This is a genomic window from Roseovarius sp. BRH_c41, from assembly GCF_000961715.1.
Taxonomy (GTDB): domain Bacteria; phylum Pseudomonadota; class Alphaproteobacteria; order Rhodobacterales; family Rhodobacteraceae; genus Roseovarius.
Window position 1 is genome coordinate 1 of sequence record NZ_LADY01000027.1, and the last position, 56,323, is coordinate 56,323.

54 protein-coding genes and 1 pseudogene (1 of these 55 cut by a window edge) are annotated in these 56,323 nt (G+C 63.0%); 26 read left to right on the forward strand and 29 right to left on the reverse strand.

What is annotated here, in order from left to right; genetic code table 11:
- The 11 genes from VR71_RS09410 to VR71_RS09460 all read right to left on the reverse strand — a co-directional run.
- Positions 1–184, reverse strand: a 184-nt coding sequence (locus tag VR71_RS09410) for a head-tail adaptor protein (RefSeq protein ID WP_045683274.1), incomplete at its 3' end; no start/stop codon positions are given.
- Positions 184–783 carry a head-tail connector protein gene (locus VR71_RS09415; protein ID WP_045683276.1) on the reverse strand — a complete coding sequence of 200 codons (600 nt, stop codon included), beginning with the start codon at positions 781–783 and terminating at the stop codon, positions 184–186. The genes VR71_RS09410 and VR71_RS09415, both read right to left, overlap by 1 nt.
- A 153-nt stretch (positions 784–936) precedes the next feature.
- Positions 937–2,118, reverse strand: a complete 1,182-nt coding sequence (locus VR71_RS09420) for a phage major capsid protein (protein ID WP_045683278.1) — start codon at positions 2,116–2,118, stop codon at positions 937–939.
- A gap of 32 nt (positions 2,119–2,150) precedes the next feature.
- Positions 2,151–2,708 carry an HK97 family phage prohead protease gene (locus tag VR71_RS09425; protein ID WP_045683280.1) on the reverse strand — a complete coding sequence of 186 codons (558 nt, stop codon included), beginning with the start codon at positions 2,706–2,708 and terminating at the stop codon, positions 2,151–2,153.
- A gap of 23 nt (positions 2,709–2,731) precedes the next feature.
- Entirely contained in the window at positions 2,732–2,977 is a 246-nt protein-coding gene (locus VR71_RS09430) for a hypothetical protein (protein WP_045683281.1), read from the reverse strand.
- Entirely contained in the window at positions 2,970–4,160 is a 1,191-nt protein-coding gene (locus tag VR71_RS09435) for a phage portal protein (protein ID WP_045683371.1), read from the reverse strand. Before VR71_RS09435 ends, VR71_RS09430 begins: the two co-directional genes overlap by 8 nt.
- Before the next feature lie 104 nt (positions 4,161–4,264).
- Positions 4,265–5,359 (reverse strand): MHYT domain-containing protein, encoded by a 1,095-nt coding sequence (locus VR71_RS09440; protein WP_045683282.1) that lies wholly within the window; start codon positions 5,357–5,359, stop codon positions 4,265–4,267.
- A 111-nt stretch (positions 5,360–5,470) separates the two neighbouring features.
- Entirely contained in the window at positions 5,471–7,450 is a 1,980-nt protein-coding gene (locus tag VR71_RS09445) for an FAD-dependent oxidoreductase (RefSeq protein WP_045683284.1), read from the reverse strand.
- Positions 7,447–8,157 carry an NAD(P)-binding domain-containing protein gene (locus VR71_RS09450; RefSeq protein ID WP_045683286.1) on the reverse strand — a complete coding sequence of 237 codons (711 nt, stop codon included), beginning with the start codon at positions 8,155–8,157 and terminating at the stop codon, positions 7,447–7,449. Before VR71_RS09450 ends, VR71_RS09445 begins: the two co-directional genes overlap by 4 nt.
- 1 nt (position 8,158) lies before the next feature.
- Positions 8,159–10,204 (reverse strand): NADH:flavin oxidoreductase, encoded by a 2,046-nt coding sequence (locus VR71_RS09455; protein WP_045683288.1) that lies wholly within the window; start codon positions 10,202–10,204, stop codon positions 8,159–8,161.
- 26 nt (positions 10,205–10,230) lie between these two features.
- Entirely contained in the window at positions 10,231–11,799 is a 1,569-nt protein-coding gene (locus VR71_RS09460) for a trimethylamine methyltransferase family protein (RefSeq protein WP_296430140.1), read from the reverse strand.
- A 165-nt stretch (positions 11,800–11,964) separates the two neighbouring features.
- On the opposite strand from VR71_RS09460, the gene VR71_RS09465 reads away from it, so the two are divergent.
- The 6 genes from VR71_RS09465 to VR71_RS09490 all read left to right on the forward strand — a co-directional run bounded on the left by VR71_RS09465 (position 11,965) and on the right by VR71_RS09490 (position 17,850).
- Complete coding sequence (locus VR71_RS09465) at positions 11,965–12,612, forward strand: TetR/AcrR family transcriptional regulator (protein WP_045683290.1); 648 nt, start codon at positions 11,965–11,967, stop codon at positions 12,610–12,612.
- A 121-nt stretch (positions 12,613–12,733) separates the two neighbouring features.
- Positions 12,734–13,867 (forward strand): ABC transporter substrate-binding protein, encoded by a 1,134-nt coding sequence (locus tag VR71_RS09470; protein WP_045683292.1) that lies wholly within the window; start codon positions 12,734–12,736, stop codon positions 13,865–13,867.
- A 112-nt stretch (positions 13,868–13,979) separates the two neighbouring features.
- Positions 13,980–14,855 (forward strand): uroporphyrinogen-III C-methyltransferase, encoded by an 876-nt coding sequence (gene cobA / locus VR71_RS09475; RefSeq protein WP_045683294.1) that lies wholly within the window; start codon positions 13,980–13,982, stop codon positions 14,853–14,855.
- Positions 14,843–16,108, forward strand: coding sequence for a cobyrinate a,c-diamide synthase (locus tag VR71_RS09480; RefSeq protein WP_045683297.1), 1,266 nt, complete (start codon positions 14,843–14,845; stop codon positions 16,106–16,108). The genes cobA and VR71_RS09480 overlap by 13 nt, the downstream gene beginning before the upstream one ends.
- A 69-nt stretch (positions 16,109–16,177) precedes the next feature.
- Complete coding sequence (locus VR71_RS09485; RefSeq protein ID WP_045683299.1) at positions 16,178–17,395, forward strand: MFS transporter; 1,218 nt, start codon at positions 16,178–16,180, stop codon at positions 17,393–17,395.
- Between the two features lie 68 nt (positions 17,396–17,463).
- A complete protein-coding gene (locus tag VR71_RS09490; protein ID WP_045683301.1) occupies positions 17,464–17,850 on the forward strand; it encodes a hypothetical protein in 387 nt (128 codons plus the stop codon).
- Positions 17,851–17,862: 12 nt separating this feature from the next.
- Here VR71_RS09490 and VR71_RS09495 read toward each other — a convergent pair.
- Positions 17,863–18,774 (reverse strand): annotated as a pseudogene (locus VR71_RS09495) (NAD(P)-dependent oxidoreductase); the annotation flags it as partial.
- Between the two features lie 60 nt (positions 18,775–18,834).
- Here VR71_RS09495 and VR71_RS09500 point away from each other — a divergent pair.
- The 7 genes from VR71_RS09500 to grxD all read left to right on the forward strand — a co-directional run bounded on the left by VR71_RS09500 (position 18,835) and on the right by grxD (position 26,225).
- On the forward strand, positions 18,835–21,312 hold the full coding sequence (locus VR71_RS09500; RefSeq protein ID WP_045683305.1) for a penicillin acylase family protein: 2,478 nt from the start codon (positions 18,835–18,837) through the stop codon (positions 21,310–21,312).
- Positions 21,313–21,480: 168 nt separating this feature from the next.
- The gene (locus VR71_RS09505; protein ID WP_254656425.1) at positions 21,481–22,017 is read left to right on the forward strand and encodes a phosphoribosylglycinamide synthetase; all 537 of its coding nucleotides are present in this window, start codon (positions 21,481–21,483) and stop codon (positions 22,015–22,017) included.
- 179 nt (positions 22,018–22,196) lie between these two features.
- The gene (gene purL / locus VR71_RS09510; protein WP_045683310.1) at positions 22,197–24,362 is read left to right on the forward strand and encodes a phosphoribosylformylglycinamidine synthase subunit PurL; all 2,166 of its coding nucleotides are present in this window, start codon (positions 22,197–22,199) and stop codon (positions 24,360–24,362) included.
- Positions 24,363–24,712: 350 nt separating this feature from the next.
- Positions 24,713–25,246, forward strand: coding sequence for a type III secretion system chaperone (locus VR71_RS09515; protein ID WP_045683312.1), 534 nt, complete (start codon positions 24,713–24,715; stop codon positions 25,244–25,246).
- 137 nt (positions 25,247–25,383) lie between these two features.
- Complete coding sequence (locus VR71_RS09520) at positions 25,384–25,620, forward strand: BolA/IbaG family iron-sulfur metabolism protein (RefSeq protein ID WP_009818395.1); 237 nt, start codon at positions 25,384–25,386, stop codon at positions 25,618–25,620.
- Positions 25,621–25,624: 4 nt separating this feature from the next.
- Positions 25,625–25,870, forward strand: a complete 246-nt coding sequence (locus tag VR71_RS09525) for a hypothetical protein (protein WP_045683315.1) — start codon at positions 25,625–25,627, stop codon at positions 25,868–25,870.
- The gene (grxD, locus tag VR71_RS09530; protein ID WP_045683317.1) at positions 25,863–26,225 is read left to right on the forward strand and encodes a Grx4 family monothiol glutaredoxin; all 363 of its coding nucleotides are present in this window, start codon (positions 25,863–25,865) and stop codon (positions 26,223–26,225) included. The genes VR71_RS09525 and grxD overlap by 8 nt, the downstream gene beginning before the upstream one ends.
- Positions 26,226–26,255: 30 nt before the next feature.
- Here grxD and VR71_RS09535 read toward each other — a convergent pair whose 3' ends face one another.
- Positions 26,256–27,176: an AraC family transcriptional regulator gene (locus VR71_RS09535; RefSeq protein WP_045683320.1), complete on the reverse strand. Its 921-nt coding sequence runs from the start codon at positions 27,174–27,176 to the stop codon at positions 26,256–26,258.
- Between the two features lie 182 nt (positions 27,177–27,358).
- Between VR71_RS09535 and VR71_RS09545 the strand changes: the two genes are divergently transcribed.
- Together VR71_RS09545 and VR71_RS09550 are read left to right on the forward strand one after the other, a co-directional pair.
- Positions 27,359–27,940 (forward strand): MBL fold metallo-hydrolase, encoded by a 582-nt coding sequence (locus VR71_RS09545; protein ID WP_045683328.1) that lies wholly within the window; start codon positions 27,359–27,361, stop codon positions 27,938–27,940.
- Entirely contained in the window at positions 27,937–28,326 is a 390-nt protein-coding gene (locus VR71_RS09550; protein WP_296430133.1) for a hypothetical protein, read from the forward strand. Before VR71_RS09545 ends, VR71_RS09550 begins: the two co-directional genes overlap by 4 nt.
- A 45-nt stretch (positions 28,327–28,371) precedes the next feature.
- On the opposite strand, the gene speB is transcribed toward VR71_RS09550, so the two are convergent.
- Both speB and VR71_RS09560 read right to left on the reverse strand, forming a co-directional pair.
- Positions 28,372–29,337 (reverse strand): agmatinase, encoded by a 966-nt coding sequence (gene speB, locus VR71_RS09555; RefSeq protein ID WP_045683331.1) that lies wholly within the window; start codon positions 29,335–29,337, stop codon positions 28,372–28,374.
- Positions 29,338–29,349: 12 nt separating this feature from the next.
- The gene (locus VR71_RS09560) at positions 29,350–30,513 is read right to left on the reverse strand and encodes a M20 aminoacylase family protein (protein ID WP_045683333.1); all 1,164 of its coding nucleotides are present in this window, start codon (positions 30,511–30,513) and stop codon (positions 29,350–29,352) included.
- 62 nt (positions 30,514–30,575) lie between these two features.
- Between VR71_RS09560 and mazG the strand changes: the two genes are divergently transcribed.
- From mazG to VR71_RS09575, 3 genes are all read left to right on the forward strand, one after another.
- Positions 30,576–31,391, forward strand: a complete 816-nt coding sequence (mazG, locus tag VR71_RS09565) for a nucleoside triphosphate pyrophosphohydrolase (protein WP_045683335.1) — start codon at positions 30,576–30,578, stop codon at positions 31,389–31,391.
- Between the two features lie 63 nt (positions 31,392–31,454).
- Positions 31,455–31,835 carry a DUF2237 domain-containing protein gene (locus tag VR71_RS09570; protein WP_009818389.1) on the forward strand — a complete coding sequence of 127 codons (381 nt, stop codon included), beginning with the start codon at positions 31,455–31,457 and terminating at the stop codon, positions 31,833–31,835.
- 4 nt (positions 31,836–31,839) lie between these two features.
- Complete coding sequence (locus VR71_RS09575; RefSeq protein ID WP_045683337.1) at positions 31,840–32,235, forward strand: carboxymuconolactone decarboxylase family protein; 396 nt, start codon at positions 31,840–31,842, stop codon at positions 32,233–32,235.
- Between the two features lie 30 nt (positions 32,236–32,265).
- Here the strand turns inward: VR71_RS09575 and trpB are convergent, their stop codons facing one another.
- The 5 genes from trpB to ihfB all read right to left on the reverse strand — a co-directional run bounded on the left by trpB (position 32,266) and on the right by ihfB (position 35,514).
- A complete protein-coding gene (gene trpB, locus VR71_RS09580) occupies positions 32,266–33,492 on the reverse strand; it encodes a tryptophan synthase subunit beta (RefSeq protein ID WP_009818387.1) in 1,227 nt (408 codons plus the stop codon).
- An 81-nt stretch (positions 33,493–33,573) separates the two neighbouring features.
- Positions 33,574–34,221: a class I SAM-dependent methyltransferase gene (locus VR71_RS09585; RefSeq protein WP_296430135.1), complete on the reverse strand. Its 648-nt coding sequence runs from the start codon at positions 34,219–34,221 to the stop codon at positions 33,574–33,576.
- Between the two features lie 3 nt (positions 34,222–34,224).
- The gene (locus VR71_RS09590) at positions 34,225–34,869 is read right to left on the reverse strand and encodes a phosphoribosylanthranilate isomerase (protein ID WP_045683339.1); all 645 of its coding nucleotides are present in this window, start codon (positions 34,867–34,869) and stop codon (positions 34,225–34,227) included.
- A 9-nt stretch (positions 34,870–34,878) separates the two neighbouring features.
- Positions 34,879–35,229, reverse strand: a complete 351-nt coding sequence (locus VR71_RS09595; protein WP_009818384.1) for a lipopolysaccharide assembly protein LapA domain-containing protein — start codon at positions 35,227–35,229, stop codon at positions 34,879–34,881.
- Between the two features lie 3 nt (positions 35,230–35,232).
- Entirely contained in the window at positions 35,233–35,514 is a 282-nt protein-coding gene (gene ihfB, locus VR71_RS09600; RefSeq protein WP_045683341.1) for an integration host factor subunit beta, read from the reverse strand.
- A 318-nt stretch (positions 35,515–35,832) separates the two neighbouring features.
- On the opposite strand from ihfB, the gene VR71_RS09605 reads away from it, so the two are divergent.
- The 3 genes from VR71_RS09605 to VR71_RS09615 are packed head-to-tail and all read left to right on the forward strand — an operon-like array spanning position 35,833 to position 38,671.
- Positions 35,833–36,774, forward strand: coding sequence for a nucleoside hydrolase (locus VR71_RS09605; RefSeq protein ID WP_045683379.1), 942 nt, complete (start codon positions 35,833–35,835; stop codon positions 36,772–36,774).
- Complete coding sequence (locus tag VR71_RS09610) at positions 36,771–37,217, forward strand: N-acetyltransferase (protein WP_009818380.1); 447 nt, start codon at positions 36,771–36,773, stop codon at positions 37,215–37,217. The genes VR71_RS09605 and VR71_RS09610 overlap by 4 nt, the downstream gene beginning before the upstream one ends.
- Before the next feature lie 32 nt (positions 37,218–37,249).
- Positions 37,250–38,671, forward strand: coding sequence for a YdiU family protein (locus VR71_RS09615; protein WP_045683343.1), 1,422 nt, complete (start codon positions 37,250–37,252; stop codon positions 38,669–38,671).
- A 37-nt stretch (positions 38,672–38,708) separates the two neighbouring features.
- Here VR71_RS09615 and VR71_RS09620 read toward each other — a convergent pair whose 3' ends face one another.
- The 5 genes from VR71_RS09620 to VR71_RS09640 form a co-directional block, all read right to left on the reverse strand.
- A complete protein-coding gene (locus tag VR71_RS09620; RefSeq protein WP_045683381.1) occupies positions 38,709–40,007 on the reverse strand; it encodes a DEAD/DEAH box helicase in 1,299 nt (432 codons plus the stop codon).
- Positions 40,008–40,386: 379 nt separating this feature from the next.
- Positions 40,387–41,352 carry a DUF3179 domain-containing protein gene (locus VR71_RS09625; RefSeq protein ID WP_045683384.1) on the reverse strand — a complete coding sequence of 322 codons (966 nt, stop codon included), beginning with the start codon at positions 41,350–41,352 and terminating at the stop codon, positions 40,387–40,389.
- An 89-nt stretch (positions 41,353–41,441) separates the two neighbouring features.
- A complete protein-coding gene (locus tag VR71_RS09630) occupies positions 41,442–42,152 on the reverse strand; it encodes a hypothetical protein (protein WP_296430137.1) in 711 nt (236 codons plus the stop codon).
- 2 nt (positions 42,153–42,154) lie between these two features.
- The gene (locus VR71_RS09635; RefSeq protein ID WP_045683347.1) at positions 42,155–42,703 is read right to left on the reverse strand and encodes a peptidylprolyl isomerase; all 549 of its coding nucleotides are present in this window, start codon (positions 42,701–42,703) and stop codon (positions 42,155–42,157) included.
- Positions 42,696–43,202, reverse strand: coding sequence for a peptidylprolyl isomerase (locus VR71_RS09640; RefSeq protein ID WP_040651496.1), 507 nt, complete (start codon positions 43,200–43,202; stop codon positions 42,696–42,698). Before VR71_RS09640 ends, VR71_RS09635 begins: the two co-directional genes overlap by 8 nt.
- A gap of 127 nt (positions 43,203–43,329) precedes the next feature.
- Here VR71_RS09640 and pgk point away from each other — a divergent pair, with 127 nt between their 5' ends.
- Positions 43,330–44,514, forward strand: a complete 1,185-nt coding sequence (gene pgk, locus VR71_RS09645; RefSeq protein WP_009818373.1) for a phosphoglycerate kinase — start codon at positions 43,330–43,332, stop codon at positions 44,512–44,514.
- A 91-nt stretch (positions 44,515–44,605) separates the two neighbouring features.
- Positions 44,606–45,499 carry a fructose bisphosphate aldolase gene (locus VR71_RS09650; RefSeq protein ID WP_045683350.1) on the forward strand — a complete coding sequence of 298 codons (894 nt, stop codon included), beginning with the start codon at positions 44,606–44,608 and terminating at the stop codon, positions 45,497–45,499.
- Between the two features lie 85 nt (positions 45,500–45,584).
- On the opposite strand, the gene mfd is transcribed toward VR71_RS09650, so the two are convergent.
- Both mfd and VR71_RS09660 read right to left on the reverse strand, forming a co-directional pair.
- Positions 45,585–49,037 (reverse strand): transcription-repair coupling factor, encoded by a 3,453-nt coding sequence (mfd, locus tag VR71_RS09655; protein WP_045683352.1) that lies wholly within the window; start codon positions 49,035–49,037, stop codon positions 45,585–45,587.
- A 61-nt stretch (positions 49,038–49,098) separates the two neighbouring features.
- The gene (locus VR71_RS09660) at positions 49,099–49,626 is read right to left on the reverse strand and encodes a component of SufBCD complex (protein WP_296430138.1); all 528 of its coding nucleotides are present in this window, start codon (positions 49,624–49,626) and stop codon (positions 49,099–49,101) included.
- Positions 49,627–49,748: 122 nt separating this feature from the next.
- Here VR71_RS09660 and hemB point away from each other — a divergent pair, with 122 nt between their 5' ends.
- Both hemB and VR71_RS09670 read left to right on the forward strand, forming a co-directional pair.
- Positions 49,749–50,750 carry a porphobilinogen synthase gene (gene hemB, locus VR71_RS09665; RefSeq protein ID WP_045683355.1) on the forward strand — a complete coding sequence of 334 codons (1,002 nt, stop codon included), beginning with the start codon at positions 49,749–49,751 and terminating at the stop codon, positions 50,748–50,750.
- A gap of 128 nt (positions 50,751–50,878) precedes the next feature.
- Positions 50,879–51,439 carry a YSC84-related protein gene (locus VR71_RS09670; RefSeq protein ID WP_040651493.1) on the forward strand — a complete coding sequence of 187 codons (561 nt, stop codon included), beginning with the start codon at positions 50,879–50,881 and terminating at the stop codon, positions 51,437–51,439.
- A 45-nt stretch (positions 51,440–51,484) separates the two neighbouring features.
- Here the strand turns inward: VR71_RS09670 and VR71_RS09675 are convergent, their stop codons facing one another.
- Complete coding sequence (locus VR71_RS09675) at positions 51,485–53,314, reverse strand: SLC13 family permease (RefSeq protein WP_045683358.1); 1,830 nt, start codon at positions 53,312–53,314, stop codon at positions 51,485–51,487.
- Positions 53,315–53,391: 77 nt separating this feature from the next.
- Positions 53,392–53,661, reverse strand: a complete 270-nt coding sequence (locus VR71_RS09680; protein WP_009818366.1) for an usg protein — start codon at positions 53,659–53,661, stop codon at positions 53,392–53,394.
- 221 nt (positions 53,662–53,882) lie between these two features.
- Between VR71_RS09680 and gyrA the strand changes: the two genes are divergently transcribed.
- A protein-coding gene (gyrA, locus tag VR71_RS09685) for a DNA gyrase subunit A (protein ID WP_009818365.1) crosses the window boundary here: on the forward strand, positions 53,883–56,323 show its 5' portion. Its footprint extends 259 nt past the window's final position; the window shows 2,441 of its 2,700 coding nt (coding positions 1–2,441); the start codon lies at positions 53,883–53,885; the stop codon falls past the right edge of the window.

A 56,323-nucleotide genomic window follows, 5' to 3' on the forward strand; every position in this document is an offset into this window, starting at 1 on the left:
TGATCCGGTAGCCCGCCCGCGCCACAGCCACGCCTTCGGCCTCGGCCTCGCGCCCCGTGCGCGCGCTGACCTCAGCCCAGAGCGTGCCGCGCGCCTCCCAGACCTCTGTGACCCCACCCGCGCCATCAGGCAGACGCACCGCCCCTTCCAGAACGAGGGGTCGGTTCAGCCTCGGGCGCGCCATCACCGCGCGCCCCCGCCCAGCAACCGCACCGTGCGATAGCGCTCGATCAGGCTCGCCACGCCAAAGGGCATGCAGCCGCTACTCAGACCCGTTTCATGCCGATATTCATAGTAATGCGCCGCCAGCATCAGCACCGCTTGCACCAGATCGGCAGGCAAATCGCTCCAAGCCGCGCCATAACCGGCGCGGAACCGGATATCCGCCACACCGCCGCGTTCAATCGTGGGCAAAACTGCCGCAACGGGCCGCAGAACCGGCCGGTGCGCATCCTGCTCCAAACGGTAAAGCGCCGGATCAATCACCTCGACCTCATCAGCCCGGTTGCGCAGGCTCAGGCTCAGCACCGCACGCACCGGCGCCACTGGAAGCGCTTGTCCCGCCGCATCGCGCCACACGCGTAGCGCCCATGAAAACTCTCGCTCCAGCAACACCTTGCCGGTGCGCCCCTCGATCCCGGCCAGCGCCGCACGCAGAAAACTCTCCAGAACCGGGTCCTGGATATCGTCATCCGCAAACCCCGTGCCCAGCCGCAGATGCGCCTTGAATTCCGCCAGCGGCAGCGCGGCCGGGGGCGCCGCGGTTTCTTCGATTAACATCATGGACCTACTCCATATATCCCGGACCCCTCCGGTGGTTCAGGCGCGCGCCATCCGGCGTTGCACGGACGGAGGGGAAAGCTGGACAACGCCACACCCGAACGGCACGCGCCTCGGGACGGGGGCCACCACACCCCCAACCCTCTTCGCAGCCCCTTACGAGACGGCGAATTTCAAGAGCTTGATGGCCTTGAAGTCAGACACATCGCCGCCCACCCGCTTGGTCGCGTAAAAGAGGACATGCGGCTTGGCGCTGTAGGGATCGCGCAACACCCGCAGATCCGGGCGCTCGGCCACCGTGTACCCGGCATGGAAATCACCAAAGGCAATGGCATTGGCCCCGGTGGCAATATCGGGCATATCCTCGGCGATCAGCACCGGATAGCCCATCAGCCGCGCAGGCTCTCCCGTCGCCAGACCATCCGACCACAGGAACCGCCCATCGGCATCCTTCATCTTGCGAATGGTGCCTGCGGTCTTGGAATTCATCACGAAGGTGCCATTGGCGCGGTATTGCGCGCCCAAGGCATAGACCAGATCAACAATCGGCTCAGGCCCGGCTATCGCGCCCGCAACGCCGGTCGGCACATAGCCCAAATTGCCCCAGACCCAGACGTCATTGTCTACACTCGGATGCGTCAGAAATCCGCGCGGCTTGTCCACACCGTCGCCCGCCACGAATGCCGCCGCTTCGGCGCGCGCAAACTTGTCAGCGATACGCCCCGCCAGCCAGCCCTCGACGTCAAAGGCGCTGTCATCCAGCAGCCGCTGGCTGGCTTTCGGCAACGCGCTCAACTCATGCAGCGCGATGCTGATGCGGTCGATCACCGGCGTATCGCTCTCGGGCACCGTGCCGCTTTCCGTGGCCCAGCCATGGCCCACATCGGTGTGATCCACCAGCACGTCAAAGCTGGTGGCCTCGACCGCTACGACATTGGCCACCGCCCGGATCGACGCGGTCGTGCTCAGCACCGAACGGATCGTTTCGGCAGTCTGCGGATCGACCAGATAGCCACCCTCGCCCGCAATCGCGGTATTGAGCGCCTTACCTTCCAGCTCCAGACCCCGCAGCCCGTCATCGTCGCCGCCGCGCAGATAGGCGTCAAACGCCTTGCGATGCGGCGCAGACCCGTCAGAGGTCGCGGCAAGATGTGGACGCGCAAGGGCGATGGATTTGCGTTCAAACATGGTCATTTTCTCTTCTTGCTGTTGCAGTCGATTGTGAATTTCGGCTCGAAAGCCGCTGAATTCGCTCAGAAAACCCGCCACTGCGGATTTCACCTCGGCCACCGGAGACAGATCTTCCCCGGCCCGAGCCTTTGCTTGGGTTGTCATCATTCCATCCTTCAGATTGGGTCGTCGCTCGGGCGCTACACCTGCGCCATCTCCCGGCGGGCCGCGTCAAACGCCGCCGCCATCTCGCGCAGGGTTTGGGCCTCCGGGGCATCGCCCTTGGCCATCACCCGCGCACTGGGCAGCATCGGAAATGTCACCAGCGACACCTCCCACAGCTCCAGTTCCCGCAAGAGCCGCTGGCCCTTGTCATTCTTCGCCGCGCGCAGCGTCCGATAGCCGATACTCAGCCCGTCAATCGCCCCGGCGGCAATCAGCGCCGCCGCCTCGCGCGCCTTTTCCACACTCTCTAGCAGCCGCCCCTTGACCCAGAGACCGCGCGCATCCTCGCGCACCTCGTCCCAGATCCCGATCGGCTGCGCCGGATCATGCTGCCACAGCATCTTGACCCGCCGCCCCTCCTTGGCCAGCCGCCCGAGAGAGGCCGCATATGCGCCCCGCTCGACAATATCGCCGCCCTGATCGGGCGCGCCAAACAGGCTGGCATAGCCCTCGATCTGCCCCGCCTCGCTCACGCTCAGCACCGCGCCATCCAGCCGCGCGAACTTGCGCTCCAGCCCTGTCTCCATCTCCATCCGCCTCATCCTTTCGCTCTGCCTCACCCCGGCAATGCCGCCAACAGCGGCTGAAACGCCTGCGCCAGAATCGCCGCCACCACGCCGTAAACCGCCAGCCATAACCGGCGCTCCAACCGCTCCAGCGCCGCCTCCATCCGCTCCAACCGCTCGGTCATCGCGCGGGTCTGCAACTCCGAGACCCGCTCATGCGCCTCCAGCCGCAGCCCCGGCGCGCAGTCGAACGCCTCGAACCCATAGCGCGGCGGCGGCGCGCCCCGCTCAACCATCCGCCTCCTCCGCCGCCACGGCAGGCAGGCCCAACAGGCTGCGCTTTTCCGCGTCACTCAGAAACTCCGCCGCACCCACCCGCGCCCATTGCGCATCGCGCTCCGCCGCCAGCGCCGGCACCTGATCCAGATCGGGGGCAAGATCCAGCGCCTCGCCACTCATCCGCCCCAGCCAAGCCGAGATCGTCGCCGCCACACGCATGGCCAGCGGCAAAACCGTCAGCCGGTAAAACGCCCGGTTCGCTTCCTGGTAATTGGCAAAGGTCGCATCGCCCGGAATACCCAGCAGCATCGGCGGCACGCCAAAGGCCAGCGCAATCTCGCGCGCCGCACTCTCCTTGGTCTTCTGGAATTCCATATCCGAGGGGCTGAACCCCATCGGCTTCCAATCAAGCCCGCCTTCCAGCAGCATCGGACGCCCAGCATTGCGCGCGCCCTGATGATGCGCCTCCATCTCACTCACCAGCCGGTCATATTGATCGCCCGACATCGCCCCCTGCCCATCAGCCCCCTTATAGACAATCGCCCCCGAAGGCCGCGCGGCATTGTCCAAGAGTGCCTTCGACCAGCGGCTCGCGGAATTATGCACATCCACCGCCTGCGCCGCCGCTTGCAGGGGTGACAGCCCATAATGATCATCCTGCGGATGAAAGCTCTTGATGTGGCAAATACAGGGTACGCCCTCGCGCACATCGAACCGATGCTTGCGCCCCGCCACGGCATATTCATAGGCCACCGGCCAGCCATCCGACCCCGGCACCACGCTCATCCGATCCGAGCGCAGCACATGCAATTCCACCGGCACGCCGCCCGCGCCCACCGCCTCGACATAGGCATTTCCCGTCAACAAGAGCTGGCCGTAAAGCGCCTCGAAAAGCTCCGCCCGCCCCTGCGCCGGGTTGGGGCATTTGATCAGGCTCAGCACCGGATGCACCGCAAATCGCTGCTCGCAACCCTGCAAGATGAGCGGCAGCGCCGCCGCCGCCTCGGCGATCATCTTGACACAGCGAAACCCCACCGGATTGCCAGCAAAGCCGGTGCGCGTCAGGCTGACAGTATCGCGCGGGCTCCAGGCCACGCGCCCCGCCCCATGCCACGCCATCACGCGGCCCGTGGCACTTGCCTTCTGCTCGGGCACCGCGTCCGGCGCAGTGCCACCTTGCCGAAAGAAATCCAGTATCATCGCGCTGCTCTCCTTGATCCCGCTCATGCCAGGCCTCTTGCCCGCTTGAGAGGCATCAGACCGTCAAAGGTTTAAGGAAAGTAAATCAGACCGTGCGCGGGCCCTCAGACCCCCAACGCCTCACGCAATTCCGCCAGACGCGACCGGCTGACAGGCGTGGTGACATCCTGCCCGCCAAGCCGGAAATGACACAAGCCATTGTCCTTGCGCCGCTCGAAATGCGCCACATGCGCCGGGTTCACCAGATAGCTGCGATGCACCTTGAGGAACGGACCGGGGCTCAGCCGCCGCTCGGCTTCGGTGATCGACCAAGTGCAGAAATGCTTGTTGGTCCCGGCATAGAGCAGCGTGTAATGCCCCTCGGCCCGCAAAAACGCCACATCGCGCGCGTCGATGAAATGCGTCTGCCCGTTCTGCTCATAGGGAATGCGCCGGAGCACCGGAACCGCCTCAGACGGCTTGGCCACCACACCCTCTGCCTTGCCCCCCTGCGCCAGAAAGGTGACCCCCGTCAGCAGAAACGCGCCACAGAGCACAAACGAGCTGATCAACACCCCCAACGCCAGTACCTCATTGCCCATCACCGGCCCGATCTCTTGCACCGTCGGCACCGCCACAAACCGCGTCCCGAATATCGCCGCGAAATGCACTAGAAACACCGCCGTACCAAAGGCCAGCGTGCCCAGCAGGATATTGCGCGGCCGCCGCTGGCCATAGGCCACCCAGATCGCCGCCACGCTCAACCCGCAGGCCGCCAGCACTGCAAACACCACCCCCGGCAGCGTATAGACCGCCCGGCAGAGTTGCAGCCCCGACATGCCCAGATAATGCATCGCGACGATGCCAAGGCCAATGACACAGCCCGCCGCCGTCAGGCTCGCCCGCGTGCGCGGATAGAAATGCAGCAGTAGCAGCGCCGCGCCCGCCATCAGGATCGCAATAAGAGCCGACCCAAGCGTGATCATTGCATCGTAATAAATCGGAATCGGCAGTTGCAGCCCCAGCATCGCCACGAAATGCATCGACCAGATGCCTCCACCCAGCGCAATCGCCGCCAGGGTCACAGAAAGTTTACGCAAGGCCACCGGCTGCACGGCAATGCCACGGGTCAGCGAAAACCCGGTAAAGGCCGCCACGAGCGAAACACTCAGCGACGCCACCACCAGCCAGAGGTTATGCGAATACTCCAGAAATTCCATGTCGATCCAACGGCTTGAGCAAACCGCAAGAGAGCGGCCTCCCCGCCGCGCTCTTCCTCCCCTAGGTCCGGATCGTATGTCGCCAGAGGCTGCCTTACAAGGCTCTTGACCTCAGAGCACCAGCGCCATCTTGCGCCCGTCGTGAAACGCTTGCGCCGCCAGTCGCGGGGCATGCGCATCGCCAATCAGACGCGCAACAACGCCCTGCGCTGCCAACTCATCGCGCAAACTCACATCCGCCCGATTGGTCGTCGCCAGCACCAGACTATCCGCGGCCACATGCGACCGCGCGCCGGTCAGCAGGTCCACCACCTCAGCCCCGCCGTTCTGCCAGCTGGTGATCGCGCTCTCCGTCACAAACCGCACACCCAGCGCCGCCAGCCGTCGCCGCAATGGCACATCGGCGGCAGAGCGTTCCAACTCGCGCCCCACCATAGCCTGCGGCGTCACGATCACCACCTGATGCCCCGCTTCCGCCAGATGCCAAGCGGTGCCGCCGCCACGCCAATTGCCACCTTCATCGAGCACGATCACCCGAGGCCCCAGCCGCGCCGCGCGCCCCATCACATCCTCGACCGGCCAGACATTGCCATCGAGCCCCGGCAGCGCCGACAGATGCGGGATCGCCTTCTGAAACCCGGTCCCCGCAGGCAAAGACCCGGTGGCGAGGATCACATGATCCGCCCCTATCGCGGCAATCTCGCCCGCGTCCAGATAGCTGTTGAACCGCACCTCAACCCCCAGCCGCGCCAATTGCCGCGCGTACCAGCCCAGCAGGTCCAAAATCTGCGCCCGCCTCGGCTGCAATCCCGCCAGCCGGAATTGCCCGCCCATCTCGGGCCCCGCCTCGTGCAACTGCACTCGGTGCCCGCGCTCGGCCGCCACCCGCGCCGCCTCCAGCCCAGCAGGCCCAGCGCCCACAACCAGCACACCTTGCACCCGCGCCGCCGGGCTGAACCGATCCCCGCCCCAGTCGTGCTCCCAGCCCACCGACGGGTTGATCAGGCAGGAAATCCAGTAATCCCGACTCCGCCGCCCCCAGCATTGCTGATTGCACGAAATGCAGCCGCGCACGTCCTCAGGCCTGCCCGCCTTGGCCTTGGCCACCAGATGCGGATCGGCGATCTGCCCCCGCACGATCGAGACCATATCCGCCTCGCCTGCGCCCAGCACCGTATTGGCATTCTCGGGCGTGCGAATATGGCTCTCGGCTGTCACCAGCGCATGGCGCACCACGCGCTTGAGGCGCGCCGCCAGATCAACCCCCAGCTTTTCAGGGTACAGAAACGTCGGCATCAGCGGATGATAATCCAGATAGCTGCCCGACCCGCAGGTGACATAGTCCATCAGGCGCTCGGAATCATGCAACCCCACGATCTCGGCCATCGCCTCATGCCCCAGCGTGGCCTCAACGGTCGATCCGTCACTCACCGACAGCCCGACAATGAACCCCGGCCCACAGGCCGCGCGCACCCGCCGCAGAATCTCGCGCGAAAACCGCGTGCGGTTCTCAAGGCTCCCGCCCCACTCATCCTCGCGCGTGTTCGACATCGGCGTCCAGAACTGATCCAGCAGACAGTGATAGGCGGCCCAGACCTCGACCCCGTCAAATCCCGCCTTTTGACACCGCACCGCAGCGGCGACAAAGCTCTCGATGACCTCCTCGATCTCCGCCACGCTCATCTCGTGGCTGCCATCACTGTCATGCCAACTTGGCCCCCCCGAGGGCGACCATGCCGCGTGCCAGCTATTGTCCTGATCGCCATGCGCGCCGACATGGTAAAGCTGTTGCACCACCACCGCCCCATGCCGCTTGACGGCCTGCGTCAGCTTGGCAAAGGCCGGGATCACCGCATCCGAGGAATGCCGGAAATTGCCCCGCGTCAGCACCGCCGTGCGATGCACCGGCATCGGCTCGACCACGATCATCGCCGCCCCGCCTATGGCCCGCTCTTCGTAATAGGCGATATGACGTGCCCCCGGCAGACCGTCCTCGGCCATGTTGGTCGTATGCGCGCCAAACACCACACGGTTGCGCAGGCTATGCCCCGCCATCACGACAGGGCGAAACACATGCGAGAACGCGCTCATCCCTTCCCCGCCAAACGGTCCAGACCCTCGCACAGGGCCTCGCGCATCCCCGCCACCTCCATATGCTGCCTGAGCCGCTGATTATAACCGCCTTCGGTGTTGAGCGCGTCCAGCATCGGCTGACACTCGCCGCTCATCAGGCTGCTTCCCACCAGATGCCGCAGAAACGCTTCGCCCCCGCCCAGCCACTCCGCCGCGACGCCGACCATCTGCACCGCCGGCGACAATACCGCCTGCGCACAGAGATAGGCCTCCAGTTCCGCCGCATCGCGCAAGCGGTAAACCGTGTTGGCAGGCGCAAACAGCGCCTCGATCACCCCGACATCGCCCAGCGCCAGAATAGGCGAGCCGCCCTCAGCAATCCCCGGATAGGGCAGCATCACCGCCTCCGCCCGCGCCGGTGCCACCAGCGCCGCGACGTCCTCCAACGGCATCCCCGCCATAAAGGACACCACCCGCTGATCGTCCCGGAACCGCAGCCCGCCCAACACCTCCGCCGCCTGCTCCGCCATCAGCCCGAGAAACACGACCTCGCTCGCCTCCACCACACCCTGATTACCCGCGACGCTCACATTGGCAAAATCGCCCGCCAGCCGCGCCGCCCGCAGGGCATTGCGCTCCGATACCGTGATCTGATGCCCACTCGGTGCCAGGCCCCGCACCACTGCCTCTGCAATGCTGCCCGTGCCCAGAAATCCGACACGCATCTCAGATGTCCTTCATCAGCCGCAGCGCATCATAAATCGCCGCATGGGTATTGCGCGCCGACACCGCATCACCAATCCGGAAAAGCTGAAACGCCCCACCGGGATTGCTCTCAACCGTCTGCGGATGCCCGGCAATCAGCGCGTCATGGTCCACCTCGCCGAGATTGCGCGAGAGCGGTTTCAAATCGAAGTAAAGATCATCAAGCGGCAGCGTGCCATAGTTCACCACCACCTGATCATAGGTCTTCTCGCTCGTGAACCCGCTGTAATCCGTGCCGATCCTGGCCTTCAGACGATTGCCATCCCGCGTCACATCCAAGAGCCGCCGCGTCACGGTGAAGGTCACATCCTTATCCTGCAACGCTCGCATATAAGGCACCAGATTCATCGCCATGATATCGGGGGCAAACACCCGGTCCGGCGTCATCACCTCGACACTCGCCCCGGCCTTCGCCGCAACCTCCGCCGCCATCAACCCCGGATGATCGCCGCTTTCATCATAGATCAAGACATTCTGCCCCGGCTTCACATCGCCCGAAATAATATCCCAAGCGGTAACAACCAGCTCCTGCTCCTTGCCGCTCTCAAAGAGCTCGCGATTTGGCAGGCCACCCGTGGCCACGATCACCACATCGGGATTGAGCGCGGTCACATCCCCCACTTCGGCAAAGGTGTTGAAATGAAACACCACGTCGCGCGCGGCGCATTGTGCCATCCGCCAGTCGATGATGCTGATCATCTCACGCCGCCGCGGATTGAGCGCCGTCAGCCGGATCTGCCCGCCCGGATCGGGCTGCGCCTCGAACACCGTCACATCATGGCCGCGCTCTGCCGCCACCCGCGCGGCCTCCAGCCCCGCAGGCCCCGCGCCGACAATGACCACCTTCTTGCGCGTCGCAGCCTTTGCAATGTCATGCGGCATCGTCAATTCGCGGCCCGTCGCGGCGTTGTGGATACAGAGCGCCTCACCGGCGGCATAAATCCGGTCCAGACAGAACGTCGCCCCCACACAGGGCCGGATATCCGCCTCGCGCCCCTCGATGATCTTGCGCACAATATGCGGGTCCGCCATATGCGCCCGCGTCATCCCGACCATGTCCAAGAGCCCCGCCTGTATCGCATGCCGCGCCGTCGCCACATCGGGGATCTTGGCGGCATGGAACGTGGGCATGCCTGTTGCCGCCTTGACCGCGCCCGCGAAATCCAGATGCGGCGCGTTTTTCATCCCCTGCACCGGGATCACATCGGTCATCGCCGGATCGGTATGGATACGCCCCCGGATCACGTTGAGGAAATCGACCATGCCGGTCGCCGCCAGCCGCTTGGAAATCTCGATGCCTTCCTCGGGCGTGATCCCCCCTGCCTCTGCCTCATCAGCCGTATAGCGCAGTCCAACGATGAACTCGGTCCCTACCCGTTTGCGAATGGCCGCCAGCACGTCCAGCAGCAGCTTCATCCGGCTCTCGAGGGTCTGCCCGCCATACGGCCCGTCAAGATCATTGGTCAGCGGCGACCAGAACTGATCAAGGAGGTGGCCGTAAACCTGCAGCTCAATGCCATCCATGCCGCCTTCTTTCATCCGCTCGGTGGCATCGGCGAAATCAGAGATGATGCGCGCAATATCCCAATCCTCCGCCAGCTTGGGAAAGGCGCGATGCGCTGGCTCGCGATGCTTGGTCGAGGACACAGAGGGCAGCCAATCGCCCTTGGCCCAGCCCGTGCGCCGCCCCAGATGCGTGAGCTGAATCATCACCGCACAGCCATGCTCGTGACAGGCATCGGTCAACTGCCGGATATAGGGCACCACCTCGTCCTTGTAGGCCAGCACGTTATTGAACACCGGCGGGCTATCCTTGGACACCGCCGCCGACCCTGCGGTCATCGCCAGCGCCACGCCCGCGCGGGCGCGCTCGGCGTGATAGGCGGCATAGCGCGCCTTGGGCATGCCATCCTCAGGATAGGCCGGCTCGTGGCTCGTGGTCATGATCCGGTTTTTCAGGGTCAGATGTTTCAGTTGATAGGGTTGCAGCAGCGGGTCACGCGACATGGGCGTTGCCTTTCTTCACTCTCGTTTCAATACCAGGCGTCGGCCATCTCTGACTTGCGCCGCGCGATGAAATCGCACAGCGCCCCGTCGACCCCGGCCTCCATGTGCGGCGCCTCATACTTCGCCAAGACCTCTTTCCACGCGCCATTGGCACGGGTCATCGCATCGACACCGCCTGCCTCCGACCATGTCTCATAGGTGGTGTTGTCGTCCAGCCCGCTGTCCCAATAGGCGGTCTCGTAATGCCGCAGCGTATGGGCACAGCCAAACATATGCTCCCCCGGCCCCTTCTCGGCCAGCGCCTCAAACGCCAGCGTGTCCTCATTGACCTCCAACCCCTTGAGCCAGACATGCAGCGCGCCGCACATATCCATATCCAGCATCAGCTTTTCATAGGACATCGACAGCAGCCCATCGAGGAACCCCGCCGAATGCAGGATGAAATTCGCCCCGCCATTCACCGCCGACATCATCGACATCATGGCCTGCGTCATCGCCTGCCCATCCGGTAGCTTGGAGGTGCTGAAGTTACCCGCGCAACGCAGCGGCATATTGAGCCGCCGCGCAATCTGCCCCATCACCAGCGATCCCAACGCAGGCTCGGGCGTCCCGAATGTGGGCGATCCGGTGCGCAGCGACATCGACGACAGAAAACTGCCCAGAATGGCCGGTGCTCCCGGCCGCACCAGTTGCGTCAGCGCACAGCCCACCATGCTCTCGGCCAGACATTGCGCAATCGCCCCCGGCATGGTCAGCGGCGACACCGCCCCGCCCAAGAGAAACGGCAAATGGATCGACCCTTGCCCAGCGGCGGCATAGGCGCGAATGCCCCGCGTGCTCACCCCGTCCCAGACCAAGGGCGAGGTCGAGTTGAAATTGCCCATGATCACGCAATGGCTGTCGACATACTCCGCCCCGAACAGCATCCGGCACATCTCGATACTGTCCTCCGCCCGCTCCGGCGCGGTGATCGACCCCAGAAAGGCGCGATCCGAATAGCGCATATGCGCGTAGACCATATCGAGATGCCGCTTGTTCACCGGAATATCCGTCGGCTCACAGATCGTGCCGCCCGAATGATGCAGCCAGGGCGAGGATTGCGCCAGCTTGATCAGGTTCTGGAAATCCTCGATCGTGCCATAGCGCCGCCCCTTGTCCAGATCCATCACGAAGGGCGAGCCATAGGCCGGCGCAAACACCATCGACTTGCCGCCAATCCGCACAGACTTCGCCGGATTGCGCGCATGTTGCGTGAATTCCGCTGGCGCGGTGGCCAAGAGGCCCCGGATCAGCCCCGGCTCGAACGTGACATTCCACGCCTCCGGCCCCACCTCCCGCGCCTTGCCACCCGCCTGCTGAAAGAGCCGCACCGTCTCGGGGTCTTCGCGAAACTCGATGCCGATTTCGGCCAATATCCGATCCGCGGTCGCAATAATCGCATCAAGCGATGCCTCCGACGCGATGTCATGCGTGGGAATACCGCGCGTGATATAGGGCACATGTAGCGGGTTCACCCCAGCCCCCGCGCCGGTGCCGCGCCGAACCTGCATGGCGGCCCGCCCGCCGCGCGCCCGGCGCGCAACCGGAACAGGCATATCAAGAGATATTTCAGAAGGTATCGCGTGCGGCATCGGCCTGATCCTGGCTGGCCGGGAACGACCCGGCGGTGGCGTGAAGACTTAATCGACACCACTGTCGAGAAAACAAACTAACCTGTCAAGTTATTTGCCAGCCGCGCCAAAACCGTCTAGGCTCAGGCCATGACCAGCCCCCAAACCACCCGCCGCGCCAAACCCGCCCCCGATCCCGCCGCCCGCGGCTCCGAGGATCTGTGGCTCAATGCCGCCTATGAGGTGCTCGTCACCGCCGGGGTGGAGGCGGTCAAGGTCATGCCACTGGCGCAGATGCTCGGCCTGTCGCGCACCAGTTTCTACTGGCATTTCAAAGACCGCGAGGCGCTGCTTGCCGCCCTTCTCGACCGCTGGGAGGCGCAGAATACCGGCAATCTCGTCGCCCGCACCGAGGCCTACGCCGAGACGATAAACGAGGCGCTCTACAACCTCTTCGATTGCTGGCTCACCCGCGATCTGTTCGATTCCCGCCTCGATTTCGCGATCCGCAACTGGGCGCTCGGCGATCCCACGATCAAGGCCAAGCTGCAACGCACCGACGAGACCCGCATCACTGCCATCCGCGCCATGTTCGAGCGATTCGGTTACGCCAGCGATCACGCCGACACCCGCGCCCATACCGTCTATTACACCCAGATCGGCTATATCTCGATGATGGTGGCCGAACCCCGTGATATCCGCATCGCGCGCATGCCCGCCTATGTCGAGAATTTCTCGGGCCATCCCCCGACCCCCGCCGAAACCGACCGCTTCATGGCGCGCCACACCGACACCTGACCCGATATGCAGCCATCTGGACCTTTTGCCAAAGCTGTGGAAAGGATTGAGCACCGCCCTCTGGGGGACCAAGGGCAAACCGGGACGGGACAAACCGCCCGACATCAGGGAGAGATGACATATGACATTCAAGACACTGGCCATCGCCGGCGCGCTCAGCCTCGCCGCTGTCACCGCGCAGGCTGACATCAAGGTCGGCATGATCACCACCCTTTCGGGCGGTGGCGCGGGCCTCGGCATCGACGTGCGCGACGGCTTCATGCTGGCGCTGGAACAATCCGGGCGCAGCGACATCGAGGTGATCATCGAGGACGATCAGCAAAAACCCGACATCGCCGTGCAACTCTCGGACAAGATGATCCAGTCCGACAAGGTCGACGTGATGACCGGCATCATCTGGTCCAACCTTGCCATGGCGGTGGTGCCCGGCGCGGTCGCCCAAGGCAAATTCTACCTCTCGCCCAATGCTGGCCCCTCGGCGCTGGCGGGTCAGGGCTGCCTGCCCAACTATTTCAACGTCGCCTGGCAGAACGACAACCTGCACGAGGCCGCAGGTGCCTATGCCAATGACGCAGGCTATAAAAACAGCTTCATCCTTGCGCCGAATTATCCCGCAGGTCAGGACGCGCTCACCGGCTACAAGCGGTTCTACAAAGGCGAGTTGGCAGGCGAAATCTACACCCAACTGGGCCAGACCGATTACGCCGCCGAAATCGCCCAGATCCGCGCCTCCGGGGCTGACTCTGTGTTTTTCTTCCTGCCCGGCGGCATGGGGATTTCCTTCCTCAAGCAATATGCCGACAGCGGCGTCGGCTTGCCCGTGGTTGGCCCCGCCTTCAGCTTTGACCAAGGCATCCTTCAGGCGGTGGGCGACGCGGCCCTTGGCGTGGTCAACACCTCGCAATGGTCCAAGGATATCGACAACGAAACCAACGTCGCCTTCGTCGCCAGCTTTCAGGAAAAATATGGCCGCCTGCCCTCGCTCTACGCGAGCCAGGGCTTTGACACCGCCAACCTCCTGATCTCGGCGCTGGATCAGGCGCAGCCCTCCGACGCTGATGCCTTCCGCGCTGCACTCAAGGCCGCCGATTTCGCCAGCACGCGCGGCGATTTTGCCTTTGGCAACAACCATCACCCGATTCAGGACATCTATGTCCGCGAGGTGATCAAGGAAGGTGACATCTACACCAACAAGATCATCGGTGTGGCGCTGGAAGATCACGCCGACGCCTACGCGGTTGACTGCAAGATGTAACACCCCGCGCCGGGCCGTTCCCACGGCCCGGCCACACCCCCATGTCGCTCCGACCTACACGCATGGTCGTTTGCCGCCTTTCCTCCGGATAAAACTCGCGGCATACAAAGACATGACCGACTCGCCCCCCCCCTTCTCCACGCCCCTGCCGGGCAATGACTGGCCCCGGCTTGAACCCGGCTGGGTCTGGCTCTGTGGGGCTGGCCCCGGCGATCCCGGCCTTTTGACCCTGCACGCCCTCTATGCCCTTGGGCAGGCCGATGTGGTGATTTACGACGCGCTGGTGCAGGACTGCATCCTCGACTGGGCCCCGCAGGCACGCCACATCTACGCGGGCAAACGCGGCGGCAAACCCTCGGCCAAACAACGCGACATTTCCCTGCAACTGGTCGACCTCGCCCGCGAAGGCCTGCGCGTTCTGCGCCTCAAGGGGGGCGATCCCTTTGTGTTTGGCCGCGGCGGCGAAGAGGCACAAACGCTGGTGCAGCACGGCATACCCATCCGCATCATCCCCGGCATCAGCGCGGGCATCGGCGGGCTGGCCTATGCGGGCATCCCCGTCACCCATCGCGACGTCAATCAATCCGTGACCTTCGTGACAGGCCATGACCAATCCGGCCTCACCCCCTCCTCGCTCAATTGGCAGGCGATTGCACAGGGCAGCCAAGTGATCGTGATCTATATGGGCATGAAACACGCGAGCCAGATCAGCGCGGCGCTTCTCGACGCGGGTCGCCCTCTGGATGAGCCGTGCGCCGTGGTCTGTTCCGCCACCACCCCCGATCAACGCGTGCTGGAAACCACCCTTGGACGGCTTGCCGCCGATATCGAGGCGAGCGGCTTTGAGCCGCCCGCGATCCTCTGCATCGGGCGTTCGGTGCTGATGCGCCAAGTGCTCGACTGGCAGGGCATGCTGGCCGGTGCCGCCCCCCGCAACCTCGACCCGCTCGGGCGCGGATTGCCCGCCGAGACCGCATGCGAGGGCTGATCCTCGCCGCGCCCGCCTCAGGGGCTGGCAAGACCACGCTCACCCTCGCCCTGCTGCGCCTCTTGTCCCGCCAGGGACTGACCGTGCGCGGCGCCAAATCCGGCCCCGATTACATCGACCCCCGCTTTCACGAGGCCGCCTGCGGCGCACCTTGCCCCAATCTCGACGCTTGGGCCATGACGCCCGAGCGCCTGCGCAGCCTTGCGGCAGGCGACGGCCTCCTGATCATCGAGGGTGCCATGGGTCTCTTTGACGGTGCCCCCCCCGACGGGCGCGGTGCTGTGGCCGATCTGGCGCGGCATCTCGCCCTGCCGGTGGTGCTGGTGGTGGACGCAGGCCGCATGGCAGGCTCCATCGCCCCCTTGGTTGCAGGTTTCGCAGGCTTTGATCCAAATGTGCGCGTCGCGGGCGTGATGCTCAACAATGTGGGCTCAGACCGTCACGAAGCAATGCTGCGCCGCGCCCTTGCCCCCCTCGGCCTGCCCGTTCTTGCCGCCCTCCGCCGCAATCCGGCGCTGGCGCAACCCTCGCGCCATCTGGGACTGGTGCAAGCCATCGAGCGCCCCGATCTCGATCACTTCCTCGACACCGCCGCCGACGCCCTCACCATGACGCTTGACCGCGAAACGCTGCGCGCGCTCGCAGCCCCCTTGCCCGAGGCCAAAGCCGCCCCGCGCCTCACCCCCCCGGCACAGGTCATCGCCGTGGCCCAAGACCGCGCCTTCGGCTTTGCCTACCCACATATGCTGGCCGATTGGCGCGCGGCGGGTGCAGAAATGCGACCCTTCTCGCCACTCGCCGATGATCCGGTGCCAGAGGCCGATTTCGTCTTTCTCCCCGGCGGCTACCCGGAACTGCACGCAGGCCAGATCGCCGCCAACACCATCTTCATGCAAAGCCTGAGAAATGCGGCGCAAACTACGGATATATATGGGGAATGCGGCGGCTACATGGTACTGGGCGAGGGGCTGACAGGCGCGGATGGCACCCGGCATGTGATGGCCGGGTTGCTCCCGCTCGAGACCAGCTTTGCCACCCGCCAGCTCCATCTCGGCTACCGCCACCTTGAGGCACAGACCGGCCCATTCCCCGGCGCATGGGCCGCGCATGAATTCCACTATGCCACCACCCTGCGCGCCGATGGCCCGCCGCTCTTTGCCGCGACAGACGCCGAAGGCACAGCCCTCCCCCCCATGGGCCTCCATTTGGGCCGGGTGAGCGGCTCCTTCGCACATCTCATCGACCGCGCCTGAATTGCGCTTGCAGGCCCCGAGCCTGAATTGCGCTTGCAGCGCGCAGGCGACGGGTCTAGCACTTGCGCCATGACTGACACAGCCCTCCATCCTGACGATAGCCGCGCCAAACGCAACGTGGCCGTTCTCGTCGCAGCCCAAGCCATCTTGGGCGCGCAAATGCCGATGATCTTCGTCGTCGGCGGGCTTGCCGGGCAATCGCTTGCCTCGAACATCTGCTTTGCCACCCTGCCCATATCGCTCATCGTGCTGGGGTCGATGCTCTCGGCGACGCCGATTTCGCACCTGATGCAGCGCTACGGGCGGCGTGTGGGCTTCATGATCGGCGCAGGCGCGGGCGCGATTGGCGGCGCCATCGGCGCCTACGGGCTCTATACCGCCTCCTTCCCGATTTTCCTCCTGGGCAGCCTCATCACCGGCACTTATATGTCGGCCCAGGGCTTTTACCGCTTTGCCGCCGCTGACACCGCCAGCGACGCGTTCCGCGCCAAGGCCATCTCCTACGTCATGGCGGGCGGCCTGCTCAGCGCCGTGATCGGCCCGCAACTGGTCAAGGCTACCTCGCAGGCCATGGTGATCCCGTTCTTAGGCACCTATCTCGCGGTCATCGCCCTCAATATCGCGGGTGCCTTCCTCTTTCTCATGCTCGACATCCCGAAACCGCCGGTGCCCGCCGTGGACGCCCCCCATGGCCGCACCCGGATGGAACTCCTCAAAACCCCGCGCATCGCAGTGGCGGTGATCTGCGCCACGGTGTCCTATGCGCTGATGAATCTGGTCATGACCTCGACACCGCTCGCCGTGGTCGGCTGCGGCTTTGACGCGGGCGATGCGGCGGATGTGGTCACGGCGCATGTGTTGGCCATGTATATCCCGTCATTTTTCACCGGCCACCTGATCGCCCGCTTCGGCGTAGAGAAAATTGTCGCGATCGGCCTCGTCATCCTCGCAGGCGCGGGGGCGGTGGCCCTGAACGGCGTGCATCTGGAAAACTTCTTCGTCGCCCTCATTCTCTTGGGCATCGGCTGGAACTTCGGCTTCATCGGTGCGACCACCCTGCTCGCAGGCTCGCATGCCCCGCATGAACGTGGCCGCATGCAGGGACTCAACGATCTCATCGTCTTCGGCGGTGTGACCTTTGCCTCGCTGTCCTCGGGGGGCCTGATGAACTGCTCCGGCGGCACACCAGAGGCGGGCTGGACATCCGTCAACCTCGCCATGGCCCCCTTCCTCATACTGGCAGGCGGCGCACTGATCTGGCTCACACTGCGCCCCAAGGACGCCTGAGAGCAGGACTTTGCGCCGGCGGCATCGTCGGATTTGAGTATTTTTGGAACGATGAAAGTAGGGCCGGGATGATCCTAGAAATCTGGCAGAGTTACCGCCGCCTCCCCCTCTGGGTGCAGCTTTGGGTGGCCCTCATTCTGGTGCCGGTCAACGCCGCGTCGCTGCTCTATATCACGCAACCCGCAGGCGCATGGCTGGCGCTGATGGCAATCGGCGCGATGCTCTGCAATGGCGTGCTGATGTTGATCGAACGCGGCTTTTCCAAGGTCATGGCCCTGCCGCATGTGCTGATCTGGACACCGATGCTCGGCCTGATCCTGTGGCTCTTGAGCCAAGACATCGCCGGCAGTTATCGGACCTATCTCGTGATCCTGCTCGCGGTCGATGTGGTCTCGCTGATCCTCGATCTCAGCGACACGCGCAAATGGCTGTCAGGCGACCGCACGATCGCCTGACGCAGCGCTCTCTCAGCCCAGCTTGCGCAGACGCGCAAAGAGGCTCGACGTATCCCAACGCCCGCCGCCCATCTTTTGGACATCCTTGTAGAACTGATCCACCAGCGCCGTCACCGGTAGGCTCGCCCCGGTCTCGTCAGCGGTGCTGAGGCAAATGCCCAGATCCTTGCGCATCCAGTCGACGGCAAAGCCATGCTCCCATTTGTCGTCAATCATGGTCTCATAGCGGTTGGCCATCTGCCAACTGCCCGCCGCCCCCTGAGAGATCACCTCGACCACCACGCGCCCGTCCAATCCCGCCTTCTCGGCGAAATGCAGCGCCTCGGCCAGCCCCTGCACCAGACCGGCAATCGCGATCTGATTGCACATCTTGGTCATCTGCCCCGCGCCGCTCTCGCCAATCCGACGGCAGAGCTTGGCATAGACCTGCATGATCGGCTCAGCCGCACCATAGGCATCCGCGTCCCCACCACACATGATCGAGAGCTGGCCTTTTTCGGCCCCCGCCTGACCGCCTGACACCGGCGCATCGACGAAATTCAGCCCCGCCGCCTTGGCCTCGGCATAAAGCTCGGTCGTCACCTTCGACGACACCGTGGTGTGATCCACGAACACCGCACCCGATGCCATCCCGGCAAAGGCCCCGTCCGGCCCCTGACAGACCGAGCGCAGATCGTCGTCATTGCCGACGCAGGCCATCACGAATTCGGCCCCTGCTGCGGCCTCGCGCGGCGTGACAGCGTGTCGCCCGCCATGCTCCGCCGCCCATTTCTCGCCCTTGGCCGCGGTGCGGTTATAGACACAGACCTCATGCCCGGCCGCCGCCAGATGCCCCGCCATCGGATAGCCCATAACGCCGAGCCCCAAAAACGCCAGTTTTGCCATAGTCCTGTCCTCTCCTACAATCTTGTGCCATTGTCTTGCCGAGGTTTTCTGACTATCCCCGGCTGGTGATGCAAGCGGAAAATAGGGCGGTGCCGGGGCATGTCAGGGGTGATGAAATGGTTGTTGCGGCTGGCGGGCGGGGCAATCCTGCTGGCGGTTCTGGCTGTGGTTGGCGCGTATTTCCTGCTCTCCCGCTCGCTGCCAGACTATGACACGACGCTCACCGTGAGCGGTCTCGCCGCCCCGGTCGAGATCGTGCGCGACAATGCCAATGTGCCGCATATTCTGGGTCAGACCGACGCCGACAGCTTCTTTGGGCTGGGCTATGTCCATGCGCAGGACCGCCTCTGGCAGATGATGACGATGCGCCGCACCGTGCAGGGGCGGCTCTCCGAAATATTCGGCCCCCGTACCGTCAAGATCGACAGCACCCTGCGCCGCTTTGACCTCTATACGCTGGCGCGCCAGTCGGTCGCCGCACAGGATGCCGAAACATTGGCCGCGCTCAAGGCGTATTCCGATGGCGTCAACGCCCGCATCACAGAGATCAACCGCGAGGCGCTGGGGCGCGGTGCCCCCGAACAATTCCTCTTCAACGCGCCGATAGCCCCGTGGCAACCCGCCGATTCCATTGCGCTGATCAAACTGATGGCGGTGCAGCTTTCCGCGCATCTCGAAAACGAGGTGCTCTTTGCCCGCGCCTCACTGGCCCTCGAAGACCCTGACCGCCTCGCAGACATCATGCCTCTTGCCCCCGGCAGCGGTATCGCCGCCCTGCCCGATTATGCAGCACTCTTTCCCGGTGCCAACTGGTCCCGCATGGCCCAAACCGCGCCCGAAACAGAGGATCCGCTGTCCCCCTTCAAACGTCGCGCCTTTGCCGGCGCATCGAATGCCTTTGCCGCCGCACGCTCACGCTCGGCCTCGGGCGGCACGCTTCTGGCCAATGACCCGCACTTGGGCTTTTCGGCCCCAAATATCTGGTATCTCGCGCGGCTGAATCTGACATCGGGCGGCGTGATCGGCGGCACCATTCCCGGCATCCCGGCGATCCTGACCGGGCGCAGTGCGCGTCTTGGCTGGGCCATCACCTCGTCCTATCTCGACGATCAGGACCTCTACATCGAGGAAGTGAACCCCGATAACGCCAATGAATACCGCACGCCGGAGGGCTGGAAACCGTTTCGCACCACCCGGTCTATCATCGAAATCAAGGATGCCGATCCCGTCACCCTCACCCTGCGCTGGACAGATAACGGCCCCGTTCTGCCGGGCAGCCATTACGATCTGGCCGAAGTGACCCCCTCGGGCCATGTCGCCTCGCTCAACTGGACCGCCCTCAGCCCCAATGACACAACGATGTCCTCGGCCATTGGGCTCATGCGCGCGCAATCAGTGCAGGACGCGATTGACCTCAGCCGCCTCTACATCGCGCCCTCGCAGAACCTCACCTTGGTGGACCAGTCCACAATCGCCATGCGCACCGTCGGGGCCATGCCCCGCCGCGACGCCCGCCACGAGAGCGAAGGGCGCATGCCCGCACGCGGCTGGCTGACGGAAAACCGCTGGCAGGGCATGCTGCCCTTTGCCGCCAACCCCGAGTTCGTGGCCCCCTCCGGTGGCATCCTCGGCAATACCAACAACAAGGTGGTGGACCGCCCCTTTCCCATGCATGTCAGCCACCTCTGGGGCGACACCCAGCGCGTCCACCGCTGGCGCAGGCTCATGCAGGGCCGCGAGGTGCACACCCGCGACAGCTTTATCGAGGCGCAGCTCGACACCGTCAGCTTTACCGCCCGCTCCCTCTTGCCGCTGATCGGGGCCGATCTCTGGTTCACCGGCGAATCCGCGCCCGAAGGCACGCCCGAACGCCTGCGCCAACGCGCGCTCGCCATGCTCGCCGACTGGAACGGCGAAATGAACGAACACCTGCCAGAGCCACTGCTCTATGCCGCATGGATGCGCGCCCTGATGGACCGCCTCATTCGTGATGACCTCGGGCCGCTCTCGCGCGAATTCGACCACCCCGATCCGATCTTCATCGAACGGGTGTTCCGCAATGTCGATGGCGCCGCCGCCTGGTGCGATGTCAAGCAATCGGCGGCGGTCGAGACCTGCACCGACACCGCCCGCATGGCGCTCGACGATGCGCTGATCTGGATTTCCGAACGCTATGGCAAGTCCCTCGAGAGCCTGCGCTGGGGCGATGCGCATCAGGCCACCCATGACCATCAGGTGCTCGGAGATGTGCCGCTCCTGCGCCATTTCGTCAACATCCGCCAATCCACCTCAGGCGGCGACAACACGCTCTTGCGCGGACGCACGCGCGGCGGCGACGGGCCGGACCCGTTCCATAATGTGCATGGCGCTGGCTATCGCGGGGTCTATGATTTTGCCGATCCCGACAGCAGCGTCTTCATCATCGCCACCGGCCAATCGGGGCATTTTCTCAGCCGCTATTACGACAACCTGTCGCAACTTTGGCGGCGAGGCGAATACATCCCGATGTCGCTCGATCCCGATCTGGCACGCGCGGCGGCGGTGGGGATCACCATCCTGCGCCCCGACGGCCAGTAACAGCGCCGTCACCACTCCGGCGCAGGTGCTCGTGCCTGCGGCGACAGGCCGCTCACCTTTTTTCATCCCATTTGGAACCGCGCCGCACCTCCTGCGTTGACCCTTCAAGCGCGCATTTGGCGCGTTGACGCAAACCGCAGGATGGACCCTGCAGAAACGGAGGACGATATGACGTTCCGCAAATTGGCTCTCGCGACTGCCCTCACAAGTGTTTCGGCCCTGGCGGCCTATGCCGCAGACGAAGGCGGCACCGAACGGCAGTCTCAGGACAACAGCGGCACAGACGCCGTCTATGAAGAAACCCAAGGCACTGCCGCAGACGCGCAGTCGGGCGGTTGGTCCGAGGCCACCGTTGCAGAGGATGGCGAAATCCACGCGCCCACCGATCTTGATCTGACGGCTAAAGGCCAGCGCGAGACCGGCAACACCCTTGTCGAGAATATTCTCACCGAGGCCGAGACTGGGGCCACGCTGACCTCCGTGGATGACAAGGTCATTGGCGAAGTCGTCTCGCACGAGGGCGACGAAACCGCAGAGCATCTGATCTATGTCGATGTGAGCACGGATGCCGACCTCCCGGCCGAGCGTATCGGCTTTGAGGCAGGCTCGCTCAGCGTCGGCGAAAACGGCGGCTTGGAATATGCCATGACCCTCGAGCAGCTGCGCACCGCCGTGGCGGAAAAAGTCGCAACGATGACGCAATAACCGCTCGCCTTTCCACGGTGCGCTTCTCCCTCCCGGCGCGCCCACGGCCCGGCCCTAAAAGGCCGGGTCGTTTTGCTGTCATGCCCCAAAATCTCCCGCACCCGATCACGCGCCCCTTCCCCCCGCCGCAGTCCTGCTTTAAAGACCGCCGCATGCACATCCCCGAAGGAGCCCGCCCCATGCAGGAACCGTCCATCACCCCCGATCTCGTCGCGGCCCACGGCCTCAAGCCCGAGGAATACGACCGCATCCTCGAGATCATCGGACGCGAACCGAGTTTCACCGAACTGGGCATCTTCTCGGCCATGTGGAACGAGCATTGTTCCTATAAATCCTCCAAGAAATGGCTGCGCACCCTGCCCACCACCGGGCCACAGGTGATCTGCGGACCGGGCGAGAACGCAGGCGTGGTCGATATTGGCGACGGTCAGGCCGTGGTTTTCAAGATGGAGAGCCACAACCACCCGTCCTATATCGAGCCCTATCAGGGGGCCGCGACCGGCGTAGGCGGCATTCTGCGCGACGTGTTCACCATGGGCGCACGCCCCATCGCCTCAATGAATTCACTCAGCTTCGGCGAGCCCGCGCACCCCAAGACCCGCCAGCTTGTGCATGGCGTGGTCGCGGGCGTGGGCGGCTATGGCAACTGCTTTGGCGTGCCATGCGTCGGCGGCGAGGTGCGGTTCGATCCCGCCTATAACGGCAACTGCCTTGTCAATGCCTTCGCGGCAGGCTTGGCCGACGCCGACAAGATCTTCTACTCCGCCGCCTCCGGCGTCGGCATGCCGGTGGTCTATCTCGGGGCCAAGACCGGCCGCGACGGCGTCGGCGGCGCGACCATGGCCTCTGCTGAGTTTGACGACAGCATCGAGGAAAAACGCCCCACCGTGCAGGTCGGCGACCCTTTCACAGAAAAACGCCTGATGGAGGCCTGTCTCGAACTGATGGCCACAGGTGCCGTGATTTCCATTCAGGATATGGGGGCTGCGGGCCTCACCTGCTCTGCTGTGGAAATGGGCGACAAGGGCGGGCTTGGCGTCAAGCTGCAACTCGACGCGGTGCCGCAACGCGAATCCAACATGACCGCCTATGAGATGATGCTGTCGGAATCTCAGGAACGCATGCTCATGGTTTTGCGCCCCGAGCTTGAGGCCGAGGCCCGCGCCGTGTTCGAGAAATGGGATCTCGATTTCGCCATTGTCGGTGAAACCATCGCCGAAGACCGCTTCCTGATCATGCAGGGCAACGCCATCAAGGCCGATCTGCCGCTCGCAACACTCGCTGGCTCTGCCCCCGAATATGACCGGCCCTTCGTGGACCCCGCCCCCGCCGACCCGCTCGACCCCGCCAGCGTTCCCGGCGTCGATCCCATCGACGGGCTCAAGGCGCTGATCGGCTCGGTCAACTACTGCGCCCGGCAATGGGTCTATGAACAATATGACACCATGGTCATGGCCGACACCGCCCGCACGCCGGGTCAGGGTGCGGGGCTGATCCGCGTGCATGGCACTGAGAAATTACTGGCCTTCACCTCCGACGTGACCCCCCGTTACGTCAAGGCGAACCCGGTCGAGGGCGGCAAACAGGCCGTGGCCGAAGCCTATCGCAATCTCAGCGCCCTGGGCGCCGTGCCGCTTGCCACCACCGACAACCTCAATTTCGGCAACCCCGAAAAGCCCGAGATCATGGGGCAGTTTGTGGGCGCCATCAAAGGCATCGGCGAGGCCGTGGCCGCCCTCGACATGCCCATCGTCTCGGGCAATGTCTCGCTCTATAACGAGACCGACGGCGCGGGCATTCTGCCCACCCCCACCATCGGCGCGGTGGGCCTGATCCGCGATCCTGAAACCGCGATCATCGGTCAGGCGCGCGACGGCCATGTGGCGCTGCTTTTGGGCGAAACCCGCGGTCACTTAGGCCAATCCGCCCTTCTGGCCGAAGTGTTCAACCGGGTTGAGGGCGACGCCCCTCCCGTTGACCTCGCCGCCGAGAAACGCCACGGTGATTTCATCCGCGCCAATCACGCGCTGATCAAGGCCTGCACCGACCTCTCCGACGGCGGTCTGGCGCTCGCCGCCTTCGAGATGGCCGAAGCCGCAGGCGTGGGCCTGTGCCTTGATGCCGACGACACCGCCACACTCTTTGGCGAGGATCAGGCGCGCTACCTCATCGCCTGCAACTTCGATCAGGCCGAGGCGCTGATGACCGCCGCAGGCCACGCCGGCGTTGCCCTCACCTCCGTGGGCCGCTTCACCGGCGACAGCGTGCGTCTGGGCAAATCCGAGGCCCCGCTTGCCGAACTGTCGAACATCTTCCGCAGCACCTTCGGCGCGACGTTCGACTAAGGGGAACGGGCGCAGCGAAATGGCAACTTTGACCTAGAGCTGACATTCACCCCTAGCGCCTACGCGCGGAATCAAGGCGCGGTACGCGCCGCCACGCAGCGCCCGTCCGCCCCCTCGGGCGGGCGCTTTTGCAACGGCTCAACTTATTGAGAACGCGAAAGTATTTGGCGAAGATAAAGTACCAGCCGACCAAGTGGCCGCGCCCACCCGGCGGACGGGCACCGCGCGGCACACACCTCGGGCCAAATGTCCCCTTAAAGACCACCTCCGTCTCCATCACGTTTTCCGGAGCCCCATGGCGCGAGCCCTGCCCCCGTGGCAGGCTGACACCAGCCATGAAAGGATCGCCCATGCTCCGCCGCCTGCTCGCCCTCAGCCTTGTGCTGCTCGCCACGCCCCTCACAGCACAGGACACCCCGCCCGCGCCAGAGCCGCCAATGACGCTGGAGCGGCTCGATACCATCATCCGCGCCCTTGATCCCGAGGCAGAGAGCAACGGCAGCGTCTGGCAGTTGACCGTGAACGACGTGCAGGTGCTCATCGTCACCGACGAATCCGCAGACCGCATGCGCGCCATGACCCCTGTGGCCAAGGCCACAGACCTCACACCCGAAGACCTCAATCGCATCCTGCAAGCCAATTTCGACACCGCCCTCGATGCCCGCTACGCCATCGCCAAGGATCTTCTATGGGCCGCCTTCATCCACCCGCTGAAACCGCTGGAGAAGGACGAGTTCATCTCGGGCTTGGGTCAGGTCGTCAACCTCGCCCAGAGCTATGGCACGCTCTATTCCGGCGGCGCGCTGCACTATGGCGGTGGCGACAGCGGCGCGCTGCAACGCGCGCTGATTGATGAGTTGCTCAAAAAAGGCGAAGAAATCTGACCTCAGTCAGTCGGCTCTGCTCCCCGAGGAATTTTGAGCCCGATGAACAGGCAAGCCATCCCGCCCGCCTGCGCTCCCTTGCACTCATGCCGATGGGGCTCTACATCTTGGGCAAGACGTGACAAGGAGACGCCCCAATGGCCATGCTCGCCTCTGACCTCGAAGCCCTGATCCGCCAAGCCCTGCCCAATGCCAAGATCACCGTCGATGGCGAAGACGGCGTGCATTTCGCCGCCGAAGTCATCGACGAGAGTTTCCGCGGCATGAACCGGGTTCAACAGCAACGCGCCGTCTATGCCGCAATCAAAGGCAAGATGGACGGCCCCAACGGCGCCGTGCATGCCCTGGCGCTGACAACCAAGGCCCCCGACTGAGTGAATGGAACCCAGACTGATCGTCGCCCTGCTGCTTCTGCCCTTTGCCGTGATCTTTGCCTATACGATGTGGCATGAGATCCGGCGCTACCGCCGCGATGGGCGGGCCGATTACGGCCTCAGCTATTGCGAAGAAACCGACAGCACCCATGTAACTCTTTTGGGCGACGACGAAACCGGGTATGACCCCCAAGAGACAGACCCCTCGGCCAAAGCCGATAGACAGACCGATAGGACAAGCCATGACTGACGCCAAGACCCGCATCGAAGAGACCGTGAAATCCGCCGATGTCGTGCTCTACATGAAGGGCACCAAAGACATGCCGCAATGCGGCTTTTCCTCCCGCGTGGCGGGCGTGCTGAACTACATGGGCGTCGACTTCAAGGACGTGAACGTCCTTGCCGACGAAGACGTCCGTCAGGGCATCAAGGACTATTCCGACTGGCCCACCATCCCTCAACTCTACGTTAAGGGTGAGTTCGTAGGCGGCTGCGACATCATCACCGAGATGACTCTCTCGGGCGAGCTGGACCAGCTCTTCGAGACCTCCGGCATCACCTATGACAAGGACGCCGCCGAGAAGATCCGCGAAGCCAACGCCTGATCTGCCCCAAACGGGCGGCACGTACCAGCCCTAGGCCGCCCCCATGCGCCGCAGGCGCGCGGGGGTCTGGCCGAACCGGCGCTTGAACGCCCGCACAAAGGCCGCGTCCGAGCCATAGCCCACGGCATCGGTGATCTCGGAAATCGACCGCTCGCTGCGGGTCAGCATCCTACGCGCCTGCAACATGCGCCATTCGGTCAGATAGCTGGCCGGCGGCAGCCCCATGACCTCGTGAAACCTGGTGGCGAATGCGGTGCGCGACATGCCCGCCTCTTGGGACAGGCGGCTCAGATCGACCGGCTCTGCGTGATGCGCGTGCATGTAACACAGGGCCCGGCTGAGTCGGCTATCCCGCATCGTGGCCAAAACCCCCTGAACCGGCTCATGCGCGGCCAGCCATGCGCGCAACAGGCTCACGAACAGCACCTCGGCCATCCGGTCCGCCACCGCCCGCGCGCCGGGGGCCTCGCCGGTCTGCTCACTGGTGATAAGATCGACCACCGTCCGAAACAGCGCCGCCCCGTCGCGGTTGAACACATCCCGCACCACGATCAATTCCGGCAATTCCGCGAACAGCGGGTGATCCAGCGTGCCATCCCATTCGAAATGTCCGCAGAGCATCCTTGCCCCGCCCTGGCGGGGCCCTTCGCCCGCTTCTGAAGACAGCGCTTGCATGGCTTGCAGCCCTGGCGCAACCCGCGCCGCGGACGTATCGCGCATCTCATGCGGCGCACCGCGCGGCAAGAGCACCGCATCCCCCGCCTCAAGCACCAGATCACGCCCCCAGACACGCAGCACCGCCCGCCCCTCCAGCACCATATGGAGCGGACCATGCGCGCTGGCGGGCATATCCAGCCCCCAGCCGGGGGCCATGTTCTTGATGAAATAGATGCAGGCCCGCAAGCGGACCATCCGCAGGACATCGCTCAGGGCATCATCGCTTGCGCTCATCTTCGTGCCTCTCCATGGCGTGGATGCAGGACCAGTCTTGCCGGGCCCGACAGCCTGCGACAAGGCCCGGATCGAGGAATGCGAACGCAGGATCAATAATCCTGAACGCGCAACTCTGGCTGATCTGACCCTCAACTCCCATTTTGCGCTGCATCACACTGACCAGCCCACAAGGAGACAGCATGTCAGATTTCACCCCCACGCGCCGCCAGATTCTGGGCGGCGCCTTGGCGCTCGGGGCCGCCGCCACAGTCCTCACCCCCGACCAGGGCAGCGCCAGCACCGCGCTGATGCCGCTGCGGGCGGTGCATCGCTTCACGCTCGGGTCCATGACCGTGACCGTGATCGACGATGCCCGCTTCACCTTTCCGGCCGCAATGTTCGCCACGAACCAGCCCCCCGACAGCATCGCCACCTTTCTCGCCCGCTACCATTTGCCCACCGAAACGGTCAGCGCCAACATGCAGATCACACTGGTCGAGACAGCGGACCGCAAGGTGCTGCTCGACACCGGCATGGGTGATGTCACCTTTCCGGGCAATACGCCCGACAATGGCCGCCTGACCGCCGGTCTGGCCGCCTTCGGCGTCTCTCCGGACGAGATCACCGACGTTGTCATCAGCCATGGCCACCCGGACCATATCGGCGGCTGCTCTCTTGATGGCAGGCCCTGCTTTCCAACGCCACCTACCACGTCCCGGCGGAAGAGCTGGAATTCTGGACCCAGACGCCGGGGAGCGAGGAAAGCTTTCTCAACACCATGATCGCGATCGGCAGGGCCAAACTCGGCCCCCTGCAAGGGCTGATCCGCACCTATGGCGATGGCGAGATCCTCGCGCCGGGCATCACGGCGCTCGCCGCGCCGGGGCATACCATCGGACATCACGTCTTTCACCTCAAGAGCGGCGATGCTTCCTTGCTGCACCTGATGGATGCGGCGCTGCATCACCTCGTTGGCCCGGAGGAACCGGATTGGGCCTTGGCCGTCGAGATGCACCCCGACACCGCCGCCGCGACCCGGCGCAGACTTTTTCAGCAGGCGGCAGATGCCGGCACGCTCGTCGCCGGATACCACTTCCCCTTTCCGGGTCTCGGCCGGATCGTCGAGATGGGCAAGGCGTGGCGCTTCGTCCCGTTGCAGACAGCCTGACATGCATCGGCAGACCCGTACGGTTTGACCGCACAACCGTACGGCTCAGCCTCTCCGGGTCCAACCCCAGAGGCACAGCATTTCCATGATCACATGCGCCCCAGCGATGGCCGTGGCGCCTGTGGTATCATAGGGCGGCGACACCTCGACCATATCTCCCCCCACCAGATTGATCCCCGCCAGATCCCGCAGAATGATCGCCGCCTGCGCCGAGCTCAGCCCCCCCCAGACCGGCGTTCCGGTGCCGGGCGCAAAGGCCGGGTCCAGCGCGTCGATATCAAACGTCATATACACCTGAGCATCGCCCACGATCTCTTTGATCTTGCGAGCTATTTCCACCGGCCCCTCCAGATGCACCTGCCGCGCATCCAGTGTGGAAAACCCCATCGTGTCCGGATTTGTCGTGCGAATACCCACCTGAACAGAGCGCGTCGCATCGACGAATCCCTGCTTCACGGCCTTGTACATCATCGTGCCATGGTCGATCCGCGTCAGGTCATCATCCGCCCAAGTGTCTGAATGCGCATCGAAATGGATCACTGCCAGTGGTCCGTATTTCTCGGCATGCGCTTGCAACAGCGGCAGGGTGATATAGTGATCTCCACCAATTGCAAAACAGGCAGCACCCGCGTCCAGAATGCCCTTGGCATGCGCATAGAGTGCATGAGGAAAGGCCGCTACATGTGCGTAATCAAACGCTAAATCTCCATAGTCGGCGATACTCAAATGCGACAGCGGATCATAGCCATCCCAGCCATAGGGCGGATCATAAACCTGTAATGCGCTGGCCTCGCGCACCGCGCGCGGCCCCATGCGGGTGCCTGTCCGGTTGGTCACGGATTGGTCAAACGGCACCCCGGTGATCGCCACATCGACATCCGTCAGATCCTTGGTATAGCGACGGCGCGCAAAGGACAGCGCCCCACCAAAGGCATTCTCAAAGCTCAATCCACGTGATGTTTCACGCGTAAACGCCTGATCTATCTGTGTTTTCGCATCTTCCAGTGCCATGGCTTGTCTCCTTCAGCCAAGAGGCTGCGCGCGCTCGACCAGCCGCGCAAAGAACGAGGCACCCACCGGGGCCACCGCATCGTTGAAATTGAACCCGGGATGGTGCAGCCCCGGCCCTACACCTTGCCCAAGAAACAGATAAGACCCCGGAAGCTCTTGCAGCATATAGGAAAAATCCTCGGCCCCCATTTCACGCGGGCGATCCGCGATGACCAATCCTTCGCCCACAACCTCCCGCGCGACTTCTGCGGCAAAGGCGGTTTTCTCTGCGTCATTGTAGGTGGCGGGGTATCCCAGATCAATCCGCACCTCCGCCCGCACGCCATATCCAACGGCCACGCCCTCTGTAACCTCCCGCAACCGGCGATGCACCATTTCCTGCACCTCTGGCGTGAATGTCCGGATGGTGGCGTTGATATAGGCGTTCTCGGGGATGACGTTATCGACCGTGCCGGTATGGATCTGCGTCACCGAAATAACCAGATCATCCAAGGGGTTACGGTTGCGGCTGACAATCGTTTGGATGCCCTGCACAATGGCCACGGCCGCCACCACCGGATCGCGTGTCTCATGCGGCATGGCGCCATGCCCACCGCGCCCGATCACGTCGATATGCAGCGTATCCACCGCCGCCATGATCGGCCCCGGCGTGGTCTCGAACGTGCCCGCAGCCACCCCCGGCAGGGTATGGAGCGCATAGACCTGCTCCACACCATAGCGGCTCAGCGCGCCCTCTTCGACCATGATGCGTCCCCCGCCCGGACCCTCTTCGGCAGGTTGAAAGATCAGCACCACTTTACCGGCAAAATTCCGTGTCTCTGCAAGGTACTTAGCCGCGCCAAGCAGCATCGTCGTATGCCCGTCGTGGCCGCAGGCATGCATCTTGCCGGGGGTCTGGCTGGCATAATCGAGCCCGGTGACTTCGGTCATCGGCAGCGCGTCCATATCGGCGCGCAGCCCGATGCACGGCCCCTCGCCTTGGCCCTCGATCACCGCGACAACCCCACTGGTCGCCACGCCGGTCTCGATCTGCGTGATGCCGAAGTCACGCAATCGCTCGACCACAAAGGCCGCCGTTTGGTGGCAATCGAACCCCAATTCGGGATTGGCATGCAGATGCCTGCGCCAGGCCGTCATTTCCTCTGAGAATCCGGCAATTCGGTTGATCACGGCCATCTCTGGACATCCCTTCATTCTCGCGTCAGGGTCCACTCAACCCCAAAGACGAGGCCGCTGCAATGCCTGACGATACGCTCATCCACGATCCCCGCGGCGGATTGCCCCGCCTCATCGCCATCATGGCCCGCCTGCGTGATCCTGACACCGGATGCCCGTGGGATGTCGAGCAGGATTTCGCCAGCATCGCCCCCTATACCATTGAGGAGGCTTACGAAGTTGCGGATGCCATCGAACAGGAAAATTGGCAGGATCTACGTGGTGAATTGGGGGATCTTCTCTTGCAGGTGGTGTTTCATGCCCAAATTGCGCAGGATCGTGGCCTGTTTGACGTGATGGACGTGGCCAATGCCATTTCCGACAAGATGGTCGCACGTCACCCACATGTCTTTGGCGTTGAGAGTCGCGACAAAACCGCCGAACAACAGACCCGCGACTGGGAGGTGGTCAAGGCCGCCGAACGCGCCGCCGAGGCCAAGACCGGCACACTGGACGGTGTGGCCCTTGGCCTGCCTGCGCTCCTGCGCGCCGTCAAACTCCAGAAACGCGCCGCGCGTGTGGGTTTTGATTGGCCGGACTCTTCCCATGTTCTCAATAAGATACGAGAAGAAGTTGATGAATTGCATGAAGCTGCAACCGAGTTGACCCAGGACGCAGTCGAAGAGGAGTACGGCGACCTTCTCTTTGTGATGGCCAATCTCGCGCGGCATATGAAGGTCTGTCCCGAAACCGCCCTGCGCCGCGCCAACGCCAAATTCACCCGCCGATTCGAGCGGATCGAAGCGCTTTTGGCCGAACGCGGCAAAACCCCACCCGAGTCGGATCTGGCTGAGATGGATACACTCTGGGATCAGGCCAAAGCGGAGGAGCGCGCCTGACAACCGCTTGTAACGACGCCAGAAACCCGCCACTCTCAGCCGAGGAATGAAAGGATCAAGTCAATGACGATCATGGATGAAGCCCGCAATGTTCTGGGCGAGGCGCTGGAGCCGTGCTCCTCCGCGCCGCTGACCGGCTACTTCCGTGACGGCCACTGCAACACCTGCGCCGAGGATCACGGCAGCCACACGGTCTGCGCCCTGATGACCGCCGAATTTCTGGCCTTTTCCAAATATGTCGGCAATGATCTCAGCACCCCCCGCCCTGAATTCCAGTTTCCCGGTCTGAAACCGGGCGATCAATGGTGCCTCTGCGCCGCGCGCTTTCTTCAGGCCCATGACGAGGGTTGCGCACCGATGGTGCGGCTCGACGCCACCCATGTGCGCGCCCTCGAGATCGTGCCACTGGAGGCGCTGCAACAAAACGCCGCCCCCGAGAGCTGACAGGATGGCCACTGTAACCCTGATCAGCGATGTCGAAGCCAGCCCCGAAGTGCGCGCCGTCTTTGACGACATCCGCGCCACGCGGGGCAGCGATTTCATCAATAATTTCTGGCGGGCCCTCGCGCATGACCCGGCCCTCCTGCTCGCAACATGGGAACGGCTCAAATCGGTGATGGGCCCCGGCACCCTTGATCCGCTGACCAAGGAATTGATTTATATCGCCGTTTCGGTCGCCAATGGCTGCGAATACTGCGCTCATTCCCACACCGCAGCGGCGCGCGCCAAGGGGATGACACCCGCACAGCACGGTGAACTCTTGTCGGTGATCGGCATGGCCAGTCAGACCAATGCCCTCGCCACGGCCCTTCAGGTGCCGGTGGATGATGCTTTCAAGATCTGATAAAGGCGGGACTTGCCCGCCCTGTCAGGCTCAACTGGTCTTGATATCGAACCCCAGATGCTTGGCGACGGTAAAGATGTCCTTGTCGCCACGACCACACATGTTCATGACCAGCAGGTGATCGTGTGGCAGCGTCGGCGCGATCTTCATCACATGGGCAAGGGCGTGGCTGGGTTCCAGCGCCGGGATGATCCCCTCCTGCGCACAGCAGAGCTGGAATGCCTCCAGCGCCTCGACATCGGTGATCGAGACATATTTGGCGCGGCCCGTTTCATGCAGCCAGCTATGCTCAGGCCCAATCCCCGGATAATCGAGCCCGGCCGAGATCGAATGCCCCTCCAGGATCTGCCCATCAGCATCCTGCAAGAGATACGTGCGATTGCCATGTAGCACACCGGGCCGCCCGCCAGTCAGGCTCGCGCAATGCTCCATCCGGTCGTCCACGCCATGGCCCCCGGCCTCGACCCCGATAATATTCACGGTCGGATCATCAAGGAACGGGTAAAACAGCCCCATCGCGTTCGATCCACCGCCAATCGCGGCAACCAGCGTGTCGGGCAAACGCCCTTCAGCGGCCTGCATCTGTTCTTTGGTTTCCTTGCCGATGATCGACTGGAAATCGCGCACCATCGCCGGATAGGGATGCGGCCCCGCCACCGTGCCGATGCAATAGAACGTGTCGCGCACATTCGTGACCCAATCGCGCAGCGCGTCATTCATCGCGTCCTTGAGCGTGCCCCGGCCACTGGTCACCGGCACCACCTCTGCCCCCAAGAGCCGCATGCGAAACACATTGGGTGATTGCCGCTCGACATCATGCGCGCCCATATAGACGACGCATTGCAGCCCGAACTTGGCGCAGACCGTGGCCGTCGCCACCCCATGCTGCCCCGCGCCGGTTTCCGCGATGATCCGCTTCTTGCCCATGCGGCGCGCAAGGATGATCTGGCCCAGCACATTGTTGATCTTGTGTGCGCCCGTGTGGTTCAACTCATCCCGTTTGAGATAGATTTTGGCCCCGCCCAGATGCTGCGTCAGCCGGTCGGCATAATAGAGCGGCGAAGGGCGGCCCACGTAATGCGTCCACAGATCATGCATCTCATCCCAGAAGCTCTGATCGGTCTTGGCGTGCTCATACTGCTGTTCCAGTTCCAGAATGAGCGGCATCAGGGTTTCCGATACGAACCGCCCGCCGAAATCGCCGAACCGGCCTTTTTCATCAGGACCGGTCATAAAGCTGTTGAAGAGATCATTCATTGTCTCTGGCCTTTGTCATTCGGGAAAGTCTGAGGTTGAATATGGGACGCGCGGGGGATTTTCCAGCGAAAAGCGGGGCGTTCAGAGCCGACGGATCACATAGAGCCGCGACCAGAGGTCCGGTTCGGCCAACAGAAAGGGCAAAAACGGCTCAGAGCGCTGCGCGATATGGATCTGGCCACTGTCCACCAGCGATTCCAGCACCGATTGAAACCCCTGCGCCTTCCATGTGGCCTCCAAGACGTTGAACACACCAATCCCTCCGGGCCGCGTCACGCGGGCCAGATGAATGAGGCTCTCAGCCGGGGCATGACCGGGGCCAAAGGCACCCACGCAGACAAAGCCAGCAAAGCTGTCATCGGCAAAGGGCAGACCGCTGCCCATCTCCGCCTCGACCAGATCGGCATATTGCCCCGTTGCCTGCGCCGCCGCCAGCATGCCGGGCGAGAGGTCACAGCCGGTGATCGGGCCATACCCCAGAATCCGCAGGCTCTCGCCCACCAGCCCGGTGCCACAGGCGGCATCCAGCACCGGCCCGTCGCTCCGGCCCACAAAGCGTGCAAACATAGCGGCCCCAAGGGCAGGAAGCCGAAACCCACGCGCCAGATTATCTGCGTCATAGCTCTGCGCCCAATCGTTATAGATCGCGCGGGATTGCTCAGGCGTCTTGGCACCGTAAACGTCGCTCAGATCGTCCATCATCTCGGCCTCCTCTTGCGGGGCCAGCATGACCTAGCCTTGGGCGTTGTCAATAAAGGCGCGGATCAGACCCGCATCCTTGATCCCCGGCGCAACCTCGACCCCGGTCGAGACATCGAGTTGCCGCGCGCCCGTGCGCGCCACCGCCTCGGCCACGTTCTCGGGGGTCAGCCCCCCCGCCAAGAGCCAAGGCAAGGACCAGTCACGCCCCGCGATCAACCCCCAGTCAAAGGCCAGCGCATTGCCGCCCGGTCGTGTCGCCCCCGGTGGTGGCTTGGCGTCGATCAAAAGCTGAGCGGCCACGCCGCTATAAACGTCGATCTGCGCGAGATCGGTCGCTTCGGCGATCCCGATGGCCTTGATCACCGGCAGGCCGTACCGCGCCTTGACCTCGGCCACCCGCGCCGGGCTCTCGTTCCCATGCAATTGCAGGAAATCGAGAGGGACGAGCTCCGTCAAAGCATCCAGCGCCGCGTTATCTGCATCCACTGTCAGCGCCACCTTGGCAACGCCCAAAGGCACGTCAAGCGCGAGACCACGCGCCTGCGCACAGGTCACATGACGCGGCGATTTCTCAAAGAAAACGAACCCGACATAGGCGGCACCGGCAGCCACTGCCGCAGACACGTCGGTGGCGGCGGTCAGGCCGCAAATCTTGACACGAATATCTCTGGTCATGCGCGCGGTTTAGCTTGCTTGATCCAAGAGCGCCAGAACTTCATCCTTGCCCTGATGCCGCTCACCCTTGAGACGCTTGACCTCGGCTCTCAGGCTTGCCAACTCGCGCGCCTGCCGCGCCGCTGCCGCCCGTTCCCCAGCCTCGCGAATCCATTCCCAGATGAACCCGACGATCAAACCCATGAGAATGCCACCGAATATCACGATAAAGAGCGGCACATCATAGGTTGGGTTAAGCGCGGCAAAGCCTGCCAACTCGTCAGGCAGCACCCGCAGGGTCACGACCCCGCGATTGGCCAATGCAATCAGCACAAGCGCTAGGGCAAAGATGGCAATCGAGGCATAGCGGATATAGCGCATGAGTTACTTTCCGTTGAGCCGGTCACGCAAGAGCTTGCCCGTCTTGAAGAAGGGCACGTATTTCTCCTCAACATGCACGCTTTCGCCGGTGCGTGGATTGCGACCCGTGCGCGCATCCCGCTTTTTCACCGAGAACGCACCAAACCCGCGCAACTCGACCCGATTGCCTTCGGCAAGCGCGTCGGTGATCTCGTTGAAGATGGTATTGACGATACGCTCGACGTCGCGCTGATAGAGATGCGGATTTTCGTCAGCGATTTTCTGGATCAGTTCCGATCGGATCATCGGTGGTCTCTCCCCCGGCCTTATTGTTTGTAACTTTGTGGCAGTTGCAGGGGACTATAGCCAGAATGCCGCGAAACCCAAACAGAAAGCCGGGTCAAGAGGCGGAAATCTATGCGATTTTTTGCCAGTCGCACGGATTTTCACGTGGTCTTCGCGGCTCAATGGGGCCGGTTTGCTGGATGCGTTGAATTGCTGCGGCGCGGCATCTCTCTCGAGACCGATTGATTCGGATCGGCGACCCGCCGCAGTCCCCTGACAGTCTTGGTGGACATTTGGACGCATCCGCCGCATGGTTCGCCCGGCGCGACGGAGACAGGCATGACGGCACGGCAGATCATCATCGACACCGATCCCGGACAGGATGACGCGGTGGCGATCCTCTTGGCGCTGGCCTGTCCCGAGACGCTTCATGTGCTGGGCCTCACCTGCGTGGCAGGCAATGTGCCACTTGCGCAGACGACCCGCAATGCACGCATGATCTGCGAATTGGCCGGATGTCCCGATCTGCCTGTCTTTGCGGGATGCGACCGCCCACTTGGCCGCGATCTGGTAACGGCAGAGCATGTGCACGGCCGCTCAGGCCTCGATGGCCCGGACCTTCCTGACCCTCAGATCCCCGTGCAGGACCGGAATGCCATTGATTTCATCATCGACACGCTGCGCGAGAGGCCACCGGGTACAGTGACGCTGGTGCCCATCGGACCGCTCACCAATATTGCCACGGCCTTTGCCAAGGCGCCCGACATCGTCGCGCGGGTGCAAGAGATCGTGCTGATGGGAGGCGCCCATGCAGCGCATGGCAATGTGACCCCGGCGGCAGAGTTCAACATTCATGTCGATCCCGAGGCGGCTGCCCGTGTCCTGGCCTCAGGCGTGCCCCTGACCATGCTGCCCCTCGATGTCACGCACAAGGCGCTGGTCACACCCGCCCGCAACGCAGCGTTTCGCGGCATTGGATCACGGGTTGGTCGCGCTGTTGCTGCCTTGACCGGCTTTTTCGAGCGATATCATCCGGAACGCCATGGCGCGGACGGTGCTCCGCTGCATGATCCGTGCACAATCTGCTGGCTCCTGCGGCCTGACCTTTTCAAGGCGCGCAAGGTGAATGTCGAAATCGAAACACAATCGGAATTGACGATGGGTATGACGGTGGTGGATTGGTGGGGCGTGACCGGAAGACCCGCCAATGCAACCTTCGTCCACGATATCAACGCACAGGCCTTCTTTGACCTGCTCACCGAAAGGCTGGCCCGGCTATGACCGCCCTAACTCTCGCACGGCCCGACGATCTGGACCGACTTTTGCCGCTGGTGGCCGCCTTTCATGACGAGGCGGGCATCTCACAGGCTGACGCGACGCGACGCGCAGCACTTTTGCCAATGCTCGAAGGCAGCCCGCATGGCGTGGTCTATCTCATTGGCCCCGGACGCGCCCCCATCGGCTATATTGTCTTGAGTTTTGGCTGGTCGGTGGAATTTGGCGGACTTGATGGCTACGTTGATGAATTCTACATCCGTCCGGGCGTGCGCGGGCGCGGCATCGGCACCGAGGTCATGATCAGCCTTCCCAAGGCCCTTGCCGGTGCTGGATTGAAGGCATTGCATCTTGAGGTGCGGCGTGACAACGAGAAGGCGTTAAAGCTTTATCAGAAACTCAGGTTTCTGCCGCGTGACGCGTACAGCCTTCTGACGCGGGAAATGTAGACTTTTCCCCCGCTTGACCCTAGGTAACCTGAATGACACTCGAGATTCCGTTCCAAAACAGCTATGCGCAATTGCCAGCGCGGTTCTACACCCGGCAATCGGCCCTAGCCGTGCGCGCCCCACGCCTGATCCAGTTCAACCGGGAACTGGCGTCGGAGCTTGGTATTCCAGATACACCCGACGCCGATCTCGCACGGACGTTCTCGGGCAATGACGTGCCCCAAGGGGCCGCACCTCTGGCGCAGGTTTATGCGGGGCATCAATTCGGCGGCTTTTCTCCACAGTTGGGCGATGGACGTGCCCTGCTTTTGGGCGAGGTGATTGACCGGACCGGACAACGGCGGGACATTCAACTCAAAGGCTCGGGCCCCACCCCCTATAGCAGAATGGGTGACGGGCGCGCCTGGCTCGGTCCGGTCCTGCGCGAATATCTGGTGTCCGAGGCGATGCACGCCCTTGGATTGCCCACGACGCGCGCACTCGCTGCCGTCGAGACGGGCGAACCAGTCTACCGCGAGGCCGGTGGATTGCCCGGCGCGGTGCTGACACGGGTTGCGGCCAGCCACCTGCGCGTCGGCACCTTCCAATATTTCGCGGCACGACGCGACGTCGAGGGGCTGAAAGCGCTCTATGAGTATACCGTCGCGCGGCATTATCCCTTGATCGAGGGCCCTGCGCATCTCTTGGCCGAAGTGATCCGAAGGCAAGCGCGACTGGTGGCGGGCTGGTTGTCCGTCGGTTTCATCCACGGGGTGATGAACACCGACAATACCGCGATTTCGGGCGAAACCATCGACTATGGTCCCTGCGCCTTTATGGATACCTACCATCCGCAGACCGTCTTCAGCTCGATTGATACGCGTGGCCGCTATGCCTATGACAATCAGGCGCATGTAATCGTCTGGAACATGGCGCAATTGGCCACGGCACTGGTGCCCCTGATGCCAGATCAGGCTGAAGCGATCGAAGATTTCACTGCGCTGGTTCATGCCATGCCCGATCAGATCGAAGTTGAATGGCGTCGTGCCTTTGGCCGCAAGATCGGGATTGCCGAGGCCAACGCCCAAGACGCCCCCCTCATCGCCGACCTGCTCGCGCGCATGGCCGAGGGACGGGCAGATTTCACCAATACCTTCCGCGGCCTCATCGACGGCACCGCGCGCGATCAGTTTCTCGACCGCGCCGCCTTTGACACATGGGAGCCGCTCTGGCGCGCCCGCATCGCGCAAGAGGATGACCCCGAGGCCGTGATGCGCGCAGCCAATCCTGCCTTCATCCCGCGCAATCACCGGGTCGAGCACATGATCGAATCCGCCGTCGCAGGCGATTATGCGCCATTTCAGCGACTGCTCCGCGTTTTGGCCCAACCCTATGTGGATCAACCCGAGGCCGACGATCTCAAACGTCCGCCCACCCCGGCAGAGGTCGTCGAGAACACCTTTTGCGGCACATGAAAAAACGCCGGGGCATGCCCCGGCGTTTTTGTCTTATTCAGGCCGCGTTCGACCGCTGACCGCTGCCACCGCCACCCGGCTTGCGCCGACGACCGGCACCGGCACCGGGTTTGCCTTGCGGCTTGCCATGTTGTGCACCGCCACCAAACCCGCCGCCGCCACTGCGACGACGCGGACCGCCGCGCGCCGAGGTGGGCTTGGGCGATTTCGGATCTGGCAACACTTCCCACGGACGGCCAGAGGCAACCGGAATGGTCGTGCCGAGAACCTTCTGGATATCTTTCAACTCGCCCATCTCATCAGGAGCACAGAATGCAATCGCCGCCCCGTCCTTGCCGGCGCGCGCCGTGCGGCCGATCCGGTGGACATAGTTATCAGGCACATTGGGCAACTCATAGTTATAGACGTGTTTCACATCCGGAATATCCAGACCACGCGCCGCTACATCGGTAGCGACCAGAATTTTGACCTGACCATCGCGAAACGCCTTGAGGGCGCGCTCGCGCTGACCTTGGCTCTTGTTGCCATGAATCGTAGCGACAGCGAACCCTGCCTGCTCCAGTCGCTTGGCCAACTTGTCAGACCCGTGCTTGGTGCGGCCAAAGACCAGCGCCAATTCGCTCTTGTGCTTGCCCAACAGCTCGATCAGCAGATCGGGTTTGGACGCTTTGGCGATGAAATGCACCTCTTGCGTGACCTTGTCCGCAGCCTTGCCCGGAGGGCTGACTTGAACCCGCTTGGGGTTCCGCAGATAGCTGCCCGCGAGCTCTTCCATCTGTTTGGGCATGGTGGCAGAAAACATCATGGTCTGGCGCTCAGCGGCCAACAGACCCGCAATGCGGCGCAGCGCATGGATAAAGCCCAGATCGAGCATCTGATCGCCCTCGTCCAGCACCAGAAAACGCGCGGCATCCAGCCGCACGGCACGGCGGTCAATGAGGTCAAGCAAGCGGCCGGGTGTCGCCACCAGAATGTCGATCCCCTGCTCCAACCGCTTAATCTGCGGATTGATCGAGGCACCGCCCACCACAAGCCCGATCTTGATCGGGCTGTCCTTGACCAGCGGCAAGAGCGAGTCGCGGATCTGACCTGCGAGCTCGCGGGTTGGCGCAAGGATCAGGCTGCGGATGGTTTTGGGCGCGGGTTTGCCCGGCTCTTCCATCAGGCGGGTGATCAGCGGTAGGCCAAAGGCCATCGTCTTGCCGGTCCCGGTCTGTGCGAGGCCGAGCACGTCAAACCCGTTGAGCGCATGCGGGATCGCATGGGTCTGAATCGGGGTCGGCTCGGTGATGCCTTCGTTTGCAAGCTTGCGCACGAGGGCCGCAGGCAGGCCCATTTCGTCAAAGAGATTCAAGTCGTATCCTTTCGGGGCGCGAGGACATCCCGCAGCCCATCGCAGACGGTGAATATCACCGCCCGGTCGTCGTGGTTGCACCAACCAGCAGCCAAAGAGCCGAATGCCCCCTGCACTCTGACAGGTGTTTGGCCCCACGCGTGATTTTGGGATCATCCGCGACATTTCATAAGATACGCCCATCTCGGGCAGTGCTGCTCACGCGGCAGGAAACGTCGGTTGAAGCGCATATGGAGCGCGCAGAGGCAGAAGTCAAGCGCAGCATATCGTTTTACCCCGTCTTACCCCGTCATCCTCGGGCTTGACCCGAGGACCTCATGCCCCCGAGATCCTCGGGTCAAGCGACGATGATATTTTCACTTCACCTTACCATCCACACCCCCTTGGGCCAGAATGCATGAAAGGCAAAGGCGAACATCACATCATGCGGCACATCGCGCCCCTGCCCGTCGCGCACCCGCACCGTGCCCACGTCGCGCCCCTTGGCAATGGTGCCGTGATCCAGCGCCGAGGCCTGTCCCGCCTCCCATACGATGCTCACCCCCGCCTCTGTCACGCCACCTTCGGCCCGAACCCGCGTCAGCGGCCAGGCGCGGTCGCCCACCCGCACGACCCGTTCCAGCGGCGAAATGCCATGCGGCGGGTCTTCACCCGTATAGAGAAACGGCCGCGCAGAGGTGTCATAACCCCGGTAGGGATTACGCCCATAGGACCGATTATATGCGGGCTCCTCCATCACCAACCCGTCCGGGTTGCGCGCCCGGAACTGATCCCAGCTTTCCATCCAGCTTGGCATCTGTTTCAGCTTGGTGCCGGTCAGATCGCCGACAATCGCCGCACCGATCGCCTGCTGCCACCAGCTTTCGGTCTCGCGGTCATACATCACCATATCCGAATGCCGCAGCTTGCCCGAAACCCCGAATGTCAGCACCCGCGACGCCGTGCGCCGGTCAAATGTCATGCCCGAATTGCACAAGGGGCAGAATGTGACAGCCACCGGCACGCCCCCCACCGTGTCATTCACGATCTCATGCCACGTGAGGTAACGGATCGGATAGGCGCGCGCCTGCGTGCCGGAGATTTCCAGCGTGATCACTGGCTCTGTCCCGCCAATGCGCCGCTCCGAACTTGCCTTACGATACGTCGGCCCGGTGATGGCCGGGATCCCATCCTTGGGCGGCCCGCCGGACATGATCTCGGACCAATCGCGCACCGTGGTCTTATCGAAATTCGTCTCAGGCCATTCCGCGCGCCACGACCTGGGATCGGCATGAGCCAGCGAGGCAATCAGAATCAGGGATGTCAACAAGGCAAGGAAACGGGGCATCGCGGCTCCTGTCGTGGCGTCGACCACACCCCAAGATGCGAGCCGCAGGGGATTCGGACCAGCCCACCCCACGCGATTGTGACCCCGCGTCAGCCGCGCCGCGCCTCGCTCAGCGCGCGATCCCATAGCCGGTCCCGCATCAACCGGCGAAAGGCGCGCTTTAGCTCCCCACCCGCATCGCGCGTGTAACACCGCCCATGCGTCAGGATGAGCCGCTCCGGCCCCCAATCCAGCATCTGTTCCACCAGATCGCCCACCGCCTTGCGCCCGCCCAAACGCTGCGCCAACCCGATAGGTGGCTTGCCGTCGCTGTCGTCTATTCCGGCCACCCAGATCAGCGGCCGCACCCAGACCGGCAGGGGCGCCGTCTCCACCGCAACAATCAACCGTGACAGAATCGCCGAGCGGCTGGCCTGATGCAGAAAGACCGCCTCGGTCTGCGCTCCCTCCAGGACAAGCGGCTTGATCTGTCGACACCAAGAGGCGGTTTTTACCTCTGTCCCGCGCCACAGTCGCGCACCCGGATAGGCCGCCTGCCAGTCAGGCAGATGCGGCAGGACCGGCGCATGCGGCACGACAATATGAGCCACCTGCCCCCGCGCTGCCAGCCAGTCCCGCACACTCGCGGGCAGCGCCCCCGGCGCATGCACCCAGAGATCGCCTGAGGGCAGGTCTATCACAACGGTGCGCAGCGGCATCGCAACGCCGCTACGCCAAGGTACTGCTCCGCCCGTCAGCCCCCAAACACCTTCGGCCAATGGCGCAGGGGTGATGACGGGACTGTCAGACCCAACAGCCATGCCTACTCGGTCACCGTGACCCGTGCCATCACGTCCGGCTGACCGACAACGGCACCATTCGGCCCATTGCCACGCTTGATCGCATCCACGATCTCCATGCCTTCGGTGACCTGACCAACCACGGTATATTGCCCGTTCAGGAACTCGCCCGCGTCGAACATGATAAAGAACTGGCTGTTGCCGCTGTCAGGGTCTTGGCTGCGCGCCATGCCGACCACACCGCGCAAGAACCGTTCGTTCGAGAATTCAGCCTTGAGATCGGGCCGGTCACTGCCGCCCATGCCGGCACGGCTCATGTCGCCGCCCTCCAGCTTGCCGAACTGAACGTCACCAGTCTGCGCCATGAACCCATCAATCACCCGGTGAAACACGACCCCATCGTAGGCGCCCGCCGTCGCCAGCGCGGTGATTTGCTCGACATGCCCCGGCGCAATATCCTCAAAGAGGTCGATCTTGACGGTGCCATTGGCCTCGCCCGCAATCTCGACTTCCAGCCCGGTCGCCAGCGCCGGACCTGCCAGAAGGCTCAAAACACACGCAAGTTTATACATCAGAGGCCACCTTGACGCTGATCATACAATCGGGATTTGCTGGCGGCTCGCCACGGGTGATGGCATCGACATGCTCCATGCCCGCGATCACACGCCCATAGACCGTGTATTGACCGTTCAGGAAATGGTTGTCGCTGAAATTGATGAAGAACTGGCTATTGGCCGAATTCGGGCTCTGGCTACGCGCCGCCCCCAGCGTGCCGCGATCATGCGGGATCTTGGAAAACTCGGCCTTGAGATCGGGCAGGTCGCTGCCGCCGGTCCCGGCTCTGCGCGGCTGATAGTCGTTTTCCATGTTACCGTGCTGCACATCGCCGGTCTGCGCCATGAACCCGTCGATCACCCGGTGAAAGACCACGTTGTCATACTGCCCGGCGCGGGCCAGTTCCTTCATCCGCTCGCAATGGTCCGGTGCGATAGCGGGCAAGAGTTCTATGGTGACGGTGCCACCCTTCAGCTCCATCAGGATGGTGTTTTCGGGATCCTTGATCTCGGCCATGAGGCTCTCCTTGATAAAATATGCCCCGATACCTAGGCGGTTCCCACGCGATTGCCAAGCGCAGAGGTTGACGCTGGCAAAGACCCGCGCCAATAGAAGCGCGACAAAGTTTCGGGAGGCGTATCGCATGAGCTGGAAAACCCTTGACGACATGGATCTGAACGGCAAGCGCGTTCTGGTGCGGGTCGATATCAACGTGCCAGTCGAGAATGGCCTTGTGACAGACGCCACCCGGATCGACCGCATCGCCCCCACCATCACCGATATTCTCGCCAAGGGCGGGCGGCCCATCCTTCTCGCGCATTTCGGACGGCCCAAGGGCAAGGTCGTGCTCGACATGTCGCTGCGCGTCACCGTTCCGGCTCTTGAGGCCGCCTTGGGCCGCAAGGTGCGGCTGATCGAAACGCTGGAAGGGGCCGAGAACCTCACCGACGAGGCGCTGGCCTCGGATGTGCTGCTCTTGGAAAACATCCGCTTTCACCCCGGTGAAGAGGCCAATGATCCCGCCTTCGCGGCGCGTCTGGCGCAACTGGGCGATGTCTACTGCAACGATGCCTTTTCCGCCGCCCACCGCGCCCACGCCTCGACCGAAGGGCTGGCCCGCCACCTGCCCTCCTGCGCAGGCCGCCTGATGCAGGCCGAATTGCAGGCGCTCGAGGCGGCGCTTGGCACGCCCAAACGCCCCGTCGTGGCCGTCGTCGGTGGGGCCAAGGTCTCGACGAAACTCGACCTTTTGGGCAATCTGGTCGCAAAAGTGGACAGCCTCATCATCGGCGGCGGCATGGCCAATACATTCCTCGCGGCCATGGGGCTCGATGTGGGCAAATCGCTCTGCGAGCATGACATGGCCACCACCGCCCGCGAGATCATGCTCAAGGCGGGCGCTGCGGGCTGCAAGATCCTGCTTCCCGCCGATGTCGTGGTCGCGCGCGACTTCGCTGCCGGTGCCCCGCATGAGGTGGTGGGCGCGCACGCCTGCCCGCCCGACGCCATGATCCTTGATGCCGGCCCTCAGGCCGTGGCGCGCATCATCGCCACGCTCGATGCGGCCAAAACGCTGATCTGGAACGGCCCGCTTGGCGCATTTGAAATAGCACCGTTTGACTCCGCCACCAACGCCGCCGCCTCGCACGCCGCGAGCCTTAGCCGGGCGGGCAAACTCATCTCCGTTGCAGGCGGTGGCGATACCGTGGCCGCGCTCAACAAATCCGGTGCCGCCGAGGATTTCACCTATATCTCGACCGCAGGCGGCGCTTTCCTCGAATGGATGGAAGGCAAGGATCTGCCCGGCGTTGCAGCGCTCAAGGCCTGAGCCTTCTCCTGTTAGCGCCACCACGATTGCAAGGCCCGCGCCCCTCGCCTATGAGGACGCGAAACCGTGTAGTCCTTCAAGGGTGTCCCAAATGAGCAAGACCGAACAGGCCAACAAACTCCGCGCAGGCCAGGGCTTTATCGCCGCCCTCGATCAGTCCGGCGGCTCCACCCCCAAGGCGCTGCGCCTCTACGGGATTGAAGAGAGCGCCTATAGCTCCGAGGCGGAAATGTTCGATCTGGTCCATGCCATGCGCGCGCGCATTGCCCAAGCCCCGGAATTTACCGGAGATAAGGTGCTGGGGGCCATCCTCTTTGAGATGACCATGGACCGCGACATCGGGGGCAAACCCTCCCCCACCTTTCTCTGGCAAGAGCGCGGCGTGGTGCCCTTTCTAAAGGTCGACAAAGGGCTCGCCAATGACACCGATGGCGTCAAGCTGATGAAACCCATGCCCGATCTCGATCCGCTGCTGGAACGCGCAGTCAAGGCGGGCATCTTCGGCACCAAGATGCGCTCGGTCATCGACGCCGCCAATCAAACCGGGATTGAAGCGGTCGTCGCCCAGCAATTCGAGGTTGGACAACAAATCCTCGGTCACGGTCTCGTGCCGATCATCGAACCCGAGGTAACTATCTCCATCGCCGACAAAGCCGAGGCCGAAACCCTCCTGCGCGCCGCCATCATCGCCCAACTTGACCTGCTCCCCAAGGATCAGGAGGTGATGCTCAAACTCACCCTGCCCGAAACGCCGAACCTCTACGAAAGCCTCGTCAATCACCCCCGCGTGCTGCGCGTCGTGGCGCTCTCGGGTGGCTATAGCCGGGAAGAGGCCAACGCGCGTCTGGCCCGGAATGGCGGCGTGATCGCGAGCTTCAGCCGCGCCCTGACCGAAGGTCTCTCGGCGCAGCAATCGGACGCCGAATTCAACGCCACCATCGCGCAATCCATCGACGACATCTACCGCGCCTCCGTCGCGGGTTAAACGCCTGCGCCGTCATCTGGCCGAAAATAACTCGCGGGGGTCTCGGATCTCATACGGGACCGGGGGCAGCGCCCCCACCCCGCTCTCAGCTCTTGGCGCGCTTGGCCTCTGCCACAACCTTTTCCGCCAGATCGCGGGCGATACCAAAGGCCCCCTTGATCCGATCGGTCTCGCCCTTCCAGTCGCGCCGCACGACAATCTTGTTGTCGCGCACCTTGGCCAATCCACGCTCGTCGGCGATGAACTCGACCAGCCCGCGCGGCGAGGCGAATTTGTCGTTGTGAAACTGGATCGTCGCCCCTTTCGGCCCGCCATCGAGCTTGGCAATGCCGGCGCGTTTGCACATCGCCTTGATCCGCACCACCAGCATCAGCATGTTGACCTCGCGCGGCAATTTGCCAAAGCGGTCGATCAACTCGGCGGCAAAGCCTTCCAGCTCCACCTTGGTCTCCAACCCGCTCAGGCGACGATAGAGTCCGAGACGCACATCGAGATCGGGCACATAGGTCTCGGGGATAAGGACCGGCACGCCCAGATTGATTTGCGGCGCCCATTGCTCATCCGCCTCCGACAGCCCCTCCATCTGGCCCGAGCGGATCTTGGCAATCGCCTCTTCCAGCATGGATTGGTAGAGTTCATAGCCGACATCGCGCATCTGCCCGGACTGTTCCTCGCCCAGCAAATTCCCCGCACCGCGAATATCCAGATCCTGCGAGGCCAGCGTAAAGCCTGCCCCCAATGTGTCGAGACTGCCCAGCACCCGCAGCCGCTTTTCCGCACCCGGCGTCAGCGGCACACGCGGCTTGGTCGTCAGATACGCATAGGCGCGCGTCTTGGAGCGGCCCACCCGCCCCCGGATCTGATAGAGCTGGCTCAGCCCGAACATATCCGCGCGGTGGATGATCATCGTGTTGGCGGTCGGAATATCGAGCCCCGATTCGACAATCGTTGTCGCCAGCAGCACATCGTATTTGCCATCGTAAAATGCGTTCATCCGGTCGTCGAGTTCTCCCGCCGCCATCTGACCATGGGCGATGACATATGTGACCTCTGGCACCTGCGTTTTCAGGAAATCCTCGATCTCGGGCAGATCACTGATGCGCGGCACCACATAAAACGATTGCCCGCCCCTATAATGCTCGCGCAAGAGCGCCTCGCGCACGGTCACGCTATCGAACTCGCTCACATAGGTGCGGATTGCCAGACGGTCCACAGGCGGCGTGCCGATGATCGACAGATCCCGCACCCCTGACAGTGACAGTTGCAGCGTGCGCGGAATAGGCGTCGCGGTCAGCGTCAGCACATGCACATCAGAGCGCAGTTGCTTCAACCGCTCCTTATGTGCCACGCCAAAGCGCTGTTCCTCGTCGATGATCAGCAACCCGAGGTTCTTGAACCTGATCCCCTTGGCCAAGAGGGCATGCGTGCCCACGACAATGTCCGCCTCACCGCGCGACATCGCATCGCGGGTCTTGGCGGCATCACTGGCCGAGACAAACCGCGACAAGGGGCGAACATTGACCGGAAACCCCCGAAAGCGCGACGCAAACTCTTGATAATGTTGCCGGGCAAGCAATGTGGTGGGGGCGATCACCGCCACCTGTAGACCCGTCATCGCAGCGGCAAACGCCGCGCGCATCGCCACCTCGGTCTTGCCAAATCCGACATCACCACAAATCAACCGATCCATCGGAGAGCCAGAGCCGAGATCACTCAACACATCCTCAATGGCGTGCAACTGATCGTCGGTTTCCTGATAGGGAAAGCGCGCGGCAAAGGCCTCCCAGGCGTGGTGTTCCGGCTCGATCACCGGCGCCCGCCGCAGCGCCCGTTCGGCTGCCACCCGGATCAGGCGGTCCGCCATCTCGCGGATACGTTCCTTGAGCCGCGCCTTCTTGGCTTGCCACGCCCCGCCGCCCAGACGGTCCAGAAGCCCCTCTTCATGCCCATATTTTGACAGCAGTTCGATATTCTCGACCGGCAGGTAGAGCTTGGAGCTTTCGGCATATTCCAGCACAAGGCATTCATGCGCCGCCCCGGCGGCCGTCACCACCTCTAGCCCCAGATAGCGGCCAATGCCGTGGTCCACATGCACCACCAGATCGCCGATGCTCAGGCTCTGCGCTTCGGTCAGGAAATTCTCGGCCCGCCGCCGGCGCGGCGCACGGATCAACCGCTCACCCAGCACATCCTGTTCGGCGATCACCGTCAGGTCCGGCGCCTCAAATCCGTTCTCCAGCGGCCAGACCGCCAGATGAAGCCCATGCTTGCCGACACCTTTGGCCGTGCTGACACTCACCGCGCCAATCAACCCTTCGTCCTCAAGCAGACCCTCAAGTCTTTCGCGCGCGCCTGCGGAATACGAGGCCACCAGCACCGGACCTCGTTCAAGTTTTGCGTGAATATGATCCTTCAGGGTACTGAAAAGGTTTATATTTTCCTGCTGTCGTTCAGGTGCAAAGTTGCGCCCGATCCGCCCGCCTGCGTCGAGCACGCCCAAGCCTGTCGCCTGCGGCAAGGCTGCAAACTGCAAGACACGCCGGTCAGCCACCGCCGCGCTCCAGGCTGCATCGTCAAAATAGAGCAAACCCGGCTGCACCGGCTTGTAGACGGTATCGCCCCGCGATTTCTGGCTCAGCGCCAGATGCCGCGTCTCGTATTGATCCGCGATACTGTCCCAACGCGCCAGACGCTGCGGTGTGACCTGCTCATCCAGCGTGATCGTGGCCGCTGGCAGATACTCAAACAGCCCCTCCAGCCGCTCATGAAAGAACGGCAACCAATGCTCGACACCCGCGTGTTTGCGCCCCGCACTCACCGCCTCGTAAAGCGGATCATCGGTGCCCGCCGCGCCAAACTCGATCCGGTAATTCTGACGAAAGCGGCGGATCGCCTCCTCGTCCAGAATGACCTCCGACACGGGCGCCAACTCCACCCGGCTCAACTTTTCAGTCGTGCGCTGTGTGGCCGGATCAAACCGGCGAATCCCATCCAGCACATCGCCGAACAGATCAAGCCGCACCGGCCCGCCCTCGCCCGGAGGGTAGATGTCGATGATCCCGCCGCGCAGCGCGTAATCGCCAGGTTCCGTCACCGTGGGTGCCTGCGTAAACCCCATCCGCACCAGAAAATCGCGCAAGGCCTTGTCGTCGATCCGCTCACCCACCGCCGCGACAAAAGCCGCATCGCGCAGCACGTCTCGGGCAGGCACCCGCTGCGACGCGGCATTGAGCGTGGTCAACAGCACAAATTGCGACGGCCCGCCATGCACCAGCCCCGCCAGCGTCGCCATCCGCGTAGCCGAAATATCGGCATTGGGCGATACCCGGTCATAGGGCAGGCAGTCCCAGCCCGGAAAGGTCATCACCGGCATATCAGGCGCAAAGAATCGCAAGGCCGCCTGCATCGCCGCCATCCGCTTGTCATCGCGCGCGATGTGCAGGACCGGCGCACCGGCCTTGGCCACTTCAGCCAGGATCAGCCGCGCGTCAAAGCCTTCGGGCGCGCCGCCCACGGTGATATGCTGCGCTTTGGTCATGGTGTTCCTGTTCCTTGCGCTCGGTCAGCAGGCGGTGCATGCGCCCAAACGACGAGCGGCTTCATCCCAGAATATTGGCATTCATGTTCTGATACATGCCCCACATCGCAGTCACGAATATCGAGAACATGCCAATCAACTGGATGAAAAAGCGATGCGTCTGCAACCGTTTGATCAAGGCCTCGCCATTAAGGTCCCGAACAGTGATGCGTTGTGCCACCCACACAGACAGAACACCGACAATCAAGAGCGGAAAGCCAAGCAAAAATAGGGCTTGGGCGAATTCGTTGTGATACACAAACCCCAAAAGCATCAGCATCGTCATCAGGAATGCGGTGATGCCAACCATCAATAAACCCGATTCCCGCGCGACATAGAGGATGCGGTTGATATTGATCCGTACCATATCTTCGAAATCCGTTATCGCCTGCGCACTCCGGCCCTTGCGGGCCCGAATGGCCATGTCCCATGGCACGCCTAATACCCAATGGCTGGCCGAGGACCACGTCACAGCCAAAGCGATCCAATACCAAAGGTTGCTAAAGGACCGCATGTCAATCAATTCGAAAACAGTGTCGTACCAGTCCAAGGCCGGTCCCCTCTCGCCGTATCATCGCTTCTCTTAGCGCCGGTGCGCGGCAATTCCTACCCTTGAGATGCGTGAATTTCCATGCCACTCAGTGAGGGTTGACCCAGCCAGAAAGACCGCCCATGCGCCCGACCCAAGCTGCCTTTCCCGCCACCCGCCTGCGCCGCACCCGTGCGACCCCCAGCATCCGCGCCTTGGTGGCGGAAAACACGCTCTCGGTCGGTGATCTCATATGGCCAGTATTCGTGCGCGATGGCGAAGGCATCGAGGAACCGGTTCCCTCCATGCCCGGCGTGATGCGCCGCTCCATCGACCGCGTGGTCGAGGCCGCCCAAGAGGCCGCTGACCTCGGTATACCGGCCATTTGCCTTTTTCCTTACACATCAGCCGAAAACCGCACCGCCGATTGCGCAGAGGCCTGGAATCCCGAAAACCTGAGCAATCGTGCCACGCGCGCGATCAAGGCGGCGGTGCCAGACCTCTCGGTGATGACCGATGTGGCCCTCGATCCCTATTCGGACACCGGCCACGACGGCTTTGTCGTGGATGGCGAGATCGTCAATGACACCACGGTCGAGGCTCTGGTCAAACAGGCGCTGTCTCAGGCCAAGGCGGGCGTCGACATCATCGGCCCGTCGGATATGATGGACGGACGCGTCGGGGCCATTCGCACAGCGCTTGAGGCGCATGGTCACCATAATGTGATGATCATGTCCTACGCCGCCAAATACGCGAGCGCCTTCTACGGCCCGTTCCGCGATGCCGTGGGGGCCGCAAATGCCCTCAAGGGCGACAAGAAAACCTATCAGATGAACCCGGCCAACACCGACGAGGCGCTGCGCCTCATCGAGCGTGACCTGCGTGAGGGCGCGGATATGGTGATGGTCAAGCCGGGCATGCCCTATCTCGACATCTGTCGACGGGCCAAAGAAACCTTTGGCGCGCCCACTTTTGCCTATCAGGTATCGGGCGAATACGCGATGATAATGGCTGCCGCTCAGAACGGCTGGATCGACCGCGAACGTGCCATGCTCGAGAGCCTGATGTGCTTCAAACGCGCAGGGTGCGACGGGGTCTTGACCTATTTTGCACCGGCGGTGGCCCGTATCTTGTCAAATGGCTGACCTGAGCGCGCAGTATCCCGCGCATGAACGCAATCTATGGTGACATAAGACCACCTTACCCCTATAATCGGTGCCAGACCGGTATGTTACAAAAGACCGGCACCCTGAGGCAACAAACAGGCAAACCCATGAGCATTCTCTCAAGACGGACTTTTACCTTGGGCCTGATGGCCGGCACGCCGCTGCTTGCGGCCTGTGGCAACGGCGTTGGCAGCACCGGCGCCTCGACGATTGATGCGCGGGTGGATTCCACCCTCACCCACATGTATGCGCAATACCCCGGCACCCGCGCGCTTGCTGATAAATCCAATGGCATGCTGATCATGCCCTTGATGACAGAGGCGGGTCTGATCGTCGGCGGCGGCTTTGGCCGTGGCGCGCTCCGGATCAACAACATCACGGTCGATTACTACTCGGCGACCAAAGGCAGCATCGGTCTTCAGATCGGGGCACAGCAATTCGCGCATGTGTTGTTCTTCATGACCGAAGGCGCATTGGAACAGTTCCGCCGCTCGTCGGGTTGGGCTGCGGGCGCGGACGTGGAATATGTCTTCAACGACAGGGGCGAAAACATGCGCGCCGAAACCACAACCTCGACCAGCCCGGTTGTAGCCGTGGTCTTTGGACAGGCCGGCGCTCTGGCCGGTGCATCGCTCGAAGGCATGAAATACACCCGCATCATCCCCTAACCGGATCGCATACTGACGTCGCAAAGCCACAAGGCTTGTGCGGCGTCAGAGCGGCCAGACGATCAGCAAGAGCGGCAAGCTGATCGCCACGACCAGAATTTCCAACGGCAATCCCAATTTCCAGTAATCGCCAAAGCGAAATCCGCCGGGGCCAAGGATCAGCGTGTTGTTCTGATGCCCGATGGGCGTCAGAAACGCACAAGACGCCCCAATGGCCACCGCCATCAGGAAACTGTCCGGGCTGACGCCAAGCGACGCGGAAATCCCAAGTGCGATCGGACACATCACCGCGGCGGTCGCGGCGTTGTTCATCACATCAGACAGGAACATCGTGGTGATCAGGATCACCGCCAGGGCCGCTATGGCCTGTCCCTGCGCGACGTGGGTCACCAAAAACTCCGCCAGCAAATTTGCGGCTCCCGTGCTCTGCATCGCGCCCGCCACGGGGATGAGCGCGGCCAGCAACACGATCACGGGCCAGTCAATCGCCGTATAGACCTGACGGGGCGGCACTGTGCGAAACAACATCGAGGCCAGAACGCCCAGCGCGAAACTGGCCGCCGCAGGCAGAACGCCAAAGGTCACCAGCACAACCGCCACGCCCATGATGCCCGCCGCCGTGATCGCCATCCGTCGGCTTGGCAGGCGCAACTCCCGCTCGCCCAACGGCACACAGCCCGTGTCATGGATGAATTCCGACAAGGATTCGGCCGGTCCCTGCATCAACAGAAGATCTCCCGATTTCAGCTTGATCGAGCGCAGGCGCGCGCGCGGTGCCTGCCCCCCGCGCGCCACCGCCAAAAGATTGAGCCCGTACCGCGTGCGCAGATGCAGATCGCTGGCAGACATCCCGACAATCGACGCTGACGGCAGCACCGCCAATTCGCGCAACACCGTGTCGCGCTCATCCATTGAACCGGGGTCTTCGGCCGCCTCCGCGTCGGTTTTGGTCTCTGCCTCCTCGGTCTTTGGCGCCTTGGCTTTCTTGATGTCCGCCTCCAAGGTCAGATCGAACACCGAAAGCGTTTCCGCCAAGGCCTCGACATCGGCCTCCAGCACGAGAACATCATCTTCCCTGATAATCCGCCCACCATGCGGGGCAAGCAAGCGTACATCGTTGCGCACCAATGCCACGATCTGCGCGTCCGAACTTTCGACGTCGCGCTCAAAGGCCCGCAGCGTCAGACCGATTGCCTTGCTCTTCTCACCCACCCGCACCTCGGTCGTATAGGCACCTGCGTCGAATTCCGACGCCCGCGCAGAGGTGCGCCGGGGCACCAACCGCCAGCCAATAGCGGCAATCGCCGCGATCCCGAGCACGGCCACAGTCACACCAACCGGCGCGAAATCGAACATACCAAAGGGCCCACGCCCGGCCGCATCACGAAACCCGGAAACGATGAGGTTGGGTGGCGTGCCGACCAGCGTCATCATGCCCCCCAAAATCGTGCCAAAGGCCAAGGGCATCAACACCAGTCCCGGCGGCAACTCCAACCGCTTGGCCAGTTGCATCGCCACCGGCATCAGGAGCGCCATCGCGCCCACATTGTTCATAAATCCCGAGAGCGCCGCACCGAGACCCAGCAATGCAATCATACTGACAAATCGTCCGGCCTGACGCGGCAGCACCGCGCGGGTCAAGGCATCTACCGCGCCGGTGTTCTGCAATCCTTGGCTCAGCACCAGCACACAGGCAACGGTGATCACCGCCGGATGCCCGAACCCGACGAACGCGTCGGCGGCTGGCACCAGCCCTGTGACCACACAGGCCATCAAGGACGACAGCGCCACCACATCATGCCGCAGCCGCCCCCAGAGAAACAGTCCCATAGTCAGCGCGAGCACGCCGAGGATCATCATTTGCGGGGCAGTCATCAGGCTATCCTCTGCATCAGAAACGACGACCCTCGACAAAATCACGGGCAGGCGCGCGCTTCAAGCGCTACCCACCTTCAATGCAGCGTGAATTCGCCCACGACATTGCGCCACTCACCGGGGGCAATCAGCTTGCGATGCGTGAAACGCACCGAATGCAGCGGCCCCTCGATCTCTCGCTGCCAGAATTCGATGAACTCGAACAGTCGCGGATGGTCCGGTGCCAGATCATAGTCCTGCCAGACATAGCTGTTCAGCACATTCCGGTAATCGGGCATCCGGTAAAAGAACTCCGCCGTGGTTAGCCCATATCCTTTCAGCATCAATTCGGTTTCGGAAGTTGGCATTTTCTGCTCCTGTCACTACCTCATAGGACCATGATGCCTGAATGAAATTACTTTTCAATTAAAACAGTATGTTAGCACTCTACCTGCCCGGCTGACACATGCTGTGGCCCTGCGCCATTGCACCCCATATCCTGCCTCTGATATAGTCCGCTCAACAAGATATAGCGCCAGATCACAGGACGGTACAAAACGTGAGCGATACGCCTCAACCCCCTGAAAACATGGATGAAACCCCACCAGAACGGCCCAGCTACAGCGGCCCATCGGTGTCCATCACCCATGAGATGAAAACATCCTACCTCGATTACGCCATGAGCGTGATCGTCAGCCGCGCGATTCCTGACCTGCGCGACGGCCTGAAACCGGTGCATCGGCGCATTCTCTATGCCATGCATGAGGGCGGCAATACCCACGACAAACCCTATCGCAAATCCGCCCGCGCAGTGGGTGACGTGATGGGCAAATATCACCCGCATGGCGATTCAGCGATCTATGACGCGCTTGTGCGCATGGCGCAGGATTTCTCGATGTCCCTGCCCCTCCTTGATGGTCAGGGCAATTTCGGCTCTATGGACGGCGATAACGCGGCCGCCATGCGCTATACCGAAGTGCGGATGGACAAACCGGCGGCCTATCTGCTGGCCGATATCGAAAAAGACACCGTCAACTTTCAGGACAATTACGACGGCAAAGACCGCGAGCCCACCGTCCTGCCCGCGCGCTTTCCCAATATGCTGGTCAATGGTGCGGGCGGTATCGCCGTGGGCATGGCCACCAATATCCCGCCGCACAATCTGGGCGAGGTCGTGGATGCCACGCTGGCACTGATCGAAAATCCCGATCTCGAGAGCGAAGACCTGATCCAGTATATTCCCGGCCCCGATTTCCCCACCGGCGGCCTGATGCTGGGCCGCTCCGGCGCGCGCAAGGCCTATCTCGAGGGACGCGGCTCTGTCATCATTCGCGCCAAGACCCGCGTCGAGGAGATCCGCAAAGACCGCTACGCCATCATCATCGACGAGATCCCCTATCAGGTGAACAAGGCCACGATGATCGAACGCATCGCCGAAGCCGCCCGCGAAAAGCGGATCGAAGGCATCTCGCATGTGCAGGACGAGTCTGACCGCAACGGCGTGCGCGTGGTGATCGAACTCAAGCGTGACGCAACCGCCGAGGTGGTGCTGAACCAGTTGTTCCGCTTCACCCCGATGCAGACCTATTTCGGCTGCAACATGCTGGCCCTCAACGGCGGCAAACCCGAACAACTGACGCTGCACCGCTTCCTGTCCCTCTTCATCGTGTTCCGCGAAGAAGTGGTCGCACGCCGCACCGCCTTTGAGTTGCGCCGCGCTCGCGAACGCGCGCATGTTCTCTGCGGTCTGGCGGTGGCTGTGTCCAACGTTGATGAGGTCGTGGCCACGATCCGCGCCTCCGCCGACGCCGCCGAGGCCCGGCTCAAGCTGATGGAACGCCGCTGGCCTGCAAGAGAAATCCTGCCCTATATCGCGCTCATCGACGATCCCAGCCACCCGGCCAATGAGGACGGCACCTATAATCTGTCCGAGGTTCAGGCCCGCGCCATTCTCGACCTGCGCCTGCAACGCCTGACGCAACTTGGCGTCAAGGAAGTCACCGACGAGCTGCAAGACCTCGCCGGCAAGATCAAGGAATACCTCGCCATCCTCGCCAGCCGCGAACGGATCATGCAGATCATCTCGGACGAACTGCGCGAGGTGCGCGACCTCTTTGCCGTGCCGCGCCGCACCCAGATTGTCGACTGGTCCGGCGATATGGAGGACGAAGACCTCATCGAGCGCGAGGATATGGTCGTGACCGTCACCAGCGGCGGCTATATCAAACGCACGGCCCTTGCCGATTTCCGCGCTCAAAAACGCGGCGGCAAAGGACTGTCGGGCATGGCCACCAAGGATGAAGACGTGGTCACCACCCTCTTTGTCGCCAATACCCACACGCAGCTTCTGTTCTTCACCACCGGCGGTATGGTTTACAAGCTCAAGACATGGCGTTTGCCACTCGGGGGCCGGACCTCCAAGGGTAAGGCCATCGTTAATATCCTGCCGATTCCCACAGGCGTTTCCATCGCCGCAATCATGCCGGTGGACCGCCCCGAGGAAGATTGGGAAGATTTGCAGATCGTCTTTGCCACCTCGGCAGGCGACGTGCGCCGCAATGCGCTCTCGGATTTCACCAATGTCATGCGCAATGGCAAGATCGCGATGGACCTGCCCGAGGGCGTGGAACTGGTCAACGCGCGCATCTGCGGCCCCGAGGATGACGTCATGCTCGTGACCGATTCCGGCCGCGCCATCCGCTTCCCAACGACCGAGGTGCGGGTCTTCAAGGGCCGCAAATCCACCGGCGTGCGCGGCATCCGCCTGCTGGGCAATGACCGCGTCGTGTCGATGTCGGTGATCAGCCATTTCGACGCCTCCGCTGACGAGCGCGCTGCCTATCTCAAGATGCGCCGCCAACTGGCAGGCGCGGATGAGGACGCAGCCGCCGATGACGAAGGCAACGCCGATGCCGCCATCAGCCCCGAGCGCTTCGAGGAAATGCAATTGGCTGAAAACCTGATCCTGACCATCACCGCCAAAGGCACGGGCAAGCTCAGCTCCAGCCATGACTACCCGGTGCGCGGGCG

What these genes read in the sequence shown, in the direction of transcription:
- VR71_RS09415 (WP_045683276.1), bottom strand. Translation starts at nt 783, where the DNA reads ATGATGTTAATCGAAGAAACCGCGGCGCCCCCGGCCGCGCTGCCGCTG.
- VR71_RS09420 (WP_045683278.1), bottom strand. Translation starts at nt 2,118, where the DNA reads ATGATGACAACCCAAGCAAAGGCTCGGGCCGGGGAAGATCTGTCTCCG.
- VR71_RS09425 (WP_045683280.1), bottom strand. Translation starts at nt 2,708, where the DNA reads ATGGAGATGGAGACAGGGCTGGAGCGCAAGTTCGCGCGGCTGGATGGC.
- VR71_RS09430 (WP_045683281.1), bottom strand. Translation starts at nt 2,977, where the DNA reads ATGGTTGAGCGGGGCGCGCCGCCGCCGCGCTATGGGTTCGAGGCGTTC.
- VR71_RS09435 (WP_045683371.1), bottom strand. Translation starts at nt 4,160, where the DNA reads ATGATACTGGATTTCTTTCGGCAAGGTGGCACTGCGCCGGACGCGGTG.
- VR71_RS09440 (WP_045683282.1), bottom strand. Translation starts at nt 5,359, where the DNA reads ATGGAATTTCTGGAGTATTCGCATAACCTCTGGCTGGTGGTGGCGTCG.
- VR71_RS09445 (WP_045683284.1), bottom strand. Translation starts at nt 7,450, where the DNA reads ATGAGCGCGTTCTCGCATGTGTTTCGCCCTGTCGTGATGGCGGGGCAT.
- VR71_RS09450 (WP_045683286.1), bottom strand. Translation starts at nt 8,157, where the DNA reads ATGCGTGTCGGATTTCTGGGCACGGGCAGCATTGCAGAGGCAGTGGTG.
- VR71_RS09455 (WP_045683288.1), bottom strand. Translation starts at nt 10,204, where the DNA reads ATGTCGCGTGACCCGCTGCTGCAACCCTATCAACTGAAACATCTGACC.
- VR71_RS09460 (WP_296430140.1), bottom strand. Translation starts at nt 11,799, where the DNA reads ATGCCTGTTCCGGTTGCGCGCCGGGCGCGCGGCGGGCGGGCCGCCATG.
- VR71_RS09465 (WP_045683290.1), top strand. Translation starts at nt 11,965, where the DNA reads ATGACCAGCCCCCAAACCACCCGCCGCGCCAAACCCGCCCCCGATCCC.
- VR71_RS09470 (WP_045683292.1), top strand. Translation starts at nt 12,734, where the DNA reads ATGACATTCAAGACACTGGCCATCGCCGGCGCGCTCAGCCTCGCCGCT.
- cobA (WP_045683294.1), top strand. Translation starts at nt 13,980, where the DNA reads ATGACCGACTCGCCCCCCCCCTTCTCCACGCCCCTGCCGGGCAATGAC.
- VR71_RS09480 (WP_045683297.1), top strand. Translation starts at nt 14,843, where the DNA reads ATGCGAGGGCTGATCCTCGCCGCGCCCGCCTCAGGGGCTGGCAAGACC.
- VR71_RS09485 (WP_045683299.1), top strand. Translation starts at nt 16,178, where the DNA reads ATGACTGACACAGCCCTCCATCCTGACGATAGCCGCGCCAAACGCAAC.
- VR71_RS09490 (WP_045683301.1), top strand. Translation starts at nt 17,464, where the DNA reads ATGATCCTAGAAATCTGGCAGAGTTACCGCCGCCTCCCCCTCTGGGTG.
- VR71_RS09500 (WP_045683305.1), top strand. Translation starts at nt 18,835, where the DNA reads ATGTCAGGGGTGATGAAATGGTTGTTGCGGCTGGCGGGCGGGGCAATC.
- VR71_RS09505 (WP_254656425.1), top strand. Translation starts at nt 21,481, where the DNA reads ATGACGTTCCGCAAATTGGCTCTCGCGACTGCCCTCACAAGTGTTTCG.
- purL (WP_045683310.1), top strand. Translation starts at nt 22,197, where the DNA reads ATGCAGGAACCGTCCATCACCCCCGATCTCGTCGCGGCCCACGGCCTC.
- VR71_RS09515 (WP_045683312.1), top strand. Translation starts at nt 24,713, where the DNA reads ATGCTCCGCCGCCTGCTCGCCCTCAGCCTTGTGCTGCTCGCCACGCCC.
- VR71_RS09520 (WP_009818395.1), top strand. Translation starts at nt 25,384, where the DNA reads ATGGCCATGCTCGCCTCTGACCTCGAAGCCCTGATCCGCCAAGCCCTG.
- VR71_RS09525 (WP_045683315.1), top strand. Translation starts at nt 25,625, where the DNA reads ATGGAACCCAGACTGATCGTCGCCCTGCTGCTTCTGCCCTTTGCCGTG.
- grxD (WP_045683317.1), top strand. Translation starts at nt 25,863, where the DNA reads ATGACTGACGCCAAGACCCGCATCGAAGAGACCGTGAAATCCGCCGAT.
- VR71_RS09535 (WP_045683320.1), bottom strand. Translation starts at nt 27,176, where the DNA reads ATGAGCGCAAGCGATGATGCCCTGAGCGATGTCCTGCGGATGGTCCGC.
- VR71_RS09545 (WP_045683328.1), top strand. Translation starts at nt 27,359, where the DNA reads ATGTCAGATTTCACCCCCACGCGCCGCCAGATTCTGGGCGGCGCCTTG.
- VR71_RS09550 (WP_296430133.1), top strand. Translation starts at nt 27,937, where the DNA reads ATGATCGCGATCGGCAGGGCCAAACTCGGCCCCCTGCAAGGGCTGATC.
- speB (WP_045683331.1), bottom strand. Translation starts at nt 29,337, where the DNA reads ATGGCACTGGAAGATGCGAAAACACAGATAGATCAGGCGTTTACGCGT.
- VR71_RS09560 (WP_045683333.1), bottom strand. Translation starts at nt 30,513, where the DNA reads ATGGCCGTGATCAACCGAATTGCCGGATTCTCAGAGGAAATGACGGCC.
- mazG (WP_045683335.1), top strand. Translation starts at nt 30,576, where the DNA reads ATGCCTGACGATACGCTCATCCACGATCCCCGCGGCGGATTGCCCCGC.
- VR71_RS09570 (WP_009818389.1), top strand. Translation starts at nt 31,455, where the DNA reads ATGACGATCATGGATGAAGCCCGCAATGTTCTGGGCGAGGCGCTGGAG.
- VR71_RS09575 (WP_045683337.1), top strand. Translation starts at nt 31,840, where the DNA reads ATGGCCACTGTAACCCTGATCAGCGATGTCGAAGCCAGCCCCGAAGTG.
- trpB (WP_009818387.1), bottom strand. Translation starts at nt 33,492, where the DNA reads ATGAATGATCTCTTCAACAGCTTTATGACCGGTCCTGATGAAAAAGGC.
- VR71_RS09585 (WP_296430135.1), bottom strand. Translation starts at nt 34,221, where the DNA reads ATGCTGGCCCCGCAAGAGGAGGCCGAGATGATGGACGATCTGAGCGAC.
- VR71_RS09590 (WP_045683339.1), bottom strand. Translation starts at nt 34,869, where the DNA reads ATGACCAGAGATATTCGTGTCAAGATTTGCGGCCTGACCGCCGCCACC.
- VR71_RS09595 (WP_009818384.1), bottom strand. Translation starts at nt 35,229, where the DNA reads ATGCGCTATATCCGCTATGCCTCGATTGCCATCTTTGCCCTAGCGCTT.
- ihfB (WP_045683341.1), bottom strand. Translation starts at nt 35,514, where the DNA reads ATGATCCGATCGGAACTGATCCAGAAAATCGCTGACGAAAATCCGCAT.
- VR71_RS09605 (WP_045683379.1), top strand. Translation starts at nt 35,833, where the DNA reads ATGACGGCACGGCAGATCATCATCGACACCGATCCCGGACAGGATGAC.
- VR71_RS09610 (WP_009818380.1), top strand. Translation starts at nt 36,771, where the DNA reads ATGACCGCCCTAACTCTCGCACGGCCCGACGATCTGGACCGACTTTTG.
- VR71_RS09615 (WP_045683343.1), top strand. Translation starts at nt 37,250, where the DNA reads ATGACACTCGAGATTCCGTTCCAAAACAGCTATGCGCAATTGCCAGCG.
- VR71_RS09620 (WP_045683381.1), bottom strand. Translation starts at nt 40,007, where the DNA reads ATGGGCCTGCCTGCGGCCCTCGTGCGCAAGCTTGCAAACGAAGGCATC.
- VR71_RS09625 (WP_045683384.1), bottom strand. Translation starts at nt 41,352, where the DNA reads ATGCCCCGTTTCCTTGCCTTGTTGACATCCCTGATTCTGATTGCCTCG.
- VR71_RS09630 (WP_296430137.1), bottom strand. Translation starts at nt 42,152, where the DNA reads ATGGCTGTTGGGTCTGACAGTCCCGTCATCACCCCTGCGCCATTGGCC.
- VR71_RS09635 (WP_045683347.1), bottom strand. Translation starts at nt 42,703, where the DNA reads ATGTATAAACTTGCGTGTGTTTTGAGCCTTCTGGCAGGTCCGGCGCTG.
- VR71_RS09640 (WP_040651496.1), bottom strand. Translation starts at nt 43,202, where the DNA reads ATGGCCGAGATCAAGGATCCCGAAAACACCATCCTGATGGAGCTGAAG.
- pgk (WP_009818373.1), top strand. Translation starts at nt 43,330, where the DNA reads ATGAGCTGGAAAACCCTTGACGACATGGATCTGAACGGCAAGCGCGTT.
- VR71_RS09650 (WP_045683350.1), top strand. Translation starts at nt 44,606, where the DNA reads ATGAGCAAGACCGAACAGGCCAACAAACTCCGCGCAGGCCAGGGCTTT.
- mfd (WP_045683352.1), bottom strand. Translation starts at nt 49,037, where the DNA reads ATGACCAAAGCGCAGCATATCACCGTGGGCGGCGCGCCCGAAGGCTTT.
- hemB (WP_045683355.1), top strand. Translation starts at nt 49,749, where the DNA reads ATGCGCCCGACCCAAGCTGCCTTTCCCGCCACCCGCCTGCGCCGCACC.
- VR71_RS09670 (WP_040651493.1), top strand. Translation starts at nt 50,879, where the DNA reads ATGAGCATTCTCTCAAGACGGACTTTTACCTTGGGCCTGATGGCCGGC.
- VR71_RS09675 (WP_045683358.1), bottom strand. Translation starts at nt 53,314, where the DNA reads ATGACTGCCCCGCAAATGATGATCCTCGGCGTGCTCGCGCTGACTATG.
- VR71_RS09680 (WP_009818366.1), bottom strand. Translation starts at nt 53,661, where the DNA reads ATGCCAACTTCCGAAACCGAATTGATGCTGAAAGGATATGGGCTAACC.